This window comes from Ruegeria sp. CDSC042 (genome assembly GCF_059610745.1).
Genome location: NZ_JBXWOF010000001.1, coordinates 1 through 56,396 on the forward strand (window position 1 = coordinate 1; position 56,396 = coordinate 56,396).

Annotated in this window: 55 protein-coding genes and 1 riboswitch (1 of these 56 running past the window's edge); of the genes, 20 read left to right on the forward strand and 35 right to left on the reverse strand. The window is 57.4% G+C overall.

Features of this window, described 5'->3' with window-relative positions; translation table 11 throughout:
• Positions 1–266 precede the first annotated feature (266 nt).
• Complete coding sequence (locus AC2FHX_RS00005; protein WP_496700631.1) at positions 267–1,028, forward strand: NAD kinase; 762 nt, start codon at positions 267–269, stop codon at positions 1,026–1,028.
• A 263-nt stretch (positions 1,029–1,291) separates the two neighbouring features.
• Here AC2FHX_RS00005 and AC2FHX_RS00010 read toward each other — a convergent pair whose 3' ends face one another.
• The 3 genes from AC2FHX_RS00010 to AC2FHX_RS00020 form a co-directional block, all read right to left on the reverse strand.
• Positions 1,292–2,731, reverse strand: a complete 1,440-nt coding sequence (locus AC2FHX_RS00010; protein ID WP_282027865.1) for an amidase family protein — start codon at positions 2,729–2,731, stop codon at positions 1,292–1,294.
• Between the two features lie 73 nt (positions 2,732–2,804).
• The gene (gene prpE, locus AC2FHX_RS00015) at positions 2,805–4,694 is read right to left on the reverse strand and encodes a propionate-CoA ligase PrpE (protein ID WP_496700630.1); all 1,890 of its coding nucleotides are present in this window, start codon (positions 4,692–4,694) and stop codon (positions 2,805–2,807) included.
• A 265-nt stretch (positions 4,695–4,959) separates the two neighbouring features.
• Positions 4,960–7,233, reverse strand: a complete 2,274-nt coding sequence (locus AC2FHX_RS00020; RefSeq protein WP_142632785.1) for an NADP-dependent malic enzyme — start codon at positions 7,231–7,233, stop codon at positions 4,960–4,962.
• Between the two features lie 186 nt (positions 7,234–7,419).
• On the opposite strand from AC2FHX_RS00020, the gene AC2FHX_RS00025 reads away from it, so the two are divergent.
• The 7 genes from AC2FHX_RS00025 (at position 7,420) to upp (ending at position 13,805) form a co-directional block, all read left to right on the forward strand.
• The gene (locus tag AC2FHX_RS00025) at positions 7,420–8,112 is read left to right on the forward strand and encodes a hypothetical protein (protein WP_496700629.1); all 693 of its coding nucleotides are present in this window, start codon (positions 7,420–7,422) and stop codon (positions 8,110–8,112) included.
• Positions 8,087–9,178, forward strand: a complete 1,092-nt coding sequence (locus AC2FHX_RS00030; protein ID WP_142632789.1) for a cupin domain-containing protein — start codon at positions 8,087–8,089, stop codon at positions 9,176–9,178. Before AC2FHX_RS00025 ends, AC2FHX_RS00030 begins: the two co-directional genes overlap by 26 nt.
• A gap of 102 nt (positions 9,179–9,280) precedes the next feature.
• Positions 9,281–9,673, forward strand: a complete 393-nt coding sequence (locus tag AC2FHX_RS00035; RefSeq protein WP_142632791.1) for a cytidine deaminase — start codon at positions 9,281–9,283, stop codon at positions 9,671–9,673.
• Positions 9,674–9,677: 4 nt separating this feature from the next.
• Complete coding sequence (locus AC2FHX_RS00040) at positions 9,678–10,985, forward strand: thymidine phosphorylase (protein WP_496700643.1); 1,308 nt, start codon at positions 9,678–9,680, stop codon at positions 10,983–10,985.
• On the forward strand, positions 10,982–12,193 hold the full coding sequence (locus AC2FHX_RS00045; protein ID WP_496700628.1) for a phosphopentomutase: 1,212 nt from the start codon (positions 10,982–10,984) through the stop codon (positions 12,191–12,193). Before AC2FHX_RS00040 ends, AC2FHX_RS00045 begins: the two co-directional genes overlap by 4 nt.
• The gene (locus tag AC2FHX_RS00050; RefSeq protein ID WP_496692451.1) at positions 12,190–13,176 is read left to right on the forward strand and encodes an adenosine deaminase; all 987 of its coding nucleotides are present in this window, start codon (positions 12,190–12,192) and stop codon (positions 13,174–13,176) included. Before AC2FHX_RS00045 ends, AC2FHX_RS00050 begins: the two co-directional genes overlap by 4 nt.
• Complete coding sequence (gene upp / locus AC2FHX_RS00055; protein ID WP_142632797.1) at positions 13,173–13,805, forward strand: uracil phosphoribosyltransferase; 633 nt, start codon at positions 13,173–13,175, stop codon at positions 13,803–13,805. Before AC2FHX_RS00050 ends, upp begins: the two co-directional genes overlap by 4 nt.
• A gap of 6 nt (positions 13,806–13,811) precedes the next feature.
• On the opposite strand, the gene AC2FHX_RS00060 is transcribed toward upp, so the two are convergent.
• Entirely contained in the window at positions 13,812–14,825 is a 1,014-nt protein-coding gene (locus AC2FHX_RS00060; protein WP_496700627.1) for a hypothetical protein, read from the reverse strand.
• 152 nt (positions 14,826–14,977) lie between these two features.
• On the opposite strand from AC2FHX_RS00060, the gene AC2FHX_RS00065 reads away from it, so the two are divergent.
• From AC2FHX_RS00065 to AC2FHX_RS00075, 3 genes are all read left to right on the forward strand, one after another.
• The gene (locus AC2FHX_RS00065) at positions 14,978–15,913 is read left to right on the forward strand and encodes a DMT family transporter (RefSeq protein ID WP_496700626.1); all 936 of its coding nucleotides are present in this window, start codon (positions 14,978–14,980) and stop codon (positions 15,911–15,913) included.
• Entirely contained in the window at positions 15,910–16,557 is a 648-nt protein-coding gene (locus AC2FHX_RS00070; RefSeq protein WP_496700625.1) for a sulfotransferase family 2 domain-containing protein, read from the forward strand. Before AC2FHX_RS00065 ends, AC2FHX_RS00070 begins: the two co-directional genes overlap by 4 nt.
• A 187-nt stretch (positions 16,558–16,744) precedes the next feature.
• Positions 16,745–17,473 (forward strand): Hint domain-containing protein, encoded by a 729-nt coding sequence (locus AC2FHX_RS00075; RefSeq protein ID WP_246097113.1) that lies wholly within the window; start codon positions 16,745–16,747, stop codon positions 17,471–17,473.
• A 67-nt stretch (positions 17,474–17,540) separates the two neighbouring features.
• On the opposite strand, the gene AC2FHX_RS00080 is transcribed toward AC2FHX_RS00075, so the two are convergent.
• The 8 genes from AC2FHX_RS00080 to AC2FHX_RS00115 form a co-directional block, all read right to left on the reverse strand.
• Positions 17,541–19,742, reverse strand: coding sequence for a 3-hydroxyacyl-CoA dehydrogenase NAD-binding domain-containing protein (locus tag AC2FHX_RS00080; RefSeq protein ID WP_271948013.1), 2,202 nt, complete (start codon positions 19,740–19,742; stop codon positions 17,541–17,543).
• Positions 19,735–20,223, reverse strand: a complete 489-nt coding sequence (locus AC2FHX_RS00085) for a cupin domain-containing protein (RefSeq protein ID WP_142632807.1) — start codon at positions 20,221–20,223, stop codon at positions 19,735–19,737. The genes AC2FHX_RS00080 and AC2FHX_RS00085 overlap by 8 nt, the downstream gene beginning before the upstream one ends.
• Positions 20,223–21,434: an acetyl-CoA C-acetyltransferase gene (locus tag AC2FHX_RS00090; protein ID WP_496700624.1), complete on the reverse strand. Its 1,212-nt coding sequence runs from the start codon at positions 21,432–21,434 to the stop codon at positions 20,223–20,225. The genes AC2FHX_RS00085 and AC2FHX_RS00090 overlap by 1 nt, the downstream gene beginning before the upstream one ends.
• A gap of 10 nt (positions 21,435–21,444) precedes the next feature.
• Complete coding sequence (locus AC2FHX_RS00095; protein WP_142632811.1) at positions 21,445–22,083, reverse strand: glutathione S-transferase family protein; 639 nt, start codon at positions 22,081–22,083, stop codon at positions 21,445–21,447.
• 79 nt (positions 22,084–22,162) lie between these two features.
• Complete coding sequence (locus AC2FHX_RS00100; RefSeq protein WP_496700623.1) at positions 22,163–22,375, reverse strand: hypothetical protein; 213 nt, start codon at positions 22,373–22,375, stop codon at positions 22,163–22,165.
• Between the two features lie 51 nt (positions 22,376–22,426).
• Complete coding sequence (locus tag AC2FHX_RS00105) at positions 22,427–24,208, reverse strand: acyl-CoA dehydrogenase C-terminal domain-containing protein (RefSeq protein ID WP_496700622.1); 1,782 nt, start codon at positions 24,206–24,208, stop codon at positions 22,427–22,429.
• Between the two features lie 48 nt (positions 24,209–24,256).
• The gene (locus AC2FHX_RS00110) at positions 24,257–24,658 is read right to left on the reverse strand and encodes a MerR family transcriptional regulator (RefSeq protein WP_142632817.1); all 402 of its coding nucleotides are present in this window, start codon (positions 24,656–24,658) and stop codon (positions 24,257–24,259) included.
• Between the two features lie 298 nt (positions 24,659–24,956).
• The gene (locus AC2FHX_RS00115) at positions 24,957–25,325 is read right to left on the reverse strand and encodes a MerR family transcriptional regulator (RefSeq protein ID WP_142632819.1); all 369 of its coding nucleotides are present in this window, start codon (positions 25,323–25,325) and stop codon (positions 24,957–24,959) included.
• A gap of 113 nt (positions 25,326–25,438) precedes the next feature.
• Here AC2FHX_RS00115 and AC2FHX_RS00120 point away from each other — a divergent pair, with 113 nt between their 5' ends.
• From AC2FHX_RS00120 to AC2FHX_RS00130, 3 genes are read left to right on the forward strand one after another with little or no spacing between them, the layout of a single operon-like run.
• Entirely contained in the window at positions 25,439–25,858 is a 420-nt protein-coding gene (locus tag AC2FHX_RS00120) for a PaaI family thioesterase (protein WP_142632821.1), read from the forward strand.
• Entirely contained in the window at positions 25,858–26,376 is a 519-nt protein-coding gene (locus AC2FHX_RS00125; RefSeq protein WP_271948008.1) for a PaaI family thioesterase, read from the forward strand. Before AC2FHX_RS00120 ends, AC2FHX_RS00125 begins: the two co-directional genes overlap by 1 nt.
• Positions 26,377–26,382: 6 nt before the next feature.
• On the forward strand, positions 26,383–27,699 hold the full coding sequence (locus AC2FHX_RS00130) for an MATE family efflux transporter (protein WP_142632825.1): 1,317 nt from the start codon (positions 26,383–26,385) through the stop codon (positions 27,697–27,699).
• On the opposite strand, the gene arsC is transcribed toward AC2FHX_RS00130, so the two are convergent.
• From arsC to AC2FHX_RS00150, 4 genes are read right to left on the reverse strand one after another with little or no spacing between them, the layout of a single operon-like run.
• Positions 27,696–28,037 (reverse strand): arsenate reductase (glutaredoxin), encoded by a 342-nt coding sequence (arsC, locus tag AC2FHX_RS00135; RefSeq protein WP_142632827.1) that lies wholly within the window; start codon positions 28,035–28,037, stop codon positions 27,696–27,698. The two genes, AC2FHX_RS00130 and arsC, sit on opposite strands and share 4 nt — an antisense overlap.
• Positions 28,034–29,092, reverse strand: coding sequence for a quinone-dependent dihydroorotate dehydrogenase (locus AC2FHX_RS00140; protein WP_496700621.1), 1,059 nt, complete (start codon positions 29,090–29,092; stop codon positions 28,034–28,036). The genes arsC and AC2FHX_RS00140 overlap by 4 nt, the downstream gene beginning before the upstream one ends.
• On the reverse strand, positions 29,089–29,520 hold the full coding sequence (locus tag AC2FHX_RS00145; RefSeq protein WP_496700620.1) for a DUF1330 domain-containing protein: 432 nt from the start codon (positions 29,518–29,520) through the stop codon (positions 29,089–29,091). Before AC2FHX_RS00145 ends, AC2FHX_RS00140 begins: the two co-directional genes overlap by 4 nt.
• Positions 29,517–29,855, reverse strand: a complete 339-nt coding sequence (locus tag AC2FHX_RS00150; protein WP_496692441.1) for a DUF952 domain-containing protein — start codon at positions 29,853–29,855, stop codon at positions 29,517–29,519. The genes AC2FHX_RS00145 and AC2FHX_RS00150 overlap by 4 nt, the downstream gene beginning before the upstream one ends.
• Positions 29,856–29,962: 107 nt before the next feature.
• On the opposite strand from AC2FHX_RS00150, the gene AC2FHX_RS00155 reads away from it, so the two are divergent.
• The gene (locus tag AC2FHX_RS00155; RefSeq protein ID WP_496700619.1) at positions 29,963–31,540 is read left to right on the forward strand and encodes a bifunctional metallophosphatase/5'-nucleotidase; all 1,578 of its coding nucleotides are present in this window, start codon (positions 29,963–29,965) and stop codon (positions 31,538–31,540) included.
• Positions 31,541–31,605: 65 nt separating this feature from the next.
• On the opposite strand, the gene AC2FHX_RS00160 is transcribed toward AC2FHX_RS00155, so the two are convergent.
• Positions 31,606–33,264, reverse strand: a complete 1,659-nt coding sequence (locus AC2FHX_RS00160) for a tetratricopeptide repeat-containing sulfotransferase family protein (RefSeq protein ID WP_496700618.1) — start codon at positions 33,262–33,264, stop codon at positions 31,606–31,608.
• Between the two features lie 55 nt (positions 33,265–33,319).
• Between AC2FHX_RS00160 and AC2FHX_RS00165 the strand changes: the two genes are divergently transcribed.
• Together AC2FHX_RS00165 and mnmH are read left to right on the forward strand one after the other, a co-directional pair.
• Entirely contained in the window at positions 33,320–33,985 is a 666-nt protein-coding gene (locus AC2FHX_RS00165) for an SOS response-associated peptidase (protein WP_496700617.1), read from the forward strand.
• Between the two features lie 44 nt (positions 33,986–34,029).
• Entirely contained in the window at positions 34,030–35,082 is a 1,053-nt protein-coding gene (gene mnmH, locus AC2FHX_RS00170) for a tRNA 2-selenouridine(34) synthase MnmH (RefSeq protein ID WP_496700616.1), read from the forward strand.
• On the opposite strand, the gene selD is transcribed toward mnmH, so the two are convergent.
• From selD to AC2FHX_RS00205, 7 genes are read right to left on the reverse strand one after another with little or no spacing between them, the layout of a single operon-like run.
• Entirely contained in the window at positions 35,073–37,232 is a 2,160-nt protein-coding gene (selD, locus tag AC2FHX_RS00175; protein WP_496700615.1) for a selenide, water dikinase SelD, read from the reverse strand. The two genes, mnmH and selD, sit on opposite strands and share 10 nt — an antisense overlap.
• 5 nt (positions 37,233–37,237) lie before the next feature.
• Positions 37,238–37,624, reverse strand: coding sequence for a Na+/H+ antiporter subunit G (locus AC2FHX_RS00180; RefSeq protein WP_142632844.1), 387 nt, complete (start codon positions 37,622–37,624; stop codon positions 37,238–37,240).
• Between the two features lie 7 nt (positions 37,625–37,631).
• Entirely contained in the window at positions 37,632–37,901 is a 270-nt protein-coding gene (locus AC2FHX_RS00185) for a K+/H+ antiporter subunit F (RefSeq protein WP_142632846.1), read from the reverse strand.
• Positions 37,898–38,398, reverse strand: coding sequence for a Na+/H+ antiporter subunit E (locus AC2FHX_RS00190; RefSeq protein WP_496692434.1), 501 nt, complete (start codon positions 38,396–38,398; stop codon positions 37,898–37,900). Before AC2FHX_RS00190 ends, AC2FHX_RS00185 begins: the two co-directional genes overlap by 4 nt.
• Entirely contained in the window at positions 38,395–39,939 is a 1,545-nt protein-coding gene (locus AC2FHX_RS00195; RefSeq protein WP_271947996.1) for a monovalent cation/H+ antiporter subunit D, read from the reverse strand. The genes AC2FHX_RS00190 and AC2FHX_RS00195 overlap by 4 nt, the downstream gene beginning before the upstream one ends.
• Positions 39,936–40,295 carry a Na+/H+ antiporter subunit C gene (locus tag AC2FHX_RS00200; protein ID WP_142632852.1) on the reverse strand — a complete coding sequence of 120 codons (360 nt, stop codon included), beginning with the start codon at positions 40,293–40,295 and terminating at the stop codon, positions 39,936–39,938. The genes AC2FHX_RS00195 and AC2FHX_RS00200 overlap by 4 nt, the downstream gene beginning before the upstream one ends.
• Positions 40,295–43,168, reverse strand: a complete 2,874-nt coding sequence (locus AC2FHX_RS00205) for a monovalent cation/H+ antiporter subunit A (protein WP_496700641.1) — start codon at positions 43,166–43,168, stop codon at positions 40,295–40,297. The genes AC2FHX_RS00200 and AC2FHX_RS00205 overlap by 1 nt, the downstream gene beginning before the upstream one ends.
• Before the next feature lie 226 nt (positions 43,169–43,394).
• On the opposite strand from AC2FHX_RS00205, the gene AC2FHX_RS00210 reads away from it, so the two are divergent.
• Both AC2FHX_RS00210 and AC2FHX_RS00215 read left to right on the forward strand, forming a co-directional pair.
• A complete protein-coding gene (locus tag AC2FHX_RS00210; RefSeq protein WP_496700614.1) occupies positions 43,395–43,868 on the forward strand; it encodes a rhodanese-like domain-containing protein in 474 nt (157 codons plus the stop codon).
• Positions 43,865–44,680 (forward strand): CE1 family esterase, encoded by an 816-nt coding sequence (locus AC2FHX_RS00215; RefSeq protein ID WP_496700613.1) that lies wholly within the window; start codon positions 43,865–43,867, stop codon positions 44,678–44,680. Before AC2FHX_RS00210 ends, AC2FHX_RS00215 begins: the two co-directional genes overlap by 4 nt.
• Positions 44,681–44,689: 9 nt before the next feature.
• Here AC2FHX_RS00215 and mdoH read toward each other — a convergent pair whose 3' ends face one another.
• The 7 genes from mdoH to AC2FHX_RS00250 all read right to left on the reverse strand — a co-directional run bounded on the left by mdoH (position 44,690) and on the right by AC2FHX_RS00250 (position 54,181).
• Entirely contained in the window at positions 44,690–46,558 is a 1,869-nt protein-coding gene (gene mdoH, locus AC2FHX_RS00220; protein WP_496700612.1) for a glucans biosynthesis glucosyltransferase MdoH, read from the reverse strand.
• Positions 46,555–48,054, reverse strand: a complete 1,500-nt coding sequence (locus tag AC2FHX_RS00225; RefSeq protein WP_496700611.1) for an OpgD/OpgG family glucan biosynthesis protein — start codon at positions 48,052–48,054, stop codon at positions 46,555–46,557. The genes mdoH and AC2FHX_RS00225 overlap by 4 nt, the downstream gene beginning before the upstream one ends.
• On the reverse strand, positions 48,051–49,268 hold the full coding sequence (locus AC2FHX_RS00230; protein ID WP_281994375.1) for an OpgC family protein: 1,218 nt from the start codon (positions 49,266–49,268) through the stop codon (positions 48,051–48,053). Before AC2FHX_RS00230 ends, AC2FHX_RS00225 begins: the two co-directional genes overlap by 4 nt.
• Positions 49,269–49,302: 34 nt before the next feature.
• Positions 49,303–50,673, reverse strand: coding sequence for a tetratricopeptide repeat protein (locus AC2FHX_RS00235; RefSeq protein ID WP_271947985.1), 1,371 nt, complete (start codon positions 50,671–50,673; stop codon positions 49,303–49,305).
• 181 nt (positions 50,674–50,854) lie between these two features.
• Entirely contained in the window at positions 50,855–52,039 is a 1,185-nt protein-coding gene (locus AC2FHX_RS00240) for a CaiB/BaiF CoA transferase family protein (protein ID WP_142632866.1), read from the reverse strand.
• The gene (locus AC2FHX_RS00245; RefSeq protein WP_142632868.1) at positions 52,026–53,645 is read right to left on the reverse strand and encodes a thiamine pyrophosphate-binding protein; all 1,620 of its coding nucleotides are present in this window, start codon (positions 53,643–53,645) and stop codon (positions 52,026–52,028) included. The genes AC2FHX_RS00240 and AC2FHX_RS00245 overlap by 14 nt, the downstream gene beginning before the upstream one ends.
• A gap of 77 nt (positions 53,646–53,722) precedes the next feature.
• The gene (locus tag AC2FHX_RS00250) at positions 53,723–54,181 is read right to left on the reverse strand and encodes a DUF302 domain-containing protein (RefSeq protein WP_142632870.1); all 459 of its coding nucleotides are present in this window, start codon (positions 54,179–54,181) and stop codon (positions 53,723–53,725) included.
• Positions 54,182–54,249: 68 nt separating this feature from the next.
• On the opposite strand from AC2FHX_RS00250, the gene AC2FHX_RS00255 reads away from it, so the two are divergent.
• Positions 54,250–54,663, forward strand: coding sequence for a DUF1636 family protein (locus AC2FHX_RS00255; RefSeq protein ID WP_281971817.1), 414 nt, complete (start codon positions 54,250–54,252; stop codon positions 54,661–54,663).
• On the opposite strand, the gene AC2FHX_RS00260 is transcribed toward AC2FHX_RS00255, so the two are convergent.
• From AC2FHX_RS00260 to cobF, 4 genes are all read right to left on the reverse strand, one after another.
• Complete coding sequence (locus tag AC2FHX_RS00260; protein ID WP_281971818.1) at positions 54,660–55,154, reverse strand: hypothetical protein; 495 nt, start codon at positions 55,152–55,154, stop codon at positions 54,660–54,662. The two genes, AC2FHX_RS00255 and AC2FHX_RS00260, sit on opposite strands and share 4 nt — an antisense overlap.
• 66 nt (positions 55,155–55,220) lie before the next feature.
• Entirely contained in the window at positions 55,221–55,919 is a 699-nt protein-coding gene (locus AC2FHX_RS00265; RefSeq protein ID WP_281971819.1) for a CbtA family protein, read from the reverse strand.
• Between the two features lie 4 nt (positions 55,920–55,923).
• Positions 55,924–56,094 carry a CbtB domain-containing protein gene (locus tag AC2FHX_RS00270; RefSeq protein ID WP_142632876.1) on the reverse strand — a complete coding sequence of 57 codons (171 nt, stop codon included), beginning with the start codon at positions 56,092–56,094 and terminating at the stop codon, positions 55,924–55,926.
• A gap of 37 nt (positions 56,095–56,131) precedes the next feature.
• Positions 56,132–56,340, reverse strand: a riboswitch (cobalamin riboswitch).
• A 43-nt stretch (positions 56,341–56,383) separates the two neighbouring features.
• On the reverse strand, positions 56,384–56,396 hold the 3' portion of the coding sequence (gene cobF, locus AC2FHX_RS00275) for a precorrin-6A synthase (deacetylating) (RefSeq protein WP_496700610.1). Its footprint extends 731 nt past the window's final position; 13 of the gene's 744 nt are visible here — the last part of the coding sequence; its start codon lies off the right edge, out of view — the gene reads right to left on this strand; it ends in the stop codon at positions 56,384–56,386.

The window sequence follows — 56,396 nt, forward strand, 5'->3', positions numbered from 1 at the left end:
CGCTGACGGCCCAGCTCGGACGTGATCGAGCCGAACAGCTCTGGGTCGCGCGCTGAGAGAGACTGGGTGAAAAAACCGGTATCACGTAGATTGGCGTTCATGGGGGCTCCACAATGCTGGGATTTCTTGCGGATTTCCTATCGGAAACGGGACATCGGCAAAAGGCTTAAAGCGACGATTTGGCCAGCGGTGGCGTCAAGTCTGGTCTATAGGGGAAAGGTATGATTGTTTCGGAACCAAATGTGCAGCACTGGAAACCACAATAGATGATTCAAAGAATCGCTTTTCTTGCCAGCGACGCCAAGGTGGCTCAAACCGCACGCGACAAACTGGTCAGGCGCTATGGCAATGCGGCGCCGCGTGATGCCGATGTAATTGTCGCACTGGGTGGGGACGGCTTTATGCTGCACACTTTGCACAACATGCAGCACCTCGATACGCCCGTATATGGCATGAATCGTGGAACAATCGGGTTCCTGATGAACGAGTTCCACGAAGAAGACCTGATGGACCGTCTTTCCGCCGCCGAAGAAGAGGTCATCAACCCGCTGGCAATGCGCGCGATGGATCAGTCCGGCAAGATTCATGAGGCGCTAGCCATCAATGAGGTCTCTTTGCTAAGGGCAGGCCCTCAGGCGGCGCGGCTGAGGATCAGTGTGGACGGTCGCGTGCGCATGGATGAATTGGTTTGCGATGGCGCTTTGCTGTCAACGCCAGCAGGATCGACGGCTTATAACTATTCCGCGCATGGGCCAATCCTGCCGATTGGATCGGATGTTCTAGCTCTGACAGCGATTGCAGCCTTTCGTCCGCGACGCTGGCGGGGCGCACTGCTGCCCAAAATCGCCCAGGTGCGGTTCGATGTGTTGGATGCGGACAAGCGGCCGGTCATGGCGGATGCGGATTCAAATTCATTTCCGGATATTGATTGGGTCGAAATTCGATCTGAACCGGCGATTCGGCACCGTATCCTGTTCGACCCGGGCCACGGCCTGGAAGAGCGTCTGATTTCGGAACAGTTCACCTAAATGAAAGGCCAGGTACGAATTAATCGCGCTTGTGTGAACCAGTTCACACGAATCCGATTAACATTAAGGTAGTGTGAACTTGCCTGGAGAACACGCCATGGTGGAAGTGAGTGGCCATCAACGGCGGTTTCGAAATGAACGTGCAGTTTATGTGCGGGCGAGGGTAGGTGGTGCTACGCTCGTTATCGGATTTCTAGGCATATTTTAGAAAGCGGACCCCGGGTACAAAACCCCGGGGTCAATTTTTTTTGGACAACGTCTATTTAGAAGGACGTCCCCATTTTCTTCCACAATGGCAGGCACATTTGCCCTACCCGGTCTTCTATCGCCGCGGCGGCGTCTACGGCCATATCCTCGCGCCATCTGCGGGCTGCGATCTGGATGTTTATCGGCTGCGGCCCATGCGGCAGCTCGGCCAGCCGCGCCGGAACACATGCCGCGGGCAGGCCGATGAAGTTCATCGCATAGGAATAGACCGCACAGCCCAGAACTTCATGCACGCCCTCGGCGCCCTCGGTATCTCGGTCCGGTTTGAAGAACGGCTGTGGCAGGAATGGTGACAGGACCAGAGGATAGTTATGCATGAACAGAGACCACTCGCGCGCATAGTGGCTGCGCTTGGCCAGCATTTCGATAAGGTCTGTGCCAACTATGGGTGGGAATTCCTGAAAGTAGACCTCGAATATGTCGCGGATTGTTTTTGATCCCGCAGCCTCGATATCGGCTTTCAACAAGGTCAAAACTTCGCCCATCAGGGCGCGGTACCCGCCACGACCAGCTTCAAAGATATCGGGTGGTGCGACCTCTTCCACTACATAGCCTGCTTCGATCAATGCATCGCGTGCCGTATCCAGAGCCTTGTCGACTTCGGGATGCAAATCGTATCCAAAGGTCTGCTTGGTGAAGGCGACCTTGATCGGGCCGGTTTGGTCCTCACCCCGCCACGGCATCGGCACGTGAAACGGATCGCGCGGATCGGGCGCGATCAAGCTGGGCATGGACAGGTGCAGGTCCGCTGCGGAGCGCGTGATCAGTCCCTGCACCGACATCGATTGTGCCAGTATGCCCCGTTCTGCCGATTGGCTGGGATTCCACGCCGGAACACGACCCAAACCCGGTTTGACGGTGACCGCCCCATTGGCGGCGGCAGGAAATCGCAGACTGCCCCCTATATCGTTGCCATGGGCCAGCGCACCGATCCCAGCCATCACAGCCGCGCCCGCGCCACCAGAAGATCCCCCGGGCGAGATATGACGCCCCCAGGGGTTATACGTGCGGCCGTGCAGTTCGTTGTCTGTGTCAGCACGGAACGAAAACTCGGGCGTGTTGGTGCGACCGATGACGATGGCGCCCGCCTTTTGCAGGTTGGAAACAACCGGCGCATCATCCGGGGCGATCACGTCTTTCAGGGCAACGACCCCATTCGAGGTCGCATGTCCTTTTTGATCGACGTTGATTTTGATGGTGACCGGCACACCATGCAGGGGGCCGGGCTGCTCTCCGCCACCGACCGCCTTGTCCAGATATCGCGCACGGTCCAGCGCCTGCAGGCTCAGATCTTCGACAACCGCATTCAGCGCAGGATTGACCCGTTGCATCCGGTCGATGGAGGCTTTGACGGCCTCTTCCGCGCTGATTTCCCTGTTGCGCGTCAACGCGGTCAGATCTGTGGCGTTCAGACGCCAGATGTCGGTTTCTGTCATGGGGCCTCACTGTCTTGGTCAGACAGTAGAGGCCCGGTGTCAGGTTGCAAGAGGCGGCAGGCGCACCGATTTTCTACTGGGCGTAGCCGATGGATTTCAGCGCCTCGGTGATCTCGTCCAGAATCGCCGGGTCGTCGATGGTGGCGGGCATCTTGTAGTCCTTGCCATCCGCAATCGAGACCATGGTCCCGCGCAAGATCTTGCCCGACCGCGTTTTGGGCAGCCGGTCAACAACCACGGCCAGTTTGAAGGCAGCGACCGGTCCGATCTTTTCGCGCACCAGCTTGACGACATCCTGAACGACGTCACCGTGGTCTCGATCACAGCCCGCGTTGAGACACAGGAAACCAACCGGCATCTGGCCTTTCAACTGGTCCGACACGCCGATCACGGCGCATTCGGCAACGTCAGGGTGCGCGGCCAGAACCTCTTCCATGCCGCCGGTGGACAGACGATGGCCCGCGACGTTGATCACGTCATCGGTGCGCGCCATGATGTAGAGGTACCCGTCCTCATCAACCATGCCCGCATCGCCGGTTTCATAATATCCGGGAAAGTGATTCAGGTACGAGCTTTTGAACCGGTCTTCGGCGTTCCACAGCGTTGGCAGAGTGCCAGGCGGCAGGGGCAGCTTTACCGCAATCGCGCCCAGCTCTCCGGGTTTCATCGGATGCCCGCCTTCGTCCAGGATCTGCACGTCGTAACCGGGCATCGGCTTGGCCGGTGACCCCAGTTTGGTTGGCAGTTCTTCAATCCCCAGCGGATTGCCCGCGATGGTCCAACCGGTTTCAGTTTGCCACCAATGGTCGATGACCGGAACGTTCAGCGCGTCTTTGGCCCATTCGATCGTGTCGGGATCCGCCCGCTCTCCGGCCAGAAACAGGGCTCGCAGGCAAGAGAGGTCGTATTCAGGGATTAATTCCCCCTTGGGATCTTCACGTTTGACCGCGCGGATTGCAGTGGGAGCAGTGAAGAAACTGCGAACATTATGCTCGGATATCACCCGCCAGAAGGTGCCCGCGTCTGGGGTTCCAACCGGTTTGCCCTCGAACACTATCGTGGTGTTGCCGTGGATCAGCGGCGCGTAGCAGATATATGAGTGGCCAACGACCCAGCCGACATCAGAAGCCGCCCAGAACACGTCGCCGGGATCCACGTTATAGATGTTCTTCATCGTCCAGTTCAGGGCGACCAGATGGCCGGCCGTCGGCCGTACGACCCCTTTGGGCGCTCCGGTCGTGCCAGATGTATACAGGATATAAGCTGGATCATTGCCATCGACAGGAACACATTCCGCAGGCTCAACACCGTACTGGAACCCGTGCCAGTTGAAATCACGCCCCTCGACCAAATGCGCAACCTCTTGTTCGCGCTGGAATATCACGCAGAAATCGGGCTTGTGGCTGGCAAGTTCGATGGCACCGTCAAGCAGCGGTTTATAATGCACCACACGGCCCGGCTCCATCCCGCAAGAAGCGGCGATGATTGCTTTTGGTTTGGCGTCATCAATACGGACCGCCAATTCGTTGCTTGCAAAGCCACCAAACACAACCGAGTGCACCGCACCCAGCCGGGCACAGGCCAACATCGCCTCAAGCGCTTCGGGGATCATCGGCATATAGATGATAACCCTGTCGCCCTTTTCGACACCTTTTGCCCGCAATGCCCCGGCCAAAGTAGCGACCCGATTGCGCAGTTCGACATATGAGATCTCGCGCTTGGTGTGGGTGATTGGGCTGTCATAGATGATGGCCGTCTGTTCACCGCGACCATTCTCGATATGGCGATCAACCGCATTCCAGCAGGTGTTGACCCTGGCATCACAGAACCATTCATAAAGAGGAGCATTGTCGTCAAACAAAGCCTTGCTGGGGGGCCGAACCCAATCAATTCCTTTTGCAGCTTCCATCCAGAATGCCTCTGGATCGGATTTCCAGCTCTGGTAAACGTCCTGATATGCCACTTTGGTCTCCTCCGAAAAATCCCTGCACCGTGTCTAGGGCGGGGTATAGGGGGCAGACAAGCGGTCGAAGTGACGGGGCGTCACTTTATCGCAAAATATTTGCAGATGTATAAGAATTTCCCTGCTAATTTTTGCAAACCTGTTGGCAATTTATGGATTTTGCGCGCCGAATTCACATTTTTGCAAAACTGCAAATGTATTGGTGCAAATATGAAGGAATCAGTCCGGGCACCTGTTTCGGTGCCCGGAGGGGATCCGTGACCCTTTACCCGTAATGAGCGACAGGCGTTCCTGCGATCGCCGCCATGTTCAGTAACCCGCGTGCGGTGATCGAGGGGGTCACGATATGTGCCTTGTTGCCCATACCCATCAGGATCGGGCCAACTTCCAGCGCGTTGGCCTTCATCTTCAGGATGTTGCGCACACCGCTGGCGGCATCTGCGTGGGCAAATATCAGGACGTTGGCGACACCTTCTAGACGTGAATGCGGGAAGATGCGCGACCGCAGTTCAGGGTCAAGCGCTACGTCCAGATTCATCTCACCCTCATAGGTGAAATCGCGCGGCTCCGAGTCCAGAATCTCCAAAGCGGCCCGCAGGCGCTTGCCCGAGCCTTCGGCCTGATTGCCGAATTGAGATTGCGAACAGAATGCGATTTTTGGCTCCAACCCGAAACGCCGGACATGACGGGCCGCGCCCAGGGTGGTTTCGGCAAGCTCTGCAGGCGTTGGTAATTGCCGCACATGTGTATCGGCAATGAACAAGGGGCCGTCCTCAAGAACCATCAGAGACAAAGCGCCATGCGCGCGCAGGTCGCCATTGGCCAACACCTGTTCGACATAGCTTAGGTGCCAGCGGTATTCGCCAAAGGTTCCGCAGATCAGGCTATCGGCCTCGCCACGCTGGACCATGATCGCCCCAATGGCTGTGCTGTTGGTGCGCATGATGGCCTTGGCCAGATCAGGGGTGACACCGCGGCGCTGCATGATCTGGTGATATGAGGTCCAGTAATCATAGTAGCGATTGTCATGTTCCGGGTTCACGATCTGAAAATCCTCGCCGGGACGCACGGTCAGGCCCAGGCGCTCGCATCGCGCTTCAATGACTTCGGGACGTCCGATCAGGATCGGTGTTTCCGTGGTTTCTTCCAGAATGGCCTGAGCGGCGCGCAGCACACGTTCGTCCTCGCCCTCGGCAAATACTATTCGGCGCGACGCAGCTGCTGCGGCCTCGAAAACCGGGCGCATGATCAGGGCGGATTTGAAAACCGTCTGGTTCAGGCGCTCTTTATAGGCCTCCATATCTGGAATCGGACGCCTGGCAACGCCACTGTCCATAGCCGCCCGGGCCACTGACGAGGACACAACAGCGACGAGGCGCGGGTCAAAAGGTTTTGGGATCAGATAGTCAGGCCCGAATGTCAGTTGCTCGCCCTTATAGGCGGCGGCGGCTTCTGCACTGGTCGTTGCCCGGGCCATATCAGCGATACCGTCTACGCAGGCGATCTGCATAGCGTCGTTAATTTCGGTCGCACCAACATCCAGGGCGCCCCGGAAGATGAAAGGAAAGCACAGAACGTTGTTCACCTGATTGGGAAAATCACTGCGACCGGTTGCGATGATCGCATCGGGGGCCACTTCGCGAGCTGCGTCCGGCAGAATCTCGGGCGTCGGGTTAGCCAGCGCGAAGATGATTGGTCTGTTGGCCATTTTCGCGACCATTTCGGGTTTCAGGACATTCGGTCCGCTAAGCCCCAGAAACAGATCGGCATCCCCGATCACGTCATCCAGCGTGCGCAGATCAGTCTTTTGCGCAAATTGGCTCTTGTGCGGGTTCATGTCCTCGGCTCGCCCTTCATAGACAAGCCCGTGAATGTCACACAGCCAGATGTTTTCGCGTTTCACACCCAGCTTCACCAGCATGTTCAGGCAGGCGATCCCAGCCGCGCCTCCGCCGGTCGAGACGATTTTGATATCCTCGAACTTTTTTCCGGCAACGTACAGCGCGTTCTTGGCAGCGGCGCCCACGACGATTGCGGTGCCGTGCTGGTCATCGTGAAAAACGGGGATGTTCATCCGCTCGCGGCACAGTTTTTCGACAATAAAACAATCGGGGGCTTTGATGTCCTCAAGATTGATTGCCCCGAATGTGGGTTCCAGCGCGCAAACGATATCGGCCAGCTTTTCGGGGTCGGATTGGTCAACCTCGATGTCGAAACAGTCGATCCCTGCGAATTTCTTGAACAGAACCGCTTTGCCTTCCATCACCGGCTTAGAAGCCAGAGCGCCTATATTGCCCAGGCCCAGCACTGCTGTTCCGTTCGAGACCACGCCAACAAGATTGCCCCGCGCAGTGTAAAGCTCGGCGTTGGATGGGTCGGCCTTGATTTCCAGGCTGGCCTCGGCGACGCCGGGCGAGTAGGCGCGCGCCAGATCCCGACCGTTGGCCATGGGTTTCGTAGCCCTGATTTCGAGCTTTCCAGGCTTTGGGTGAGCGTGATAATCAAGCGCGGCCTGTCGCAGGTTGGGAGTGTCAGACATAGGCAATTCATCTCCGTTCCGAATTTGGTTGAAGGGTTAAACTATTTCTGGCGCCTTGGCTACGTGACGTCACTTCATAAATGGATTTTTGCCAAACACGGCCGTAGGTTGAATTATGTTCTAATATGGTTACGGTCGCGCATCTTCATATTCGGCACCGCTTCCACAGGAGATCGAAGGCCCAAGATGACCCCGGAAAAACAATCTCAGTCGATACCCGTCACAACCGATACCAAGCGGTCCTTTGGGCTGGACCAGCCGCTGTTTCGTGCAGCGATTGGTGTTGCGATGCTGATCTTGGTGGTCCTCTGTATCTGGCCGGTGCAGGCGATGTCCCTCAGCCATGAGGGTGGCCCGTTCGAATCCATTTCGGCCGCGGCGCTTGTTCTGGCTGGGGGCATTGCGCTTTTCCGGTATCGCGGGATTTCCCGTCTCTATATCGGTCTCGTCTGTTTGCTGCTGGCAGAGCGCGAACTAGCTGCGGATATCTATGCCGTAGATAGCCTGCCATATGGGATTCTGAATGGGCTGGACACGCTGCTTGATATGAACGCGGTTCGCGTCATCCTGGCTGTTTTGGTTCTGGGCGGCTTGCTCTGGCACGGGGTGCCAAACGGGTGGCGTGCGTTCAAGCAACGGGTCCCGTTTCTAATGGTGTTCTTTCTGGCCGGTATGTGTGCGGTGGTTGCACAGGGGTTGGAAGAAGTCAGTGGCACACTGAAAGACGACCTGTCGGACCAGATGATCATGCGTTTGTTTGTGTTGGAAGAAACGCTTGAGATGTTCTTTTCAATTGGCATTTTGGCTTCTGTTCTGATCGGATGGCCCAAAGCCACGACCGAAGAGAACTTGAATGACCAGCAATCAGACCAAAGCTGAGATTCGTCTGCCGACGCAGGAATTACGTGACGACATCCCGTTTTTTACCAAGGTACTGGGGATGCGGATGGATATGATCTATCCGGCTGATGACCCTCGGGTCGCCGTGTTCTCGGGGCATGGATTGCGATTACGGATCGAACAGGATGCACCCGAGGCGCCCGGAATGTTGCGCATTCTGACCGAAAATCCGGATGAGTTTGCGGCTGGCCAGCGCAGTTTGGTCGCGCCGAACGGGACGCGTGTCGAAATTGATGAGCTGAACCCGCCGATGGTGATGCCGGATACCGTGCATTCCTTTGTCGTGCGCAGACTCAAGGATCAGGCCCCGTGGGTCATCGGGCGCGCCGGAATGCATTATCGCGATTTGGTTCCCGATCGCTTGGGCGGGTCGATCATTGCCAGCCATATCCGCATTCCTGATGGCGGTCCGGTTCCAGACATGGTGCATTTCCACAAGGTCGGGTTTCAGTTGATTTTCTGCATCCATGGCTGGGTCGATGTGGTTTACGAGGATCAGGGCGACAAGATGCGCCTGACCGCCGGCGATTGCTTTATCCAGCCGCCCGAAATCCGCCATCGTGTGTTGGAAGCATCGGACAATGTGCAGGTGATCGAAATTGGTGTTCCTGCCGAACATGTCACCGAAATCGACCACGAAATGCAGTTGCCGACCCCGCAATACCGCCCGGATCGCGAATGGCAGGGCCAGCGCTTTGTCTACAACCGGGCCGAGGGGGCAGAATGGGGGCCGTTCCGTTTGCCGGGCTACATCTGTCGCGACACCACGATTGCCCAGAACACGATGGGTGTCGCAGGCGTTCAGGTGGTGCGTCGGGGGCAGGGTGACACCGCCTGGGCTACACATGATACCGATATTCATTTCACTTTCGTTATGAACGGTGAGTTGACGCTCGAAGGCGAGGGGCGCGACCCCTATCGGCTGGAACAGGGCGATGCCTTTGTCATCCCGCCGGGGATGCGCACACGCCTGTCTGATCCGACCGATGATGTTGAACTGCTTGAGGTCACGCTGCCTGGCGTGTTCAATACGGTTCTGGATTAGGCATTTTGGCTCAGGAATTCTGCGCTCGGGGCTTCAATTCCCCGGGGGCTTTCATTTAGGGTATGACTTTCTGACCAGATGATCAAAAAATAGGGAATCGCCATGAGCTTGAAAGACGCAGCCTTGTCCGTGCGGGAAAACGCCTATGCGCCTTATTCCAATTTCAAGGTCGGCGCGGCGATCCGGTCCCTGTCGGGGCAGATCTACTCCGGTTGCAATGTGGAAAACGTGGCCTATCCCGAAGGCACTTGCGCCGAGGCCGGAGCCATTGCCGCCATGGTCGCTGCTGGCGAGCAGGAACTGACCGAGGTTTACGTGGTCGCGTCGTCTCCTCAGCCAGTACCGCCGTGCGGGGGGTGCCGCCAGAAACTGGCCGAGTTCGGCAAGCGTGACGTCAAGGTGGTATTGGCCAGCTTGGACGGGGCGGAGTTGAAAACCACTATCGGGGATCTGCTGCCAGGCGCATTTGACGCCTCGCATATGGAGGATGTCTGACCCCATGGACGCCCGCTCGATCATCGCTAAGTTGCGCCGCAAGGATATACCCTCCGCCGAGGAACTGCACTGGTTTGCGCAGGGGCTTGCCGATGGTGGGGTCAGTGACGCGCAGGCAGGGGCCTTTGCCATGGCGGTTTGCATGGGCGGGTTGGGCGCGCAGGGCCGCGCCGATCTGACCATTGCGATGCGCGACAGCGGCGATGTCCTGAACTGGGATGTGGAAGGTCCGGTAATCGATAAACACTCGACCGGGGGTGTGGGCGACAGCGTCAGCCTGGTACTGGCCCCCGCACTGGCCGAGCTTGGGGCCTATGTGCCAATGATTTCTGGCCGGGGACTGGGACATACGGGCGGCACGTTGGACAAACTTGAATCCATCCCCGGTGTGACCACCCAGATCAGCCAGGACCGGCTGGTGCAGGTGCTGAACGAAACGGGGGCAGCCATCGTCGGGGCCACCGGGCAAATCGCGCCGGCGGACAAACGGCTTTACGCCATTCGGGATGTCACGGCGACAGTTGAAAGCCTTGACCTGATCACCGCGTCGATCCTGTCGAAAAAGCTTGCAGCCAGCCCGGATGCACTGGTGCTGGACGTTAAGGTTGGCAGTGGGGCCTTTATGAAAACCCTTGATGACGGGCGCAATCTGGCACGGGCGCTGACGGAAACCGCCAACGCTGCAGGGTGTCGGACCTCGGCAGTCATAACCGATATGAACCAGCCGCTTGCCTCTGCGCTGGGCAATGCACTTGAGGTGGATGAGGTCATGAAGGTATTGACCCAAGCGCCTGACGCGCCGTTGGCTGTGATCTCTGCCGAACTGGGTGGGGTTCTGTTGGCTGACGCCGGTATGTTTGCCACTTCGGAAGAAGGCCGGGACAAAATCGCCAAGGTCATCCGCGATGGCCGTGCCGCAGAACGGTTTGGCCGCATGATGGCCGCAGTTGGGGCACCCATTCACTTTGTCGACGATTGGTCGCGCTATTTGCCCGAAGCCAGCGTGATCCTCGAAGTGTCCGCTCCCGCTGCGGGCTATGTAACCACGATAGACGGAGAGGCTCTGGGCCTTGCGGTTGTCGAATTGGGTGGCGGACGTCAGGTTGAAAGCGATGTGATCGACCCTGCGGTCGGGCTGTCAGATCTGGTGCGACTGGGCGACCGGGTCGAAAAAGGCGCGCCATTGGCTGTCGTCCATGCCGCCCGCGAGGATGCCGCGCGACGTGCGGCTGATGCTGTTCAAAAGGCGATCACGCTTGGAACGGGTAAACCAGTGGTGCCAACCCTTGTCCACGAGAGGATCACGCCATGAGCCGCGCCTTCCTTGTTGTGATGGATTCTGTGGGTATCGGCGGCGCGCCCGATGCTGATCAGTTCTTTAATGGCGACATGCCGGATACTGGGGCAAACACTCTGGCCCATATCGCGCAGGCTTGTGCTCAAGGTCAGGCGGAAGAGAGGCGATCCGGGCCTTTGCATCTACCGCATTTGGATGCGCTGGGGTTGGGTGCTGCGGCACGGCTGGCCTCGGGTGCGGAAACGCCGGGTTTGCTGGCCCAGCCGACAGGTCTGTGGGGCTGCGCCTGTGAGGATTCACCGGGCAAGGACACGCCATCGGGGCATTGGGAGCTAGCAGGGCTGCCTGTGCCGTGGGACTGGCATTACTTTCCAAATACAACACCATCATTTCCGGCTGATCTGAGCAAGGCCGCAGCCGAGGCCGCCGGAACCGAAGGGGTTTTGGGGGATTGCCACGCCTCGGGCACCACGATCATCGCCGAATTGGGGGCCGAGCATATGCGAACCGGTTGGCCGATCTGCTATACCTCGGCCGACAGTGTCTTTCAGATCGCCGCGCATGAAGAAAGTTTCGGCCTAGACCGTCTGCTTGACCTCTGCCGCGCGCTGGCCCCACGTTTGCACCAGATGAAAGTGGGGCGTGTGATCGCACGGCCCTTTGTCGGCTCGCCCGAACAGGGGTTCACCCGCACGACCAACCGCAAGGATTTTGCCATCGTGCCGCCCGCTCCGGTGCTGACGAACTGGTGTCAGGATGCGGGCGGCCGTGTTCATGCAGTGGGCAAGATCGGCGATATCTTTTCCATGCAGGGAATCGACACACTGCGCAAAGGGTCGGATGCTGACTTGATGGGTCATCTGTCCGATTTGGTCGATGAGGCCGAAGAGGGCAGCCTGACCTTCGCCAATTTTGTCGAGTTTGACAGCCTCTATGGCCATCGGCGCGACATCAGCGGCTATGCCCGCGCGCTAGAATGGTTTGACCAAGAGATAGGTGCAATTCTGACCCGGTTGCGCCCCGATGACCTGATGTTGTTGACCGCTGATCACGGCAACGACCCAAGCTGGATCGGCACCGACCACACGCGTGAGCAAGTACCTGTCCTGATTGCAGGGCAGGGTGCGGGGCAGATCGGTCAGGTCAAATTCGCCGACATTGCCGCCAGTATCGCACATCACCTGAATATCCCGGCACAAGGGCCGGGGCGGAGCTTTCTATGACTGTCGCTGACCTACCCAAGATCGAACTGCACTTGCATCACGAAGGTGCCGCGCCGCCTGCCTTCATCCGTCAGCTGGCGCATGAAAAGCGCATCGACCTGAGCGGGATTTTCAAACATGACGGGTCTTATGATTTCCGGGATTTCGCCCATTTCCTCAGCGTATATGAGGCCGCCTGTGAGGTGCTGAAATCGCCCGAGGATTTCCGCCGTCTGACGTTGGCTATTCTTGAAGAAAGCGCGGCGAACGGGGTGGTGTATTCGGAAAGCTTTCTGAGCCCCGATTTTTGTGGCGGTGGCGATTTGGTGGCCTGGCGCGACTATCTAAGTGCCATTCAGGATGCCGCTGATGAAGCCGAGCGGAAATACGATATCACTCTGCGCGGCGTGGTGACCTGTGTCCGGCATTTCGGACCCGAACAGGCCAAGCTCAGTGCATATTGTGCCGCTGAAACAGCTGGCGACTGGATTACTGGGTTCGGTATGGGGGGCAATGAATCCATGGGGGTTCAGGGCGACTATAAGTGGGCGTTTGACTGCGCGCGCGAGGCCGGACTACGCCTGACCACCCATGCCGGAGAGTTCGGCGGGCCGGATAGTGTCCGCGATGCGATCCGTGATCTGGGAGTTGAACGCATCGGCCATGGCGTGCGTGCGATCGAAGATCCCGACCTTGTGCATGAGATCGTTGATCGTGGTGTGACGCTCGAGGTTTGCCCGGGCTCGAACGTGGTTCTGGGCCTGTTTCCCGACTTTGCCAGCCATCCGATTTCCAAGTTGCGCGAGGCAGGTGTCAAGGTCACCGTGTCCACCGACGATCCGCCGTTTTTCCATACCACAATGCGGCGTGAATATGAGATGTTGGCCAAGGCCTTTGGTTGGGAGGCCGAGGATTTTGCCGCCCTGAATGAAACCGCCCTGAATGCGGCTTTTTGCGATGAAGCGACCCGTGCGCGGGTCAAGAAAAGACTGGAGATATCATGAGCGAACACCTGACCGTCGTCGACCACCCGTTGGTGCAGCACAAATTGACGCTCATGCGGGACAAGGGCACTTCGACCGCCGAATTCCGTCAGTTGCTGCGTGAGATCACCTTGCTTCTGGCCTATGAGATCACGCGCGAAATGCCATTGACCACCCGGCACATTGAAACCCCGATGGAAGAGATGGACGCCCCCATCCTGGCAGGTAAGAAACTAGCGCTGGTTTCTATCCTGCGCGCCGGTAACGGAATGCTGGACGGAGTTTTGGAACTGATCCCCTCGGCCCGTGTTGGCTTTGTTGGCCTGTACCGCGATGAAGAGACGTTGAAGCCCGTCCAATATTACTTCAAAGCGCCCGAGGGGTTGAAGGACCGTCTGGTCATTGCCGTCGACCCGATGCTGGCAACCGGCAACAGCTCGGCCGCTGCGATTGATTTGCTGAAAGAGGCTGGCGCGACGGATATCCGGTTCCTGTGCTTGCTGGCCGCCCCCGAAGGTGTTGCCCGCATGAAAGAGGCACATCCGGATGTTCACATCGTCACCGCCGCACTGGACCGTGAGCTGAACTCAAAAGGCTATATCATGCCGGGTCTGGGCGATGCGGGCGACCGGATGTTCGGGACCAAATAAGCGGGCTTATCCGCCGCATATATTCTGCAGCCGGACCCATTCGCGATCTGGCAGTATCTGTTGCTGGGGCTGGCCCGCCATCGGGTCGGCCTCGATCAAGCCCAGCACGGTTTCACCTGTCACGTCCGTCGCATAGGCAAAGGGGACCGAGGGCAAAGCTGCCTCGGCAAAAATTTCCAGCAGGTTCTCGTCGGGTACAGCAGGACGGGGTTCTGATAGAACTTCTTCGGTATAACTGTCGACAATCTGAGGTGTCAGCTCACCGGTTGTCAGCAGGCGGAACGCAGATCTGATGCCGGTCCGGTCCAGCAGATCATCCAGTGGGTCCTGTGCCTGCACACGTGCACGTTCCGCAAGGATGTACCCGGCCACGACCGAGGGGTCCTCGTGATCTTCGACCAGAGATCGGTTCAACAGGACAATTCCACCCGGCAGGGTCAGGCTGGTCTGTACTCCGGCGGGTAGGATAACGATTGCGCGCACGCCCGTTCTTGCCGCCAGATGATCCAGTGCTTCCTGAGTGCCCTCGGACACGCAGGCGCGGCCTGACACTCTTTCTATGCGCCTCAGGATCGTGTCGCCGATGTCGATACGTTTGATTTCGGGAACGACGGATACGACATGGTTTTGTAACGCTGACGGTAACCACAACAGCATGAGCGCGGCCACAGCAGCCACAACCCCGGCCACGCTGAACCACCGCAAACGCCCGGGGTGGGGGCGTGACCAGTCGATGGCACGCTGCAGACGGTCAATGGCTTCGATCATCGTGGTTTCGGATTGGGCCAGTTCCAACGTCTCTTGCGGGTCGCCATCCGGGTGGTAAATCGCAGGGAAAACACCGGGGTTCTGGCGCTCTAACGCAGCCAGCGACCAATGCGTCAGTGCCCGGTCGTTGAAATCTGATATCGTCAGAGTCGCTTCGCCAATCGACACAACAACCTCGCGCCGCTGAACATCGGGCGAGGGGCGCCACAGACCGGTGGCTTCGATCCGCTGGAACTGTTTCAGTGCCGTCATCGGGGTGATGTCTGCTCGTTCTTAATTGGAGCCAGCTTAACACGCTAAATTCAACCGGCGCAAACCTGTTGCGCGATGTTCAGGAAATGTGCTGGATACCTAGACGAGCGGAATATTCTGTTACCGCTCTCCATCATGCCGCGGGGAAAATGATGCAGGCGGACACCCAGACTTCACCGGTTTTGGCCTCGGTGCTGATGGTCAGTGCTATGGCAATCATCGGCGTGATTGATAATGTGGTCATCTTGGTGGCCGAAACGATCGGTCTGTGGCAGTTCCATTTCAGCCGGGCTCTGCTCATGCTACCGCTGATAATGGGCCTGTCACTGCTTGGGCTGGGCCGCTTGCGCCCGATTAGGCTTGGCCCCGTGATCCTGCGTAGTGTTCTCATCACATTGGCCATGTTGTTCTATTTTGCCTCGCTTGCGCTGATGCCGATTGCTCAGGCGTTGGCGGGTTTGTTCACGTCGCCGATCTTTGTGCTGTTGATTACAACCGTCGCCATGAAGCAACGGATAGGCCCATGGCGTATTCTGGCCGTTGCAGTAGGGTTTGCCGGGATTTTGTGCGTGTTGCAGCCGAATCCCGGCGAGTTTGATGCAAAAACGCTGTTGCCGGTCGCCGGAGGGCTGTTCTACGCGTTCAGTTCAGTCATCACCCGAAGCCACTGCGCGCAGGAAAGCACAACGGCATTGCTGGCGGCTATGGTGACAACCTTGGGAGTGGCCGGAGCGGTAGGGCTGATCGTGTTATCCTTGTTTCCGGGGGTTCCGGTCGCTGGACCGGAGGGCTTCGTCACCCGTGGCTGGGTCTGGCAAATGGGACCGGCAATTCCTTGGATTATAGTTCAGGCAATAGGGTCGACGATTGCGGTATTCATGCTGATCAAATCCTATCAGATCGGTGAGACCTCTTATGTGGCGGTGTTTGAATACTCGGTGATGATATTTGGACCCTTGTTCGCCTGGAGGGTCTTTGGGCAGAATATCGGTGTTCTGCAGATCCTCGGCATATGCCTGATCGCAACGGCCGGAGTTCTGCTGGCCTGGCGGTCCACGCGTCCCGCCACTACAGAGGCCGCATCGTGATCATTTCGCGCGGTCGCTCTTATATCTTCGTCCACATTCCCAAAACTGGAGGGACATCTTTGTCGCTGGCTTTGGAACAGCGCGCGATGAAGGATGATATTTTGCTGGGAGATACGCCCAAGGCAAAGAAACGCAATAGGCGGATCAAACAGCTATCGGCGCGTGGCCGCCTTTGGAAACATTCAACCCTCGCCGATATCGAAGGTGTTCTTTCACCGGATGAGTTGTCGGGGATGACAGTCTTTACCCTGGTCCGAAATCCCTGGGATCGGCTTGTCAGCTATTATCACTGGCTCAAGGTGCAAGGCTTTGATCACCCCGCAATCGCGCTGGCCCGCGCCCATTCGTTTGAAGGATTTGTCTGCCACCCTGCGACGCAACAGTCGCTCCGTCAGCATCCGGCGCGGCACTACGTGACGCGAGCCGATGGTATTGAACAATGCCAGGATTTCATCAGGCTCGAAGCGTTTGATCAGGACGCAGAGCCTCTGTTTGACCATTTGGGGTTCCGGATCACGCTGCCGCACCTGAATCGATCAGAGCGGGCGAAAGATTACCGCAGCTATTATTCAGCCGCATCACAAGAGGCCGTCGCCGAGGCTTGCGCTGAAGATATAGACAGATTCGGATACTCTTTTGATTAGATGACAGAAATATAGTTTCCCTGCCGGACTTAATACCGGGCGATTACAGATCGTTGTTCCGTTTTTAGCGTTATCCAACGGGGTTTGGGACCCAAATCAGGCTCAAATGTGTCAAAATTTGGACGCGTGATCGGTTTGGATGCTAATGAATATCTATTGTTTTTGGTGCCAGCAGGGGGGGAGGCACGTGTTTGAAGTAGTGAGTGACATGGGTATTTCAGATGTTCCGGAAAGCCGGACACAATTCGAAACCAGAGTAGAACTGAACGCGCGCCGTGGCGGCTTGATCCACGGGACCAGGGTTGCAACTGTCGACGGCTGGACGCCGATTGAAGACATTCAGCCTGGTGATCTGATCCGGACAGTCGAGAATGGCTTTAAGGCAGTAAGGCGCATTTCTGTCGATACGATTTCGGTTCCTACTGAAGAAAGTCGGATCGAGTATTTGCCAGTCCGCGTACCCCCAAGTGCCGTCGACAGCCCAGGTACGATTTGGATCATGCCTGAACAGGGTATAGCATTGGAGCACGGCACCGCAGATCTGACTGTTGTGGCAGCACGAAAGTTGAGCGGTTTGTTCCGCATCAAGTCGGACGTCCCGGCATCATCATTCGATGTCAGCGCACTGTTCTTTGACGAGGATGAAGTGGTCTATATGGAAGGCGGCATGCGCGCCTTCTGCCCGTCAGGGCGTTTCGGCGGCCACAGCGGCACAAGTGCGGGCTATCAAATTGCCGAAAGCGAAACAGCGGCGGAATTGGTCGAAGATATACGAACCGAGGGCCGCGTGGCAGCCCTTGCCAACCCGTTGGGTGCGCTGCCTGCACCCATCTCGCTGGAACAAGTTGTCCCTTTGAGACCCAGCAGGGGCGCGCGTCGCCCGGGTCGTCCGGGCCGGCCTCTTCCAGTGATCTGAACGGCAGACCAACCAAACACGACAAGCAGGGTGCTGGCGTAAGGTCTCTTACGCCAGCACCAACTGTTTAGGCAGCCTTGGCTTCGGGGTTGAAACGCCCGTAGAAGCTTTGGCCTTTATCTGCCATCTCACGCAGCAGCGGCGGGCAGGTAAACCGTTCCCCATATTGTGCGGTCAACTGATCGCAGCGCTCGGCCGCATAAGGGGTGCCGATGATGTCCAGCCAGCTCAGTGGGCCACCTGACCAAGGTGCAAAGCCCCAGCCCAAGATTGCGCCGACGTCACCCTCGCGGATGTCTTCCAGAACGCCTTCTTCCAATGCGCGGACGGCCTCCAGAACCTGAGCGAACATCAGGCGTTCCTGCACTTCGATCAGGTCGGGCTGATCCTCTGCCAGCGGATACTTGTCCTGCAGACCCTTCCAATATTCGACGCGCTTGCCTTTTTCGTCATAGTCGAAGAAGCCCGCGTTTGCCTTGCGGCCCAGACGGCCCTGTTCTTCCATCCAGAAGATCAGATCATCGGACGGGCTTTCAGGATATTCGTTGCCCATCGCGGCCTTGGTCGCGCGTGCGATCTTGGCACCCAGATCAATCGAGGTCTCATCAGTCAGCTGGATAGGCCCGACAGGGAAGCCCAACTGGCGTGCCGCGTTGTCGATCAGAACCGGGCTGACGCCTTCGGTCACCATCCGGGCACCTTCATTGATGTAGGGAATGATGCAGCGGTTGGCGTAGAAGAAGCGGGCATCGTTGACCACGATAGGCGTCTTGCGAATCTGGCGCACATAGTCCAGCGCCTTGGCCACTGCGCGATCACCGGTTTCCTTGCCTTTGATGATCTCGACCAAGAACATCTTCTCGACGGGCGAGAAGAAGTGGATGCCGATGAACTGATCCGCACGCACCGAAGCTTTGGCCAGGTCGCTGATCGGCAGGGTCGAGGTGTTCGAGGCAAAGATGCAGTCCTCGGGAATGATCGCCTCGACCTTTTTGGTCATCTCGGCCTTGACGCCCATGTCTTCGAAGACGGCTTCGATGATCAGGTCACAGCCCTTCAGATGATCAAGGTCAGGGGTCGCGGTGATGCGGCCCAGCATGGCCTCTTTCTTTTCAGCCGTAACCTTGCCGCGCTTCATACCTTTGTCCAGGTACGTCTCGGTATAGGCTTTGCCTTTGTCTGCTGCTTCCTGATCGCGGTCGACCAGAACAACTTCCATACCGGCCTGCGCCGATACAAGTGCGATACCCGCACCCATCATGCCAGCGCCCAGAACACCGATCTTCTTGACTGACTGATCCGGTACGCCCGCAGGACGCACGGCGCCTTTTTCCAAGGCTTCCTTGTTCAGGAACAGTGATCGGATCATGGCACCCGAAGACGGGTTCATCAGAACGGAGGTGAACCAACGGGCTTCGATCTTCAGCGCGGTGTCGAAATCAACCAGCGCACCTTCGTAAACAGCGCTTAGCAACGCCTTGGCGGCAGGGAACGCACCCTGAGTTTTGCTATTCACCATTGCCGAGGCGCCGACGAAGTTCATGAAACCGGCAGGGTGGTAAGGCGCGCCTCCGGGCATTTTGTAACCCTTGGCATCCCATGGCTTCACAATGTCCGCATCTTTGGCGTTCAGCACCCAATCTTTTGCTGCGGCAACTGGATCCTCGGCGATCTCATCGATGTAGCCTGCACTTTTCGCCTTTTTGACGTCCAGCATCTTGCCTTCCAGCAACAGCGGAGCGGCTGCAATCGCACCGACCTTGCGGACCATACGGGTGGTGCCACCAGCGCCGGGGAAGATGCCAACCATGATTTCAGGCAGGCCGTATTTCGCCTTTGGGTTCTCGGCTGCAAAGATGCGGTGCGTCGACAGCGGTAGTTCCATGCCAATGCCTGCGGCTGTACCGGGCAGGGCGGTTGCAATCGGCTTGCCGCCTTTCTTGGTCTTGGGGTCCATGCCCGCCAGCTCGATCTTGCGCAGCACGCCGTGCATATTCATGGTGCCTTCGAACAGGCCCTTGGCGGGGTTGTCGCCCGCCTGTTCTTTCATCACCGCAAGCAGGTTCAGGTCCATGCCACCGGCGAACGAACCTTCTTTCCCGCTGGTGATAACGATGCCTTTGATCTCGTCATCGGCAAGTGCCTGATCGATGCAATCGCTCAACTGTGCGAAGCCGTCAAAAGACATCACGTTCATGGACTTTCCTAGGACGTCCCAGGTGATAATGGCGACGCCGTCCGCGTCTTTGCTCAGAGTGAAATCAGTCATTGTCATCTCCAATCTGGTCAGCCGTTAGCGGGCTGCCATCTTTCCGGGTGAAGGAGAATCCGTTCTCATCATCCTTCACCATCATGTCTAAGTCGCTGTAATAGCCGGTCTCGTTCGGGGTCCGTGTGCCCACCACCAGAAAGGTCGCAGGCGCATCGGTGTTGTTCACAAGGTGATGGCCGTTGGCTTCACCTGCGGGCCATGCGGCGCAATCGCCGGGCTGCATTTCATGCTCGCCATCGTCGTCGATCAGCGTACAGGTGCCGCTTAGCATGATTGCAAACTCGTCCTGCTCCATATGGTAGTGGCGCAGCGAGGACATGCCTTGCGGTTCAAGCCGTACGATGTTGACCCCGTACTGGGTCAGCCCGCCCGCATCACCGAGGCGCTGAACAAAACGGCCTGCGGTCGCCTCGGCCAGCTTGCCCGGATAGGCCGAGCCGCCCTGAAACGGAATCTGAGAGAGATCCAGCTTTGGCATCAGACGCGCTCGATGATCGTTGCTGCACCCATGCCGGATGCGATGCAAAGCGTGGCCAGCCCGGTTTCCTTGTCCTGACGTTCAAGCTCATCCAGCAGGGTGCCGATGATCATCGCGCCGGTCGCGCCCAGCGGGTGGCCCATTGCGATCGAGCCGCCATTGACGTTGACCAAAGCCGGATCGACATCGAATGCCTGCTGGAAGCGCAGAACAACCGAGGCAAAGGCTTCGTTCACTTCGAACAGGTCGAGATCGCTGATTTTCATGCCGTTGTCGGCGAGGATTTTCTCGGTCACCGGAACCGGACCGGTCAGCATAATGGTGGGGTCGGTGCCGATCTTGGCCGTGGCCTTGATGCGTGCGCGCGGCTTCAGGCCGTACTTCTCGCCGAATTCCTTGTTGCCGATCAGAACTGCCGCTGCACCATCCACGATGCCCGAGCTGTTACCCGCGTGGTGGATATGATTGATCTTTTCCAGATGCGGGTATTTCAGCTTTGCGACGTTGTCGAAGCCGGGCATTTGCTCGCCCATCATCTGGAATGCGGGGTTCAAGCCACCCAGGCTTTGCATGTCCGTGCCGGGGCGCATGTATTCATCATGGTCCAGAATGGTCAGGCCGTTCTGATCCTTAACGGTGATGACCGATTTCGAGAACCGGTTGTCGTCCCACGCAGTTTTTGCACGGCGCTGCGATTCCATCGCCAGCGCATCAGCCTGATCGCGTGTGAACCCGTATTCGGTCGCAATGATATCAGCCGAGATACCCTGCGGAACGAAATAGGTGTTCATCGCCAGTGAAGGGTCAGCCGCAATCGCAGCGCCATCGCTGCCCATCGGAACACGGCCCATCATCTCGACCCCGCCTGCAATATAGGCGTCGCCTGCGCCGCCTTTGACCTGGTTGGCAGCTAGGTTCACAGCTTCCATGCCCGAGGCGCAGAACCGGTTGATCGCCAGCCCGGGGATCGATTCATCCAGATCAGAACCCAGCACTGCGGTTCGTGCCAGACAGCCGCCCTGTTCCATAACCTGGGTTACGTTGCCCCAGATGACGTCCTCTACGGCGTGGCCCTCTAGATTGTTCCGCTCTTTTACGGCGTTCAATGTCAGCGAGGACAGGCGCGCCGAAGTCAGCTCGTGCAGGCTGCCATCCTTGCGGCCTTTGCCGCGCGGAGTACGCAGGGCGTCATAGATATATGCGTCGGTCATAGTTTTCTCCTTAAGCTCGATCCGGCACAGAGCCGGGCATCAGGTCGTAGGGGTGTTTCCAGCCAGGCTGCTGGGACAAGCGTGTCAGCCAGGCGTCGATATTTGGCCATTCGGTGCGGTCAAAGCCGAAGGGTTCAGGATAGTAGAGATAGCCACAGCAGCTGAGATCAGCATTGGTTACGCCGTCCCCAACGATCCAGTCGCGACCGTTCAGATGTGCATCCAGGACTTGATACGCAGCCTTCAGACGACCCTGGTTGAATGCGATCACGTCTGGGTTGCGATGTTCTTCCGGCAGAAAGTTGATCAAAAAACGGGTCAGGCCTGCCATCGAGCTGAGTTTGTGATTGTCCCACAGCACCCAGCGCAGTACCTCGTATTTCTCTTCCTGCGTCTTTCCTCCGAACATACCTGTCTTTTCAGTTATATAAGTCTGAATGGCCCCGGACTGACTGGTGCGAAAGTCGCCATCAATCATGACGGGCGCTTCACCCATTTCGTTGACAGTGGCACGAAATTCGGGAGTGCGTGTCACTCCTTTGAAGAAGTCGACTTCGACGGCTTCCCATTCTAACCCTGATAACTCCAGAGCCAGCGCCGCCTTGTACGAGTTTCCGCTGACGCCGAAACAATGCAGTTTGATGGTCATCATTTGCCTCCCTTGGCACATGAGTCAGTGCGATGTGCTGTATCATGTAGCCCGCCCTTTTTTGGGCGGGTCTGTTTTCTTATCGTTTGCGCTCTTCAAGTTCGGAATTGAAGATACGCAAACGGTGCGTCAGGCTCTCTTCGTCGATGACGCTGTTGAAGTTCTCGAACAGGAATGACAGTGCCTCACCTTCGTCCAGACCAGCCTCGCGCGCGAACCCTCTGAGTCTGCGATAGCCGTCTTCGGTCATGGCGACCGGGAAACGGCGAGTCAGGCGAAATCGTTTTGGCATATCGAGCCTTTCGAATGGCCGGCCCCAAGATGGTTTGGGGCCGGTCAGAGATCAGAAGCTTGCCGCGTCCAGGCCCATGACAGTATCCGCACCGCTCTGGATGCGTGTCAGATGAAGACTGGTGGCTGGCAAGCGACGCGCCATGTAGAACTGGCCGGTGGTAATCTTTGTCTCGTAGAACTCGGTGTCCGAAGTCCCGGCTTCAAGTGCGGCATAAGAGGCTTTTGCCATCTGTGCCCACATCAGGCCCAGGCAGACATGACCGAACATGTGCATGAAGTCATTCGACCCAGCCAGCGCATGGTTGGGGTTCTTGGTGCCGCTTTGCATAAAGTACATGGCAGCGGCCTGCAGATCCTTGGAGGCCGCTTTCAGCGGTTCGATAAACGCCGTATCATAGGCTTCGTTCTGACCTGCGTTTTCCTTGCAGAAGTTTTTGACCATTTCGAAAAACGCCATGACGTGTTTGCCGCCATCTTGGGCAAGTTTACGGCCCACAAGGTCAAGCGCCTGAACGCCGTTTGCGCCTTCGTAGATCATCGCGATCCGGGCGTCGCGGGTATATTGCGACATGCCCCATTCTTCGATGTAGCCGTGGCCGCCATAGACTTGCTGGGCCTTGACCGTCATGTCATAGCCTTCGTCGGTCAGGAACCCTTTGAGGACCGGCGTCAGCAGTGAGATCAGGCCATCGGCGGCATCGTCACCAGAGCGGTGGGCCTTGTCGATCATGGTCGCTCCCCACAGAACAAAGGCACGGGCACCCTCGGTAAAGCTTTTCTGATCCATCAGGCTGCGGCGGATGTCGGGATGCACGATCAGCGGATCGGCTGGACCGTCCGGGTTTTTCGCACCGGTCACATCGCGGCCCTGCAGGCGGTCCTTGGCGTATTCCACCGCGTTCTGATAGGCCGCGTCGGCCTGGGACAGACCCTGCATGGCTACACCCATACGGGCTTCGTTCATCATGGTGAACATCGCGCGCATGCCTTTATGCTCTTCGCCCAAAAGATAGCCGGTTGCCTCGTCATAGTTCATGACGCAGGTCGAGTTGCCGTGGATGCCCATCTTTTCTTCGATGTTGCCGACCGATACGCCGTTGCGTTCACCCAGGCTGCCATCTTCGTTCACCATGAATTTAGGAACGATGAACAGGGATACACCCTTGATGCCTTCGGGGCCGCCCACGATCTTGGCCAGCACCAGGTGAATGATGTTGTCGGCCATGTCGTGTTCACCAGCCGAGATAAAGATCTTCTGACCGGAAATCTTGTAGGAGCCATCCGCCTGCGGTTCAGCCTTGGTGCGCATCAGACCCAGGTCGGTGCCGCAATGCGGTTCGGTCAGGTTCATGGTGCCGGTCCAATCGCAGCTAACCATGTTCGGCAGATAGGTTTCTTTCTGCTCTTGGGTGCCGTGCGCCAGAATGGCCGAGGCTGCGCCGTGGGTCAGACCTTGATACATGGTGAACGCCTGGTTCGAGGCGGAAAACATCTCGGCCACGGCAGAGCCGATGACATAAGGCATGTTCTGGCCGCCGAATTCTTCGGGCATGTCCAGGCCGGTCCAGCCGCCTTCCTTCATCTGACCGAATGCGTCTTTAAAGCCAGTAGGGGTATATACCACACCGTTTTCCAAACGACATCCTTCGGTATCACCGATTGTATTCAGCGGGTGCAGAACATTTGTCGCCACCTTACCGGCTTCTTCTAGAACAGCGCCGGTAAAATCAGGTTCAAGCTCGCTATAACCCGGGATGTCCGATCCCGATACATTGAGCACTTCGTGCAATACGAACTGCATGTCTTTGGTTGGTGCATTGTATACGGGCATTGGGAACTTCCTTAGTTTCGCTTGTCCGGTGGGTGGGTGCCGCCGGGGTTATTCTGCGGCCTTTTTGTCGCTCTTGATCGAGGCGATCACTTTCTCGCCCCATCTCAACTGTTCTTTTAGATCGTCAATGGCCTGGGTCAGCTCTTCACGCCGGGATTCCATATCGGCAAGCCGCTCGCACGCGATCTCATAGGTGCGGGTCATCTGTGTAACCTGCTGATCACCTACGTGATACAAATCAAGAAGCTGGCGAATTTCTTCCAGGCTGAAGCCAAAGCGTTTGCCTCGCAGGATCAGCTTGAGACGCGCCCGGTCGCTTTTGGTGAACAGTCGTTTCTGCCCTTCGCGGATCGGAAACAAAAGTTCCTTTGCCTCGTAAAAACGTAATGTGCGCGGCGTGACATCATAGGTCTCGCACATTTCACGAATGGTCATCAGATCTTCGGTCATGGTTTCTGCACTCTTGTAACTGGCCTTCGTTAAGCTGATTTGCGCAGTCGATGCGCGTCTTACAGCACGTAGATGCCGTTCACGTAACGCGAACGCTGCGTCACAAATAAGTTGACGTAACTTCCGTTCGCGTCAAGGTTTCTACTGCAGGGAATTTCAGGACGTCACGTCAGATCACCTTCCAGATGCAATTTTCCAAACACGGGAAAGCATGCTGAAAGGGTAAAAGAGCCCAGGAAGGGTCTGTTTTTGGCTTTGGCAAATCCGATAGTAAATGCGATCAACTGGGCAGCAATGCCTAGTCTAACAATTTCGCGGTCTGGTCACGCATTTGTTCCAAGGCATCTATGGCTTCATCCAACTGTTTTTTCTGATTGTTCAGTTCGACAAGCTGATGTTCGGCCATTTCGATGAAGGCCTTCATCTGTGCCTGATTCCCCTGATCTTCGTAGATCAGCAGCCACTGGCGGATATCTTCCAGTGGAAATCCGTATTTCCGTCCCCGCATGATCAGCGTCATCCGAGCGCATTCCCTAGGCCCGTAAAAGCGAGTTCGGCCTTCGCGGTCAGGCTGCAGAAGTTCGATATATTCATAGTAGCGCAGGGTACGTGGAGTCACGTCAAACTCGGCGCACATCTCTTTGAATGACAAACGGTTGTCGGGCATTCCTGGTCTCCTTCGAAACAGCGTAGGACGTGGCGACTTCAAGCGCAACAGGCGGGCTTGCTCTTTTGCTAGCCTGACGCTCATAAAGGGAGAAACAGAGAGGACACAAGTAGATGGTCGACAAAGCTGCTATAGCACGACAGTTTATTGAGGCCATTCCGCATGCCAAAGCTTTGGGTTTGACACTCACCAAAATGGGTAATGGCGAGGCCGAGATTTCGATGCCCTACAAGGCCGAACTGATCGGTGATCCACGCACGGGTGTGATCCATGGCGGGGCGGTTTTTGCCCTGCTTGACACCTGCTGCGGTTCCGCGGTCATGTGCCATCCTTCTTCGCCCGGCGCCACCGCGACAATAGATCTGCGGATAGACTACATGCGCCCGGCGACGCCAGGGCAGAGCATTACGACACATGCTGTCTGTTATCATATCACCAGAAACGTGGCCTTTGTCCGCGCAACTGCGATGGATGAGGACAAGGACCTGCCCGTGGCAACCGCCACCGGTTCATTCACAGTGGAGAGCCGATGATGTCCCGACCTCGGCCCGAAGCCATGCAGCTTATCGAACAGCGTCGCGATGCAGCACTGAAGGCAATCGTGGATGGTGTTCCATATATTCAGTTTCTCGGAATCGAATTTGACCGGCGGGGAAATGAGTTGACCGGGGTACTGAACTTTGACCAAAAGCTGATCGGAAACCCGATGCTTCCGGCGCTTCATGGTGGTGTGACGGCTGCCTTTCTGGAAGTAACCGCGGTTATCACCCTGAGTTGGGAGTATTTCTTTCCCCGGATCGAAAACGGCGAATTGGATGCCAGCACGGTCTTTCAAGATGAAACCATCATGTTTCCAAAAACAGTCGATTTCACCGTTGATTACCTGCGATCGGGCTTGCCTCGGGATGCCTATGCGCGTGCCTTTGTTCGCCGATTAGGGCGCCGGTATGCGTCGGTTCGTGTCGAAGCGTGGCAGGACAATCATCAGCGACCTTTCGCACAGGCCAGCGGGCATTTTCTGATGCCGCAGTCCAAATCGAAAGCTGAGTAGATTTCCATGCAAGACGCCTCGGCACCAATCACGCACAGGCGCGTGCTTAAAATTGCAGCGCCCATCGTGCTGTCGAATGCCACGGTTCCGATCCTTGGGGCCGTGGATACTGGCGTAGTCGGGCAGATGGGTCTGGCTGCGCCGATTGGGGCTGTTGGGATGGGGGCCGTGATTCTGGCCTCGATCTACTGGATATTCGGCTTTCTGAGGATGGGGACCACCGGCCTGGCGGCGCAGGCGCGCGGGGCAGGTGACACTGCAGAAACCGGTGCGCTGCTGATGCGGGGCATATTGCTGGGCAGTGCGGCAGGTATGGTTTTCATATTGGCCCAAGTCCTTTTGTTCAAAGGGGCTTTTGCCCTTTCCCCCGCCAGCCCCGAGGTTGAGGCGCTGACCCGCGACTATTTGCGGATACGCATCTGGGGTGCGCCGGCAACGATTGCGCTGTTCGCCATCACTGGCTGGTTGATTGCGATTGAACGTACGCGTGGGGTCTTTGTCCTGCAGGTCTGGATGAACGGGCTGAATATTCTCCTGGATCTGTGGTTTGTGCTTGGTCTGGGTTGGGGCGTCGAGGGGGTGGCCATCGCGACGCTCATCGCCGAGTGGAGCGGGCTGGCACTGGGTCTCTGGCTGTGCCGCAGTGCTTTTACCGGGAATCAATGGCGTGACTGGCCGCGAATTTTTGATCCCACGCGTCTGCGTCGGATGATGCAGGTGAATGGCGACATCATGGTCCGTTCGGTATTGCTGACCGGCGCCTTTACCACATTCCTCTTCGTCGGGTCGGATCTGGGGGATGTTAATCTGGCAGCCAATCAGGTCTTGCTGCAGTTTCTCGAAATTACCGCCTTTGCACTGGATGGGTTCGCCTTTTCCGCCGAAGCACTGGTCGGCGGCGCCATTGGCGCGCGGGATCGGCATCAGGTGCGCCGAGCCGCGGCCATGGCTTCGCAATGGGGGGTAGGGGGTGCATTTGTACTTGGTGCGGTTTTCTATCTGGCCGGGCCAGCGTTGATCGACCTGATGTCAACTGCACCTGAGGTGCGACTAGCCGCACGCGAGTATCTGGTCTGGGCGGCGCTGGCGCCGGTGATCGGTGTGGCAAGCTGGATGTTTGACGGCATCTACATAGGCGCGACCTGGACGCGCGCAATGCGCAATGCGATGATCCATTCGGTTGCGATTTATGTTTTGGCCCTGTTCATATTGGTGCCTGCGCTCGGCAATCACGGCCTTTGGGCCGCGCTGATGATCTTGAACATCGCGCGTGCCTGCACGCTGGGATGGCGATACCCCAAGCTTGAGGCTTTGGTCGCCTAAAGAAGGTCCAGAAGGGATTCCGTAGGGCGACCAATGGCTGCGTTGTCCCCTTTGATTGCAAGCGGACGCTCGATCAAAATCGGATGGGCCGCCATTGCTGTGATCAGGTCATCCTGAGCGGTATTCTTGGTTAGGCCCAGTTCCTTGAACAGCTTTTCGCTAGTCCGCATCAGGTCGATGGCGGGGATATCAAGGCGTGTAAGTACGGCCCGGATTTCGTCTGCCGAGGGCGTATCCTCAAGGTATTTGCGAATTTCGACCTGCGCTCCGTTTTCCTCAAGCAAAGCGAGCCCTGCGCGAGACTTAGAGCATCTGGGATTGTGCCAGTATTCGATCATATCCAGTCCTGTCTTTTGCTTCCAACGGCCTGCGCAACTGTTTCAAACCCATCGCGCGCCAGCAAGTCATCCAAGCCTCGCGCGATTTCCGCTGCAAGTGAGATACCACCGAAAACCATCGCGGTGTAGAATTGCACGGCCGAAGCACCGGCGCATATCTTGGCATAGGCCTGTTCTGCTGTGCTGATGCCACCAACGCCGATCAACGGAATCTGACCGTCGGTCAAATGGCTAAACCGGGCAAGAACGCGGGTGGATTTTTCGAACAAAGGCGCGCCGGACAGGCCGCCTGCTTCGTCTCTGTGTTCGCTGCGCAACCCATCGCGCGACAAAGTGGTGTTCGAGGCGATGACCGCATCAACGCCCGATTCATGGGCCACTTCGGCGATATCCCGCAGCTCATCCTCGGTCAGATCGGGGGCGATCTTGAGGAATACTGGTAGAGGGCGCATTAGGGTGTTTCGGGTTTCGATCACGCCGCTCAACAGAGCGCTCAGCGCCGCTTTGCCTTGCAAATCCCGCAGCTTTTCAGTGTTCGGAGATGACACGTTGACCGTAGCGAAATCCAGATGCGCCCCACAATGGGCCAGTACCTTGGCAAAGTCGCCGGGTCGATCATCGCTGTCTTTGTTCGCACCAAGGTTCAGTCCGATCACCGCATCCCTGGGGCGCGCCGCCAGACGACGGGCCATGGCCTCCATCCCTTCGTTGTTAAAGCCAAAGCGGTTGATGGCAGCCTGGTCTTCGGTCAGGCGGAACAGGCGCGGTCTGGGATTGCCGGGCTGCGGGCGTGGGGTAACGGCACCGACTTCGATGAACCCAAACCCGGCGCGAGACAGGGGGCCAAGAACCTCTCCGTTCTTGTCGAACCCTGCGGCCAGACCAACCGGATTGGGCAGCCCTAGCCCCGCGATTTTGGTCCGCAAACGCTGTGACGTAACCGGTCCTGGTTCAGGCGCAAGCCCTGCCTTCAGGGCTTTGATCGACAGGGTATGTGCGGTTTCCGGATCCAACCGGTGCAGGGCAGCCAGCCCCAGCTTTTCAGTCAGTTTCATCCAAACATTTCTCCGCCTTCGGTCGGCGCGCATCGGATCAGGCGAGAGGTCTTCACCGCAGCCTGACGATGCACGACCGCCTGTTTGTAATCAGGGTCGGATATCATTTCCAGAAAGGCATGGGCCGATGGGTAACGCGCGATAAATACCGCTTCCCATAGCTCATCCTTTGGGCCAATCAACGTAGTCTGAAACGCGCCGCGCCAAATGATCTTTGCCCCAAGGCGGACAATGATCGGCCCGGTTTCGATCCCATAATTTCGATAAGCCTGAGCGCCCGACAGACCGCTTTTGGCCAGTTCGTGCCCCGATGGATATTCGGCCCGGCTGCGGAACCTCACCAGGTTCAGCATCTCGATCGGGTGGTCACGATCCAGCACCTTGAAGGCTTCGAACTGGGCGCGATCCGGGTCGATATATTCCGTCATTTCATGTCGTCCGGGAAGCGATGCGCGTTGCCGTCAAAGGGCAGGGGGCAGGACCAAGCTATGTCGGTCATGCGGATCTGACGGTAGAGATGCGGAAACAGAGCGCCCCCGCGCGAAACCTCCCACTTCAGTTCCTCGCCCATCGCGTCAGCATCGCAGGCCAACAGCGTCAAACCTTCGGCGCCGGCAAAATGCTTGGCAGCGGTTTCCGCAGCTTGTTCAGCTGTCGAAAAGTGGACAAAACCGTCCGAAACATCAATCGGAGCACCATCCGTGGCGCCATCGGTCTGCAGCGCCGTCCATTCGTTGGCGCGGAAAATCTTGTAAATCAGCATAGAACGGTCATGCCCCGCGCTGCGGCTAGATTCAAGCCGGATTTCCCCCTTTGACTCTTTGCTGAAGGCGGCGCAACATCTTGGCAATTAACAAAGGGAGTTAAAATATGTTCACCCGTTTCCTAGCCTCGGCTGCTGTGCTGGGTTTGACTGCAGGAATGGCCGCCGCCGAATATAAACTGACCATTCTGCACACCAACGACTTTCATTCGCGTATCGAGCCGATCAACAAATATGACAGCGGCTGTAGTTCAGATGACAACGCCGAAGGCAAGTGTTTTGGCGGATCTGCCCGTCTCGTAACAGCAGTGGAAGAAGCCCGCGGGCGTGCCGAAAACTCGATCCTGGTAGATGGCGGCGATCAATTTCAGGGCTCGTTGTTCTATACCTATTACAAGGGCAAGGTCGCGGCCGAGTTCATGAACAAACTGGGCTATAACGCTATGACCGTGGGCAACCACGAATTCGATGATGGCCCGGAAGTCCTGCGCGGCTTTATCGACACCGTTGATTTCCCGGTGCTGATGTCGAACGCGGATTTTTCAGGCGAAGAATTGCTGAGTGGCAAGATCAAAAAGTCTACAGTGATCGAAGTCGGCGGAGAAAAAGTCGGCCTTGTTGGCCTGACGCCGGAAGACACGCATGAACTGGCCTCTCCTGGCCCGAACATCACATTCTCGGACCCGGTTCCCGCGGTTCAGGCCGAAGTGGACAAGCTAACCGCGGAAGGCGTGAACAAGATCATCGTTCTCAGCCATTCGGGATATGCTGTCGACCAGCGTGTTGCACAGGAAACGACAGGCGTTGACGTAATCGTAGGTGGGCATTCCAATACATATTTGTCCAACGTTTCTGACAAGGCTGTTGGCCCCTATCCGACAGTGGTCGATGGCGTGCAGATCATTCAGGCCTATGCCTATGGCAAATTCCTGGGCGAGCTGAATGTCACTTTTGATGACGACGGAAATGTTATCGCGGCGGCTGGTGAGCCGCTGATCATGGACAACAACGTGGCCGAAGATCAGGCCTCGCTGGACCGTATCGCGGAACTGGCCGCTCCTTTGGACGAAATCCGCAATAAGGTCGTGGCCAGCACGTCTGAGGCGATTGAGGGTGACCGTTCGATCTGTCGTGTTCAGGAATGTCAGATGGGCAATTTGGTCGCTGATGCCATGCTTGCGCGGGTTGCTGATCAGGGCGTTCATATCGCGATTGCGAACTCTGGCGGCTTGCGTGCTTCGATTGACCCTGGCGATGTGACCATGGGTGAAGTTCTGACCGTGCTGCCGTTCCAGAATACGCTTTCAACCTTTGAGATCAGCGGACAAGGCATCGTTGACGCGCTTGAAAACGGCGTGAGCCAGGTAGAAGAGGTCAAGGGCCGCTTTCCGCAGGTTGCCGGTCTGACCTTTGTTTGGGACGCATCGGTGGCACCAAACGAAGGGCGCGTATCAGAGGTCATGGTATCCAACGGCGATGGGCTTACCCCGATTGATCCGGCGGCGACTTACCTTGTCGTTACCAATAACTACGTCAGAAATGGCGGTGACGGGTACAGTATGTTCGAAGGCGACGATAAAAATGCCTATGACTTTGGCCCGGATCTGGCGGATGTCACGGCGGAATACCTAGCCGAAAACGCGCCTTACCAGCCTTATCTGGACGGTCGCATCAAGCAAAAGTAAGGCGACCAGAGCGAAACGAAAAGGGCCGCACCTTCGGATGCGGCCCTATTTCATTCAGCTAACCTTCAGCCTTGATCAATGTCGTATTCCGGCCAAAGCCCTGTATCAAAACCCGCAAGCATGGGCTGGATATGTTCCGACACAGATCGCCATCCCCCAATGGATTTGGTTGAGATTTTGTTGCGAACCTGGTCGATACTGGCAGTCCGGACCTGTTTGGTATTCTCTTCCGGACGCATCATCGTCTCGGTCCATTCGAGGTCGCAGAAAGCGGCGACCTGCTTGCTATAGGTTTCGGGGTCCGCGACAAGCTTTTCATATGGAACGGTCAGGATCTTGTCGCCAAAAACAGCTTCCCAATGCGCCATATAGCGACGATACAGGTTGGCAGAATGGGCAATGGTTTCAAGATTCGAGGCATAGTTCATGCCCCCCGCAGGGAACCTGCGGATCCATTTCGAAAGACCGACATCGCGCGGATCACGCAGCATGTTTATTATCTTGGCGTTTGGGAATGCTGACAACAGGAAGCCGACCCGCTGAAAATTGTGGGGCATCTTGTCAACAAAAGTGGTCGAGCCATCGGGGATCGGCGGCATCAACTCTCGGAACTCTTTGGCATATTTCGCTGCGGCAGTGGAATCGAAGGTCTTGCGATGTTGTGCGTAGTCGCGCGAAAGATCGGCCCCAACCGTCAGTTCGCCGCAGCCAGCAATGTCTGGCGCTGAGCTCAGCATCATTTCCATGAGCGTTGTGCCAGAGCGCGGCTGGCCCAGAACGAAGATCGGAACCGGCTGATCGGTTTGTTCGGACCAAGGAACTCTTCCCCCTACAGGGAACAGGCCAGTGATACGTTCGAACTTCTGTTCTTCCGCCTCTAAATCATAGGGTTTGACATTGTGTTGGATGGCATTGGCACGTGCAAATTGCGGCAGTGCTGCGCCAAGGCTATCGGCTTTTTGGATCAGGTGGGCCTTGGCAAATTCCAGTTCCGACAGCTCGTGTACGCTTTCGGATATCGCTGCTTCTACCGCCTGCATCAGTTTCGGGGCGTCCTCTTTGCTGGACATTGTCGAAAGCTGAAGAAGGGTGGCAACATGGAAAGGTTCTTTGGCGTAGATGCCCTGCAGAATATCGGCGCATCCCTTTTTGTCGCCACTCTGGTGCAGATTTACGGCTTTTTGAAAGGCTATCTTTTCGTTGTCCGGTGCCAATTCATACGCCTTGGTTATATCGCGTGAGTTGTGCTCGATATAACCGATGCGGCCATAGGCGCGGGCACGAGTCGACAACAGGCTGACATTTTCAGGGTCGCTTTGAAGTTTTTTGGTCACGTGATCAATGATCAGGCGCCAATTCTGTCCTTTCAGCGTAATCTCATCAATGACCCGGTTCAGTTCCTTGCTGGCTGGGAATTTTTCGGCCTTGAGTTCGGCATATTCCAAGGCTTTGGCCATCTGGCCGGTTTGCATAAGAGCATTGGCGAGGTTTTCGACGAATTGCGGATCGTCAGGTTTCATCCGCGCGGCTTCGACAAAATGCGGGATCGACCTTTTATACTGTTTCATCTCGGTCAGAACAAAACCGGAAATGGCATGAAAATCCGAGTCGGTCGGAAACTTTTTTACGCCAAGTTGAGCCTTTTTCAGCGCAGCCTGGAATTTGCCTTCTTCCAGCGCTGCGACAGCTTTGACTTTTAAGGTTTTCGCCGTTTGATTTTGCATATGACCCCGTGAGAACCTGTGCCTGTAGAAAACGATTGTTGAAAGTTCATTACCTATGTGCGGACGGTTTGCAATAACCCTTCCAAATGATGCCATGGCCCAGTTGTTTTCTGCGCGCCCGGCCAATGCTCTGCCTGTTGTCCCGAATTTCAACGTTTGTCCGACATGTCAGGTGCATGTGGTCAGGGCAGGCGAAACCGGGCGTCAGTTGGATGCCTTGCGTTGGGGGTTTTTACCACACTGGTACAAGTCTAAAACCGCTGGGCCATTGTTGATCAATGCCCGCGCCGAAACGCTAGCTGAAAAACCGGCTTTCAGGGCGGCCTGCAGAGAACGCAGATGTCTGATCGTTGCTAGCGGGTTTTATGAATGGACCAAAACCGAGAGCGGAGACCGGCTGCCCTGGTATATTTTCAGAAAAGACGGGGCCCCGATTGCTTTTGGCGGGGTATGGCAAGATTGGGGACCCGAAGGCGACCAGAAGGGAACATGCGCTATCGTTACGACACCAGCGAACCGCAATTTGGGCAGAATTCATCACCGCATGCCCCTGATTGTTGAACCCGAAAACTGGCCTTTATGGTTGGGTGAAGTGGGCAAAGGGGCTGCGCGGCTGCTGTCTCCGGGGCAGGAAGATATTCTTACCTTTCATCGTGTCGATCCGGGCGTCAATTCCAATCGGGCCAGTGGACCGACGCTTGTCGATCCCATCGCAGATTGACACCGTGCCTTTCCATCCGGTTCAACGCGGGTTAGATCGTTGACATGGTTCTGAAAATCACCAGCTTTCAGCAGTTATACGCGCATGAGTTCGACACAACCATAGACGTGCGCAGCCCGGCTGAATTTGCCGAGGATCATTTGCCCGGGTCCATCAACCTGCCAGTTCTGGATAACGACGAACGGGCGCGCGTCGGGACGATCTATGTCCAGGAAAGCCCGTTTCTGGCCCGCAAGCTGGGGGCGGCTCTGGTTTTCAGGAATGCGGCCAACCACATTGAACACAGCCTGTCCCATCACGAAGGGGGGTGGAAACCCCTTGTATATTGCTGGCGCGGTGGGCAGAGATCTGGTTCGTTTACCTGGATGCTACAACAGATTGGCTGGCGGGCCGAGGTTGTCGAGGGCGGCTATCGGGCTTATCGCCGCTTGGTGAGCCGGTATCTGTATGACGATCCGTTGCCGTTTCAATTCGTCCTTCTGGATGGGTATACGGGCACAGCAAAGACCGAGCTGCTTACACACCTTCAGGAACGTGGTGTCCAGGTTCTGGATCTCGAAGGGCTTGCCAATCACCGGGGGTCGTTGCTGGGGGCAATGCCGGGCGGACAACCCAGTCAAAAGGCATTCGAATCCGCGCTGGCCGCAGAACTTTGTGGTTTTGACCCCACCCGTCCCGTCGTAGTCGAAGCGGAATCGTCCAAAATCGGCTCTTTGATCCTGCCGCCGAGGCTTTGGTCCGCCATGTGTGCGGCCGTGCGCATTCAGATTGATGCCCCGATAGAAGCGCGCGCGGAATATCTGGTCTCGGCATATGACGATGTCCTCAGCGATGCCGAGCGGTTGAAAGATCTCCTGTCGCCGCTGAGGTCTCACCGTGGGCATGAGGTGGTGGATGGGTGGTTTGCGCTGATTGACGGCGGTAACAAGTTGGCCCTTACACGGTCACTTATGGAACAGCATTACGACCCGGCTTATGCCAAGTCCGCGCGCGTACACAGCACCGAGATTGTGGCCTCGATCCAGGTTCCCTCGCTGGCAAGTACCGGTCTGAAAGAGGTCGCTGTGCGGGTCGAACAGGTCCTGGATCAGCTCTGAAGTTTTAAACCCGGCGTATCGTCGATCATGCCGATGATTGATGCCGGATATCCAGCCGCACGTAGGTCTGCACACAGGCCTGGCGCGTCATCGGCTTGGACAGCGGCCAATAGCCCTCCGGCGGTTTGAGGGTCGAAAAGAAGATCAGCCTTGGGTCCGTTGGCGAGTTCAGGCGCAATGGCGCGGTTGTCTTCGAAGATCGTGGACCGAACACCGCTTGCGCTAAGCTCCACAGCCCCGGCCATCACGGGAACCGCATCCAGAGCAATTACCGCACCGCAGTCCGAGGCACCGCAAATACCTTGCAGATGCCCTGCCAGACCAAACCCGGTCACATCGGTCATCGCATGGGCACTGAACAGAATGCGCGCAGCTTCGCCTTGCGGCTGAACCATGTGGCGGAACGCCTCTGCGACCCAGATGCCATTGGCCAAACCGGCCATTTCGGCGGCCATGATCACGCCGCTGCCAATCGGCTTGGTCAGGATCAAAGCGTCGCCCTTGCGGGCCCCGGACAAGATGATCGGGTCGTTTTCGCACAGGCCGGTCAGAGTGAACCCGATGGTCATCTCATCCCCCATCGAACTGTGGCCTCCGACGATTTCGGCCCCGGTTGCGCGGATGACGTCACTAGCGGTGGCCATGATTTCTGACATGGTACGTTGTTGCAGTGCGGGTGACATCCGAGGCAGAATAATCGTCGCGGTGGCGGCCTGCGGTGCCGCACCCATCGCCCAGATATCACCTAATGCGTGAATGGCCGTGATCCGTGTCATCAAAACCGGATCATTGGTAAAGCTGCGCAAATGGTCCGAGGTCATCACCTGCCGCGCGCCGCCGGTGAGAAGCAAAGCCGCATCGTCACCTGAAAGCGGTATTACGTCTTGCCGATCGGGGGGCGGTAAATCAGACAGAACACTGCGCAAAGCGCGACGCCCAATCTTTGCGCCGCACCCACCGCACATGGGCTTTTCACCCAGGACTTCGGGCACGCCCAAAGCGTGGTCGCGGGGCAACTCTGCTGCTTTCATCTGCGGCAGATTCCGGAACTTATTCATGAAATTCTGGTCGATATGGTTCTTCCATTTCCACATCAACGGACCACTGAGCGAGGTTCCCAATCGCTCGGCCAATGCGGATTTCCCACCCAGCGATATCAGCTTGAGGTAATCTTTTTGCGGATGATAGGGGCGCATCTTTCCGGCACCCAGCGAGGCCCGAAGATTGCCATAAAGAATCGGGGCTTCTCGGACGGCATAGACACCTGCTTTTGGTCTGGGGTTTTCTGACAGATGGGCACAATCGCCGGCTGCGAACACAAAAGGATTGCTGGACTGCAGCCTGCTATTCACCGTGATATAGCCATTGTGAAGATCCAGCCCGGACTGCGCCATCCAACCATAGGGTTTGGCCCCCGCCGCCCCCGTTACGAATTCAGCCGCAATCTGGCGCCCGTCCTCCAACCGGATGTGATCCGCATGAATTTCAACGATGGCGGCCTGTTCGATCACGTCGATGCCCAGCTCAGCCATTGCAGTGCGAATGATCGAAGCCGCCTTGGCGCCAATCGCGCTCAAGGCCCGAGCACTTTCGATCAGGGTCAGCCGGGCGCTGCGGTTAGCAGAGCGCAGAGCGTGCGCCATCGCCATGATCAACTCGACCCCGGCAACACCACCACCGATCACGGCAACCGAGGCGGCGCCTGCGCCAGATTGGTACTCGGCCCACCTGGCGGCAAAAGACCCTAACGGTTTTGCGGGGACCGCATGGTCGGAAAATCCAGGCAGGGCCGGCATGTCGGATGTAATGCCAACATTAACCGAGGCTACATCATAGGCGACGGGCGGTCGGCCGGGCACATGTACCTCTTGCCGGTCAGGGTCTAACCCTTCGACGGCACCCAATATCACCCGTGCCCCGGCAAAGCGAGCCAAGCGCACCAGATCAATATCCAGGTCATCCCGGCGGTAATGACCGGCAACGAAACCGGGCAGCATCCCTGAATAGGGGGCTGAAGGCGCGGGGTTGATGACCGTCAGGCGCGCGCCAGGCAGAGGGTTCATCCCCCATTTTCGCAACACCAGCGCGTGCGTATGACCGCCGCCGATAAGAACCAGATCGCGGGTCAGGGGCAGCGGAGGTCTATACATAGGTATCAGGTGTTTCTGTGATCAGGAACGTCTTCGACCTGTTCGACCGCATGTGTGGCCCAGATTTTGTCCTCACCCGCGTCCGGCAGATCCTGGGGCTTTTCATGGCGGTGAATATGCCATTTGGCAATAAACAGGGCCGTGATCGGAGCAGTCAGGAACAGAAACAGCGTGATCAGCAGCTCGTGCAGAGACAGATGATGTTCGATCAATACGGAATGGATGATTGAGGCGATCAGAACGCCACCCACCCCAAGCGTTGTCGCTTTGGTGGGAGCGTGAAGCCTGGACATCGGGTCCTTTAGCTTGATCATCCCGTACGATCCGACAAAACCAAATATGCCTGAAACAACCAGGAAGAAGGCGACCAGGAATTCAAAGATTACCGACATGTCGCCCTCACTCGATGATATTGCCGCGCAGCATAAAGCGCGCGTAGGCAACGGTTGAGACAAAGCCGAGCATTGCGATGATCATGGCGGCCTCGAAGAAAATCTCGGTCCCCAGAAACAGCCCGTAAAGCACCATAAGGGCGATGGTGTTGATCACCATCGTGTCCAGCGCCAGAACGCGTGTGCCCACACCATCGGCGGTAATGATCCGCCACAGACACATCATGATGGCTGCGCCGAAACAGGCAAAGGCAAAGTAGATTGCTAGCTCGATCATTCGAAAATCTCCTTTAGCCTGCGCTCGTATCGTTGCTTGATCTGATCCCGTACTTCGTCCGGGTTTGGCGCATCGAGGCAGTGTACCAGTAAGTTGTGACCCTGCGCTGACAAATCGCAACTGACGGTGCCGGGGGTCATGGTGATTGTCCCGGCCAGAACCGTAATCGCTTCGGGTGTGCGCAGTTCCAGCGGAATGCAGACCCAGTTCGGTTCACGGTCGGAATCCCGTTTGAACAGGATGATCCTGGCAACTGTCATATTGGCGACAACAATGTCCCATAGAACCACCAATATGTATTCGGTGATCATCGGCCAATTCCGAAGAACGGGCCGGTCTGGCCAATACGGCTGTGTGACGAAGGGGATGATAATCCCCAGCACAAGGCCAAACACCAGTGAATTCAGCGATGGTGTGTTTGCCAGCAAAATCCACACGACCGTCAGCAGGAAAGTCAGATGCGGGTGCGGGAATATCCGGTGAAGCAGTTTTTTCATTCTTCCACCCCTAACACGGCCGAGATGTAGTTTTCGGGTGCAAACAACTGTTCCGCTGTGCTGGTAGCGTAGTTCATTGCAGGCCCGGCAAACAATGTCAGCATGACCAGACCGATGATCAAAGCAAATACTGACGTGAAGGCCAACCCGGGCGAAGGTTCCGGGGCTGCCTGAAAGGCGGTCTCGCCGTCAGTTGTATCGGCTTGGTCGGTGGCCAAGCTGGCGTCATGGCTTTTCCAAAAGATCAAAGTTCCGGCGCGGGCCAGTCCTACTATAGTTACAAATGAGCCGATCAATACCACAGCCCAGACCGTATTTGCGTCTGGTGCATCTCGCGCGGCGTCCAGGACCAGCAGTTTGCCAATGAACCCGGAAAGGGGCGGCATCCCGGCCAAAGCAATCGCACCAATAAAGAACAGTGCGGAAATCAGTCCGGTCTGTGCCATTGGGTGCTTTGGGGCAATTGCGCCTCCGCGCCGCTCGATCACCAGATCAGCAATCAGGAACAACAGTGCCGTCGCCAGTGTCGAATGATAAATATAGAACAAAGCGGCAGCAGTGGCCGTTTCGGTGAACAGGGAAATTGCGATCAGCAGGGTACCCATTGACGCGATGGCGCAAAAAGCCACAAGGCGCGCGATGTGTCGTGAGCCCAATATGCCGATTGTACCAACCGCCAAAGTTACCAAAGCGGCAGGTTGCAGCCAGTTGATCACAAGATCATGCGCAACCAAAACCTCGGGGCCAAAGCCAAGCGTGTACATGCGCAAGATCGAGTACGCCCCGACCTTTGTCATGATCGCAAACAGCGCGGCAACTGGCATAGGAGCATTCGCATAGCTGGCCGGTAGCCAGAAATGCAGCGGCAGAACTGCAGCCTTAATGCAGAATACCAGCAGCAACAGGGCAGCACCCACTCTTATCAGAGCGGTGTCTTCGAGCGGAAGCTCGGCAATCCGTACAGCCATATCCGCCATGTTCAGCGTGCCGGTCACTGAATAGAGCGTGCCAAGGGCAAACAAAAACAGCGTTGAGCCCAAAAGGTTGTAGGCGACATATTGCACGCCTGCCTTGAGCCGAACGGCTCCACCGCCGTGCGTCATCAAACCGTAGGACGCGATCAGCAATACCTCGAAGAACACGAACAGGTTAAAGGCGTCACCTGTCAGAAAGGCACCGCATACGCCCATAAGCTGAAAGTGGAATAAGGGATGAAAGTGCTTGCCGCGTGCATCCCATCCGGAGGCAATCGAATAAAGCACTATCGGAAGGGCTAAAAGCGCGGTCAGCAAGACCATCATGGCAGATAACCGATCCAGCACCAGCACGATTCCAAAGGGCGCTGGCCAGTTGCCCAACTCATAGACCAGAATGTCTCCACCTGCGGCCTGTGCGGTGATTGTCAGGGCGATGCCAAGCAGTGCCACGACACCGGCGACCGAGAATATGCGCTGCAAATCAAGGTGGTATCGCAGGACCATGATGATGAACGGAGCCAGAATCGCGGGCAGGACGACTGGCGCAACGATCCAATGGTTCATGCGTCTTCTCCCGGCGCGTCCGTATTGTCATGAGCGGCCATGTCGATGTGGTCATCCTTGGCCGACAGGTAAGCCGAAAGCGAGATCATCACGATCACCGCAGTCATCCCGAATGAAATCACGATGGCGGTCAGCACCAGGGCCTGCGGCAAGGGGTCGGTATAGGCGACCTCTTCATATTTGTTCAGAACCGGCGGCGCGTCCAAAGCCAGCCGCCCGGTGGCAAACAAAAAGACGTTCACCGCATAGGTCAGTAGAGACAGTCCCAGAATGACTGGAAAAGTCCGGCGACGCAGGATCAGGAAAATCCCGGCGGCGGTCATCACGCCAACCGCAGAGGCTACGAGCGCTTCCATCAGACCTGCTCCTTTTCTTCTTGTTCTTCTTCGGGCGGATCGTCCCGCAGCGGGTTGATATCCATTGGGAATTCCTGCGCCATGCCGGGCTGCCAGGCCAAGCGGGACAGGCTATCCAGTGCCAGCATCACCGCGCCCAAAACCGCAAGGAACACGCCGGTATCGAACAGCATGGCGGTTGCCCATTCGAACTCTTCCAGCGGCGGCCAGTTCAGATATCCGAAATCGCTGGTCAGGAAGGGACGTTCATTGAACCATGCGCCAATTCCAGTTGCTGCGGCGATCAGAACGCCCCAGCCGATTGTGCCGTGATAATAGAACCGTTGCCGTTCGATGGCCCAGGTATAGCCGCTGGCCATATATTGCATCAGATAGGCGATGGCGACGACCAGACCGGCGATGAACCCTCCTCCTGGTTGGTTATGGCCGCGGAAAAAGATATAGGCCCCGACCATCAGCGCGATCGGCATCATCACTCTTGTCGCCACGACCATCATCAACGGATGAGAGTCACCCGATTGCGGCCAGTGCGGTTTACGGTTCAGCAAATACCCCCGGACATTGGTTTCCAGAACCGCCTCGGTCAGGGCAAAGATGATCAGGGCGGCAATGCCCAGAACGATGATTTCGCCGAAGGTATCAAAGCCACGGAAATCCACCAGGATCACGTTGACCACATTGGTGCCTCCGCCGCCCTTATACGAGTTGGCCAGATGGAATTCGGAAATGCTCGGGAAACCGAAATCCCGCAGCATCAACGCGTAGATCAACGCACCTGATCCTATGCCTGCCACGACCGAAATTGCCGCATCCCGCCAACGCCGCGCCGCGCTGCTGTCCCAGGGTGTGTCCGTGGGCAGGAAGTTCAGCGACAGCAACAGCAGGATCATCGTCACCACCTCGACCGAGATCTGCGTCAGGGCCAAATCAGGGGCGGACAGATAGTTGAACGCCATCGAGACGATCAGGCCAACGACTCCGATCAGCACCAAGGACAGCAGCCGGTTGCGGTGGAACCACATGATGGCCAGCGTCGCGGCGATCAGGCAGATCCAGCCAATGAACGGAATGATCTGAACGGGTAGGGGCGTGCGTGTTTCAACGCCAATAGATCCGGTTGCGAATGCGTAATATCCCAGCCCAACCGTAAAGACGATCAGGATGGCCGCATACCGGCTGAGGACCCCATTATGCAGAGTATCTGTAACCCAGCGGCTGGTTGTCGTAAGCGCAGCGATCACTGCGTCAAAAATGGTTTTCGCCTCGGGTCTGGGCAGCGCATTCCAGATAAACTCACCGCGCCGATGCTGTGTCAGCAAGGCCAGGCCACCCAGCGTGGCGAAGGCGGACATGTACAGGGCAGGCGTAAACCCGTGCCAGAGCTTCAGCGAATAATAGGGCAGCTTCTCGCCCCCGATTACCGCACTTGAAACAACCGCCACCAGCGGACCTACGATAGCGTTGGAATAAAGACCGATCAGGACGACAAGCACGACCAGGAAAGCGGGTGCAAGCCAAAGCCCGGCCGGTGGGTCATGTGGATGGGTTGGGTAATCGTCGCGTACTGGACCAAGGAACACGTGACCAACAAAGCGGAACGAATAGGCTGCAGAGAACAAGGCCGCCAGCAGCGCCAGTCCGGGCACAAGATAATGCGAATGCAGCCAGGTTGTGTGGACCGTTTCCTCCAGCATCATCTCCTTGGACAGAAACCCGTTCAGCGGAGGTAGACCGGCCATGGAAAGTGCGGCAATCGTCCCGATGGTGAAGGTGATTGGCATCAAATGGCGCAATCCGCCCAGTCGCTTGATGTCGCGGGTCCCGGCCTCGTGATCCACGATCCCGGCGGTCATAAACAGGGCTGCTTTGAACGTCGCATGGTTGATGATGTGGAAGATGGCAGCAACGGCGGCAATCTTGGTTCCAAACCCCAGCAGCATGGTTATCAGACCCAGATGCGACACGGTCGAAAACGCCAGCAGCGCCTTGAGATCATCTTTGAACAGGGCGATGCAGGCCCCGATCAGCATGGTTACCAGGCCGGTTGTGGACACAATGTAGAACCACGCATCAGTCCCCGCCAGAACGGGCCACATGCGGGCCATCAGGAACAACCCTGCCTTCACCATCGTGGCCGAGTGCAGATAGGCTGATACTGGCGTAGGGGCGGCCATCGCGTGTGGCAGCCAGAAATGGAAGGGGAACTGTGCCGATTTGGTGAAACACCCCAGCAAAATCAGGATCAGCGCTGGCATGTAATAGGGTGAAGACTGGATCAGCTCTTTGTTCTGGAGAATGACGCTTAGGTCATAAGAGCCAACGATATTGCCCAGGATCAGCATCCCCGCAATCATCGCCAAGCCGCCAGAGCCGGTCACAGCCAGCGCCATACGCGCGCCCTGTCGTCCCTCGGGGAGGTGTTTCCAATATCCGATCAAAAGGAATGAACTAAGCGAGGTAAGTTCCCAGAATATCAGCAAAAGCAGGATATTGTCCGACAGAACGATTCCCACCATCGCTCCCTGAAACAGCAGCAAATAGGTGTAAAACTGCCCCATCGGGTCTTCGCGCGAGAGATAGAACCGGGCGTAGAGGATGATCAGCAAACCGATGCCAAGGATCAGCAGCGCGAACAGAAACCCAAGGCCGTCCAACATGAAATTGGCGTTTAGGCCCAGTGCCGGAATCCAGTCGAACCGGGCGGTAACGACCTCGCCGCGCATCACGGTTGGGATGTGAATCAACAGCCCCATCAGCGCCAGAAAAGTGGTCAACCCAGCGGCCGAGGCTGCTGCGTTTCGTCCAGCCCGGATCAAAAGGGCTGGGAATACAGCTCCGAGGAAGGGAAGGGCCGCGATGAGGAATAGGGACAACTGCGATACTCCGGTCTGGGCGGTCAAAAGTGCTATTGATTTTGTAAGGATAATTCGCGGAGTGTCCAGCGATTGCAAGCCATTCTGCCTGTTCAGGGGCCCCAAGGCAGAGGATGGTACAGGTAAAGCGGCGATGACACGAACTTGAACAGGCAGGTTAATTTCGACACGGAACTGGATAAGCTGCTGTGATACATAGGACCGCATCGGATCAGGAGGGATTACAGTGGCTGCTGGGGCAAACCGGACACGGCGAAAGGTTCTGCTGTTTGGTGCGGCTGCTGTTCTGGGCGGTTTTGCAATCCGTGAATACCGCCTGATCCCGCAGAGCTATGCGGGCGGTCGGATCAGTGTCGGGGATGCGCATCAGCAAGCTAGGCTTGGAGATATATTTTTGGTGGACATCCGTACCCCACGCGAATGGGATGCCTCAGGCGTGGGCGAAGGCGCGCATCCCCTAGACATGCGTCGCGATGATTTTGATGAGGCGCTGCTGCAGATTGTCGGCGGAGACCTCGATGCCCCAATCGCCCTGATCTGCGCGCGCGGTGTGCGCTCGGCCCGGCTGAGCAACCGGCTGTCCGAGGCGGGGTTCGCAAATATCATCGACGTGCCCGAGGGTATGTTAGGCTCAGCAGCAGGGCCGGGCTGGGTCCGGGCAGGCCTGCCGGTTCAACACTATGATGGGAAAGCAGAATGATCCGAAGCTTGTTTCTGTCGGTCGGGATGGCCGTGATCTGTAAGGCAGGAATGGCCGCCTGTGTCGATCAGGAAGACATGTGCGAAACGCCGTCGGGTGGGTACCATATCGAACTTCCCGAAACCGAAAACCCACCGCTGGTGGTGTTTCTGCACGGTTATGGCGGGACTGCGACCGGAACGATGAAGAACCGCAGTATGGTTGATCCTCTGCTTGCTCGCGGATATGCGGTTATGGCACCGGAGGGGTCCGAGCGTAACGGCCGCCAAAGCTGGAATTTCTTCCCGGGTTGGGAAGGGCGTGACGAAACGGCTTTTCTGCGCGAGGTGGTTCAGGATGCGTCGGACCGGTTCGGGGTCGATGATGACCGCGTCGTGTTGGGCGGGTTTTCTGCGGGGGCCTTCATGGTCTATTACCTCGCCTGCGCGGCGCCGGATACGTTTTCGGCCTATGCTCCGGTTTCAGGTGGGTTTTGGCGACCGCATCCCGAGGCCTGTGATGGCCCGGTGCGCATGTTTCACACCCATGGCTGGACCGACAATGTAGTCCCGCTGGAAGGGCGCCTTTTGGGCGGTGGTCGATTCCATCAGGGCGATATCTTTGCCGGTCTGGAAATTTGGCGGGTCGCAAATGAATGCGTCGATACCAAACCCAGCGGATTTTCCGCGACCGGGCAGTTTATGCGCCGCAGATGGACTGGATGTGCCGATGGCGCGATGTTGGAATTCGCGCTTTTCCCCGGTGGCCACAACGTGCCGCAGGGATGGTCGGATATGATGGTGGATTGGTACGAAGGCCTGCCGGGCGGCTGATCACAGCGTTTACTCGGCAGGAGTCATTACGGTTTTGCCTTCAACCAGACGCTTTAGCTCATCCCTGTGGCGACGGGCCGACCGGGTGATTGCAGGTTCCTGAACATCCTCTTTCATCCCGACCATGCGCCGCGCGGGTGAGGTTGAGACACCGCTGAGCGCCGAAAGCGGGATTGCAAAGGCCAGGCTGATTGCAATCGGTGCCAGCCAGATCGACACCAGACCCGACAGGATACCAGCGCCCAGGGCGATACCGCTGACAGTTTCCAGAGTGTGACACATGATCAGCGTCCGCAGGCCATAGCTGCCACCATCGCGCGCCTGAGGGGACCAGCCCTTTTGAACTCCAAAAACAGTCCTGAACACGGCGATCATCTGCTGCACCATCAGGATCGGGGCATAGAGGATCGACAGGATAACCTCTGAGATGAATGAGGTCATGAATTTGCCCGCGCCACCGAAATCGGCATAGCGCACACCGCTGAGGGGCAGGGCCAGCACGCCCAACACTTTGGGGGCCAGCAACATGGCATACATGACCAGAATGATCAGCACGTGGCGGGTTTCCGACATCTCGGGCCATTGCGGGAACAGCGGATTGTCGGGGCTGAAATAATGCAGAACCGAGGCATCCTCGCCCTGACCAATCAGCGCCCACATCACCAGCAAGGCAAACCACAGCGGCGACATCAGATACCCGACTGCGCCGTGGAACATATGGAACCGCGATACAGCGCGGAAACCGGTTGAGCCCAGCAACTTCAGGTGCTGCAAATTGCCCTGACACCAGCGCCGGTCGCGCAGCGCATGGTCGATCAGCGTTGGTGGGGTTTCTTCATAGGATCCTCGGATGCGCGGTAGGAACCGCACGCCCCATCCGGCGCGACGCATGAGGCCGGCCTCGACGAAATCGTGGCTCATGATCAGCTTTTCCTGACCATTCATCGCGCGCAGTTTCGGCAGCCCGGCGCAGTTGGCAAACGCTTTGGTGCGGATAATCGCGTTATGGCCCCAATAGTTGCCTTCCTGACCACACCAGCGGGCTAGACCTTCGGCGAAGGCGATACCATAAACACCATTGGCAAATTGCTGCATCCGAGCAAAAACCGACTGAGCGCCAATTAACTGAGGGTAGCTCTGAATCAGGCCTGCGCCCGGGTCACGTGCCAAGGAATCCGTCAGGCGCAGGATGGCGCGGCCGGTCATCAGGCTGTCGGCATCCAGCACCAGCATCGCATCCCAATCCGCGCCCCAGCGGCTGACCCAATCGGCGATATTGCCGACCTTGCGGTCTGTGTTCTGTTCGCGGCGGCGGTAGTACAGCTCAAGCCCAGGGGCGAGGGTGGTGCGCAACGCCTCGACACTTGCCTGCTCTTGCGCCGCGATCTCGGGGTTGCGCGTGTCCGAGAGGATGAACATCGCATAGTGGTGTTGACCATCCCGCGCGCGCAGGTCTTCCAGCATGGTGCGGGCGTTGCCCAGTACGTTCCAGGGTACTTCATTATAGACCGGCATAAGAAGCGCGACGCGCAGCGCCTGTGGGCGGCCCTGACGTTTGGGCTGTTCCTGCCGCGACAGGGAAATCATACCCAACAACACGGTGCAGACCGTGAAAGAGATCCAGAAAAAGTTGAATGAGATCAGAGCCAACAGAATCGCTTCGATCAGATTGATCCCTTCGGCTCCGAACCAGTCGGTCATGACCCACAGCATGCCCAGCGTAGCCGCCATTGCAGGCGAGAACGCCAGCGCACGCCAGAATCCCGCAGATGCCTGCCTGCTGCGGGGCGCCTGAGCGTCACGGAACCCAGCGCTGAAATTCTGCTCCGGCATCGCCAGGGGTGCCTCAGGCGGCATGATATGCAGATCGTTGCTCATGATGTCCAACGATACAGCCAGACTTCGGAGGCAGGCTGCTTGTCTTTCAGCAACTGCGCACGCAGTTCCACATGGTTCCGGTCTCCCGGCACGAAGGAAAAGGCCAACCGCAGGCCGCCAGTATCGGGGTTGCGCTGAAGGACGCCTTCCGAGGTCTCTGCATGGGGCGAGTCCACAAAGATCGTCATCGCCTCAGGTTCGTCGAATAGCTCGCTGGCCTCAAAGTCGATCACAGCCAGACGGCCCTCGCCAAATGTATTGTCACCCATCGCGGTGTTGATCACACGCGGCATCGGGGTGCGCTGTGGTTCTTCACCCCAGATCAGGCGGTAGGACAGGTCCATCTGGCTCCCGGCCGCATAGGGCTCCATCGGACGCCAATAGGCGACGATATTGTCGTAGATTTCCTGATCGGCAGGGATCTCGACCAGAGTGACCGCACCTTTGCCCCAATCGCCAGTTGGTTCGACCCAGAGGCCGGGGCGTTTGTGGTAACTCGCTTCAAGATCGGCATAATCCGAGAACGCGCGTTTCCGCTGCATCAGGCCAAACCCGCGCGGGTTCATGTCAACAAAGGACGAGAACTGCAGGCGGGTCGGGTTTGCCAAAGGCCGCCACAGGACCTCGCCAGCGCCGTTGCGGATCAACAGTCCGTCGCTGTCATGCACCGCAGGGCGGAAATCGTCGAAACGGCTGTGATTGGTCTGGTCAAACAGGAACATCGACGTGCCGGGTGCAATGCCGACATGGGTCAACTCGGTGCGTGGGAACAGCGTCGCCTCGACCTCCATAACGCAATCCGCGCCGGCCGTGACGTTGAACCGATAGGCACCGGTCACGCTGGGGCTGTCCATCAGGGCGTGAACCACCATATTGCGCTGACCGGGCTTGGGTCGTTCCAGCCAGAAACGAATGAATTCGGGAAATTCTTCACCATCCGGATCGCCGGTTTTAAGCGCCAGCCCCCGGGCCGACAGGCCGTAGACCTCGTGAAGGCCGATCGCCCGGAAATAACTGGCGCCCTGAAACACACAGAACTCATCGGTTTTTCCGGGGCGGTGCATTTCAGTCCGCAGGCGCAGGCCAGAAAAACCCAGCGTGTCGTCGACGGGCAACTGAGGAACCTCGGTCGACTTGTCAAACATCGACAGATCGAAGGCTACGGGTTTTGCCATGCCGTTTTCGACGGTCGAGACCTGAACCGTACGCGGAAAATAAAGCCCGGGCGTAAAGAAATCTACGTTGAAAGGCGTTTCAGATTCGAACCAAAGCGCACGATCCAGGCGGAACCGGATCGAGCGGTATTGCTCATAGGTCAGGTCCTGCCATTCCTGCGGGACCATCTTGCGCTCGGCAAAGGGCTTTGCGGCCAACTCGCGCGCCAGCGAGATCACGTCACTGCGGTCAAACGGGACCTCTCCGCCCACGGCAAAGGTGGCCGGGGCGAAGGCAAGCGCCGAAGTCGTGGCCAGAAATGCGCGACGTGTGAATTTCATTTCTTTGATTTCCAGGGTTGTGACTTAAACCACGCAGCCAAATAGGCGACGCTGATGATCATGGCAAAGCCAATCATATTAGCGACAAAGACAGTGGCAAAATCCCGCCCAAACAAATCGAGCCCAACGCCGATAAGTCGTGCTGCTGCCATGGAAAATACGAATACGGCAAGTGATTGCTGACCCACTTTGGTGACCAGGGTCAGCACGATTTGCCAAGCTTTGGCGCCAGCGCTCTGACCGGTTGCGATCAGGCGGTGTCCATGCTCGCCAGCAGCGACCCAGCCCAGATAGGCCAGCGACAGGAAATGCATGTAGCGAAACAGACCGAAATCGGTCTTGTCGCGGAATTCCTTCGTGATGGGCCAGACTTTGCGGATTTCATCGGCCAAGTCCGGGGCTGCGGCATTCACCCATGTGAACACTTTCCACGACCCGAAGGGCATTGAAAAGATCAGGAACAGCGCCGCTGCCCAGATCAGCGTTTTTGACACCGGAGGGGCTGGGATCCAGCCGCGCATGAATGCAAAGCCAGTAAAGAACAGCAACTGCCAGCCAAAAGGGTTAAAGAACCACTGACGATCGGACCAGGGCTCGGCAGGCAGGTCCAGAACGTCGGTCTGCGCCACGAGCCAGATAGCAACGGATGTGGCTGCAACCGCCCAGAATCCGATGCGGGACAGGCCCATGAACAGCGGCATCATTGCGAGTACCACCAGATACATGGGTAGAATGTCGAAATAATTCGGCACGTAGGTCAGGGTGAACAGGCCGACGATCTGCGGCGCAGGATCATTGAAGAAATGCTGCAGGTTCAGGGACGAGATGTAGTTCTTCTCAAACAGGCCTGTTTGATTCAGCGCAGCCATCGTCATCGCGACAAAGAAGAACAGGCCGATATGCGCCCAGTAAACCTGCCAGATCCGGTATGATACCCGCGCAGTGCCCATCCACCAGCCCTTGCGCAGGAACGCGCCGCCAAAGGCGATGGCCGAGGCCATGCCCGAACAAAAAACAAAAATCTCGGTTGCATCCGAAAAACCAAACCGGGCAGGGATCCACTTGGCCCAGGGGTCGTTGGGAATATGCGCAATCAGGATGATGAACATCGCAATTCCGCGATAGAAATCCAGACGCGGGTCGCGCGTACTAACAGGGGCGGCCGAGGTGGCTGCCACAGGTGCAAAATCAGAAGCGGGCGATAGAGTCGCCATACGAGTTCTGTCCTTCTTCAGTCTTTTTGTTTTGTTATTCTGCCGGAACGCTTTGTGCGTCTTGGTTATCGCGGGCCGCATCGATCAATGCGCGGCGCGCCATAGCATAATTGTCCTCACCCCCGGCCCGCTTGGCACGGCGGTCGTCTAGAATGCGCTCGACAGCATCCAAACGGCCGGCACGCAGGCCGGAATCAATAGTGATGCGCTCGAATACATCACGTTGGGCGTGGCTACCACCGGCCAGTTGCATTCCGTCCCGTGCATTCGACAGGAAATCAAATGCTTCGCCGTAAAGGCCGTCGCCAAAAGCTTCAAGCCCTTTGGCTGCGGCAATACCGGGATCCGACATCCGGATCGGAGTGTCGCCCTGATTGCGCTGGGCATCTTTCTGGATGCGCTGCAGCATTTTGCCGGTCGCTTCGGTCCGGTTGTCGCCGGTCAGGGCCAGCAGATAGTGAAGATCGGCGAAGATCAGGCAGCCATCTTCGGTCCGGGCGGCGCTGAGGTCGGCCAGTTCCTCCCAGCGGTTTCCAACTTTGACGCCCTCAAGCTCGAGCCGGGACAAAAGCGACGTGGCATTCGATATGTCACGGTAATCGTCGGTTTTGTCCTGCCGGACATACTGGTCATACAGTTCCATAACCTGATCGACCTGGCCCAGGTCCAGATGCATCAGCGCCTTGTGCCACCAGACATGATAGCGGAAGTTGTTGCAATGCGCCCAGGCATCCTCGCGTCCGGCCAGCCAATCAAGACCTTGCTGCGCATTGCCGGTCATCTCGTGCACATGGGCCACTGCGTGCAGGCCCCAGGCATCATCCGACACCATCCACAGGGCCTGACGTCCGGCGATTTCGGCTTTTTCATAGGCCCCGGTTTCCTCAAGCGCGAAGGAATGGCACCCCAGAAGATATCCGCGACCGGCGTGGTCGGGTTCATAAGCGGGCAGGACACGTTCGATCGACCGTCGCATACCAGCGGCATCTCCCAAGACAAACCGTGTTGCGTGGCTGAGTTTCATCGCCAGCGAGTCCTGTGGGTGGAGGCGCAGAATTTCTTCAAACTTCTGGATTGCATGTGAGGGCAGGTCGGACAGGTAAAGGGCCAACGCGTCGACATAAAGCCGCTCGCGCTCAGTTACCGGTTGGCGATCCATAGCGGTGTTGGCAGCATTCAACGCTTCCGCTGCAACTGGCATCATCTCGCGCCGACCCAGCAGGACCAGGAACAGACCTTTGATGGCGTGACCAAGCGCGAAATCGGGCTCAAGCTCTAGCACTTTGCCCAGATGCTGGGGTGTGACAGCTGAATGCGCCATGAAACCAAGCAGAACACCATTCCACGCCTCGACACTGGCCGAATGGCAAAGAGTGTTCATCTGTCCGAAAACATCTTGTTTCATGCGCGGGATCCAATCCATTTGCGATTTATTACTTTATTCGATTTAGCAGAGAGTCAGGCGGGGTCGTATCAGTATCGGCCCTGCTCTCGAATTGGTGAAAAGCTGTGTGTGGAAAACGTGAAAAAATCCGCCGATTCAACGGCATGTTTCAGCAATATGCCGCCTAGTAAGGCATTGTGTTTCAATCTTCAAATGGGTTCTTAGCGTTCAGGACTGCTGCAGTGTCCGCTCCGAACTGTGGCGGAGCCGTCCGGTAGGTAACCGGTGTCCGCGACAATTTCAGCGGGTTTCCGATCAGTTTTACCTCGGCCGGGGCAGCCTGCATCGCGATCTGCATTTGCCGCGCCGCGACCTGCTCGGTGTCAAAAACCTGATCCAGGGTCTGGACCGGCCCAACTGGTACTTTGCGTGCCTCAAGTTCTGCGATGACGGTTGTTGTGTCATATGACTGAACCGCAGGGCGCAATAGGGCGTTCAACGCATCCCGGTTTTCCAGCCGCGCCGGATTCGTCGCAAAGCGGACGTCATCCGCCAGATCAGGTTGGTCGATGAATTCGCAGAACCGGCGGAACTGACTGTCATTACCTACAGCAAGGATCACATGGCCATCAGCGGTTTCGTAAACGTCATATGGAACGATATTTGGATGACCATTCCCACGGCGTTGTGGCACATTGCCGGATGTCAGATAATTCACGCCTTCATTGATCAGCCACGCAATCTGGGAATCGACCAGAGCCAGATCAATTTGCTGTCCCTCTCCGGTCTGGTCCCGATGGCGCAATGCTGCCAAAATGCCAACGCAGGCATACATACCGCACATGACATCAGCGATACCAACTCCAACTTTCATCGGCGCCCCTTGGGGATCGCCGGTCAGAGACATGACACCGCCATAGCCCTGCGCCATCAGATCATATCCGGGCTTTGATGCGTTAGGCCCATCCTGCCCGTAGCCTGAGATCGAACAATAGACGAGGCTAGGGAATTCCTGCGAGAGCGATTTGTAATCCAGCCCGTATTTCGCAAGCCCGCCGGGTTTGAAATTCTCGATCAGGATGTCCGCAAACGAGGCCAGCCGCCGAATTTCCGCCTGACCTTCGGGTGTGGTGATGTCGATGGCGACCGATTTCTTGTTGCGGTTGGCTGACATGAAATAGGCACTAAGATCCGATGGAACCCCGTCGGCATCAGCGACATAGGGTGGGCCCCACTGGCGCGTGTCGTCCCCTTTAGTGGCAGGGTTTTCGATCTTGATAACGCTGGCACCCAAATCGCCCAGCAACTGTGTGCAGGTCGGTCCGGCCAGAATGCGGGACAGGTCCAGAACCTTGACGCCCTTCAGCGGTCCTTCAGATCCGGCCATCATATCCTCCGCGGTCAATCTCAGCAGCGATTACGGTGAACCTATCAGACTTGGTTGCCGCTTCCAGAGCATCCCTCAGTTCGGCGCGGGTGCGCACCGTGTGACCATTCCCACCGAAGGCCCGGCCCATAGCTGCAAAGTCGTGGCGGTCGAAATCGACGCCTACGTTCCCCATTTGCCGCTGACGCTGTTTCAATTCGATCAGGGCAAGGCTGGCGTCGACGAACACCAGGAAAATCGGGTTACCACCCATCTCGGCAACGGTCGACAGTTCTCCGGCGACCATCAGGAACCCGGCATCGCCGGAAAAGCTGATGACCGGGCGCGTGGGTTCGGCCAGTTTCAGCCCGATGGCCATTGGCAGAGCGCAGCCCATGGTGCAGAGCGCTGAAGATTGGATCAGCCCGCGTTCTTCGGAACATCCCCACATCTGGCTGAGAAGGATGCGATGTGCGCCACTGTCAGCGGTGGCCAATGTCTCGGCAGGAAGAACCGCGCGGGTTTCCGCAATTACCGCGGCGGGACCCCATACGTCATCAGTAGGGAAGGCTCGCGCCAGGGCGGCCCGAACCTGTTCGGGCTCACCGCCGGGCCAGGTGGCGCGGGCAGGGTTGCCCTTTGCAACGGCCTCGAGGGTCGCGCCGGTATCAGCCACCAGGTTCAACCCGGCCTGATGCATGTAGTGATCGTTCGGAACCGCCGAAATGTCGATGACGCGCTTTTCTTCGGGGTCCCATATCTCGCGCCAGCCAGGGCGCATTTCGATCGGGTCATAGCCCAGACACAACACCAGATCGGCCTGTTCAACCAGCGGCACCAGATGGGTGTCAGCAAGCGGCGACAGGCCCGCGCCGCCAAGGCACAGTGGATGATCCTCGGGAACCACGCCCTTGGCCTTGTAGGTTGTCACAAAAGGAATGCCAAAATGTTCAAGGAACGCCTGCACCACATTGCGTGAGTCGTCGTATAGAACATCCAGGCCGATAATCGCGATGGGCCGTTCGGCCTGTGCCACCCAGCGGCGGGCTTTTTCAACGCAATCCCCCTCGGGCGCGACGGCGGCAGGTTTGACAAGACGGCGGCGTTTGACATCGGTCACAGGCGCATCCGCAACCGAAATCGGCACGTCGATATGCACCGGCCCTGGGCGCGGCTGACTGGCGAGCGACACCGCTTTGTCTGCGATAATATCCGCGCCTTTGGCGGTCAGCATGAATGTCCCTTTGGTGATCGAGCGATAGACCCGTGCGTGATCCATGACCTGATGGGTGTATGTCAGCGCCTCATCTGCGTCGACACAGCCGGTCAGCACGATCATTGGCACCCGGTCCTGCAACGCATTGGCGACCACATTGATCCCGTTCATCGCGCCTGGACCGAGTGTGGCCACCAGAATGGCCGGGGCACCGTCGCGGTGATGCACCGCCTCGGCCATAAAGCCAGCCGCGTTCTCGTGTTTGGTCAGGTGAAAGGTTATTCCAGCCTTTTCCAACGCATCCACTAGGGTCAGCACCTCGCCACCTGGCATGCCAAAAGCGTGGCGGCAGCCAGCCTCATAAAGCCGTTGGGCCAGAATGTCCGCAGCGCGGGGCGACGAGTCCTGCATCAGTAAAGCTCCGAAAACTGTTTCAACGCAGATTGCGGAGGACAGACCCGGACGCAAGGCGCATCACGCCAGTGTGACTATTTGACAGCGGCTTCGGCCACGATCTGAAAGGTGTCATCCAATTCCTGGGCAATGTCCCTCAGGGGGTCTCTTCCCTCATAGATATAGGGCGCGAATACAAAGCTGGGCGTTTTATAGGACAGGGTGGCGGTGCCGTCCTCGTTTTCAGTCACGTAAAACCGGATCGGTGCTTCGATCATTGCGCGCACCGAGGTTTCCAGCACGCGCACCGCATAGTCATTGTTGAAGGCGCCGATCACCAGATTGCCTGGGATTGTAATCCCCCGCGCGGCGGCGGCTTTGGTGGGGCCGGCCTGCGTGACAACGATCAGACCGTTTGCCTTAACCGCCGATTTGGTGTCCGAGACCAATTCATCATAGCTTTTGCCCGTTGGATACACGGCCCATCCCGAGAGCGGTTCGTCGGCCCAGGCGGGCAGAGCCAGCAGGGCGAAGACAGTCCAAAGCAGTTTCATCCAGAGGCCTCCTTTTAAGGTGTCTGCAGGAATCCTGCCAGAAATGCGGGGACGTCGCACTCACAATCTTGTGCGCATTCGGGATTGCGCCGCGCCGCTTAAAGCCGCAGAAACGGGCGCAGGACGAAGGGAAAGGTCTGGATCGGATGCGCCTGATGATCTGCAAAACCTGTGGCACCGCACGCGATCGGGCGGCCGAGGTGCAGGCTGTGAAGGACGCACTGAAAAGGGCTGGATTGACGGATCAGGTCGAATTGAGCGAACACGCCTGTTTCAGCAGCTGCGCGGAACCCACGACGCTGGCTATACAGTCGCTGGGGCGCGCATCTTATGTGTTTTCGGGTGTCGATGTGGTGGCGGATGCTGCGGATATCGCTGAAACTTGCCGTACTTACCTGAACAGCCCCCAGGGTTGGATCGAAGACGCCCGACCCTGCGGGCGGCTTCGGATGTGTTTGCGTGCGCGTATCCCGGCGCTTTAATCGACCTGAACCGTAACCGCAGCACGAACCGGCACGTTATCTACCGAAAGCGGGCTATGGCTGTTGGAATTCAGCGAAACCGAAACCTCGACCTCGCCTTTGGGCAACTGATCAATGTGCATCCAACTGCCGTAAAGCCGGGCGAGCTTTTCTCCGTTGATGTAAACATGCGCGTGCCCTTCGCCCGCCATGTCTGCGGTCGATGCGTTCTGCGGTGCGAAGGTAAAGTTTTTTGGCATGACATGCAGGTTCCAGCCAGACATAGGATCCTGTGTCAGTGCGATGTCCAGTGTAGGTGCATCTGTGCCTGCCGGTAGGTTCAGGGCCGTGGAATGATCGTGGGCCATGGTCTCAGTGTGTGAGGCTCCGTGAAGAGACGGATCAGAATGGTCGTGGCCATCAAATGTGACGCCATTTGCAGCAGCAATTACAAATCCTGCACCGCCGCCAAAGACCAAACCGATCACGAATAGAGCAAGTGAACGGGTCATTGTATTTCCTTGAAAACATAGGGAAACGCGCCAAGTTTACACCCGGCGCGTTCAATCTAAGTGCGATCAGGCCGTTGCTTCGGAATGTTGCGCTTCTTTCTGCCAGAAATAGCCAGCGAACGCGCCAACCAGAACCCATGCAACCAGACCGATTCCAAAAGCTCGTGCCGCGAACAACGCTCCAATTTCAGTCGGCACAGGGCCGGTGAAAACATCGGGCTCGGGTGCACCGATAAGATGTGGCACCAACAGAAGTACCGCGGCGATCACATAGCTGATCAGGTTACCTCCAAAGGCGATCAACCACATGGCGACAAGGGCTGCTGCAACTGTTGCGAACCACCAGACCTGACGCGCATAGACATCGGCTGCCGCGACACCCGGCACTTCGGGCGCAAGGGTGAAACCTGGTGCAAGGTGGAAAGCGATAAATCCGGCCAACCCCCAAAGAACGCCGGTCCGGCCATCAATCTGATGCCCTTGACCTTCGGCTACCGACATCAGCGCAACCATCACCAGCGCATAGCCGGTATAGGTCAGCATGGTAAAGATGACACTCAGCGCATCACGCGTCAGTTCAGAGAACATGCGCGGCAGCTCGGGATGAGCCGATACGGTCTCGGCCCCGAAATGCACCAGCTCTCCGGATTCATAAAGCTCGGCATGCAACAATACTGGTTGCACAAATACCAACTGCAGCAAGGCGGCAATCAGCCCCGCTGCAGCACCAGCGAACAACGCGCTGGTCAATATACGACTGAACACGGTCTTAGTGGCAGGGGAAGCCGGTCGCGTGACGCACGTCATGCGCTGCATCATGCAGGGCCGCTGCCTGAACGTGACCGGTCAGCGTAATGAGGCCCAGACCCAGAACCACTGCAAACATGACCGGAACAAAGCCTGTACGCGCGGCGGATGCTGTTTTCGTTTGTGTTGCCATTTTGTATTCTCCTCTGCCGCCGCACCCGACGGCCGGTGTTTCGTTTTTGCGCCTGGCAGGTCTCCTGGCTTGCGGGTCGATGCCTCTGTTCGCCTTCCCCCCGGAGAACCGGGAGTGGCTGGTTGAACAGGGGCTCTCCGCTTACAGTCGCGGGGGCGGCTTTGGAGTTGACCACCGAGGCAGTCGCACCAAATTCCCTCTTAGCATCCGGATTTCTCCGGCAGGACCAGACACCCCCATTTAGCCGCTATAGCTGTGGCGGTGCAATCATCATTTGCGACGTATTGTGTCAGATTATGCGC

Excerpts from the sequence above, each read along its gene's own strand:
- AC2FHX_RS00005 (WP_496700631.1), top strand. The coding sequence starts at position 267 with ATGATTCAAAGAATCGCTTTTCTTGCCAGCGACGCCAAGGTGGCTCAA.
- AC2FHX_RS00010 (WP_282027865.1), bottom strand. The coding sequence starts at position 2,731 with ATGACAGAAACCGACATCTGGCGTCTGAACGCCACAGATCTGACCGCG.
- AC2FHX_RS00020 (WP_142632785.1), bottom strand. The coding sequence starts at position 7,233 with ATGTCTGACACTCCCAACCTGCGACAGGCCGCGCTTGATTATCACGCT.
- AC2FHX_RS00025 (WP_496700629.1), top strand. The coding sequence starts at position 7,420 with ATGACCCCGGAAAAACAATCTCAGTCGATACCCGTCACAACCGATACC.
- AC2FHX_RS00030 (WP_142632789.1), top strand. The coding sequence starts at position 8,087 with ATGACCAGCAATCAGACCAAAGCTGAGATTCGTCTGCCGACGCAGGAA.
- AC2FHX_RS00035 (WP_142632791.1), top strand. The coding sequence starts at position 9,281 with ATGAGCTTGAAAGACGCAGCCTTGTCCGTGCGGGAAAACGCCTATGCG.
- AC2FHX_RS00040 (WP_496700643.1), top strand. The coding sequence starts at position 9,678 with ATGGACGCCCGCTCGATCATCGCTAAGTTGCGCCGCAAGGATATACCC.
- AC2FHX_RS00045 (WP_496700628.1), top strand. The coding sequence starts at position 10,982 with ATGAGCCGCGCCTTCCTTGTTGTGATGGATTCTGTGGGTATCGGCGGC.
- AC2FHX_RS00050 (WP_496692451.1), top strand. The coding sequence starts at position 12,190 with ATGACTGTCGCTGACCTACCCAAGATCGAACTGCACTTGCATCACGAA.
- upp (WP_142632797.1), top strand. The coding sequence starts at position 13,173 with ATGAGCGAACACCTGACCGTCGTCGACCACCCGTTGGTGCAGCACAAA.
- AC2FHX_RS00060 (WP_496700627.1), bottom strand. The coding sequence starts at position 14,825 with ATGACGGCACTGAAACAGTTCCAGCGGATCGAAGCCACCGGTCTGTGG.
- AC2FHX_RS00065 (WP_496700626.1), top strand. The coding sequence starts at position 14,978 with ATGCAGGCGGACACCCAGACTTCACCGGTTTTGGCCTCGGTGCTGATG.
- AC2FHX_RS00080 (WP_271948013.1), bottom strand. The coding sequence starts at position 19,742 with ATGACTGATTTCACTCTGAGCAAAGACGCGGACGGCGTCGCCATTATC.
- AC2FHX_RS00085 (WP_142632807.1), bottom strand. The coding sequence starts at position 20,223 with ATGCCAAAGCTGGATCTCTCTCAGATTCCGTTTCAGGGCGGCTCGGCC.
- AC2FHX_RS00090 (WP_496700624.1), bottom strand. The coding sequence starts at position 21,434 with ATGACCGACGCATATATCTATGACGCCCTGCGTACTCCGCGCGGCAAA.
- AC2FHX_RS00095 (WP_142632811.1), bottom strand. The coding sequence starts at position 22,083 with ATGACCATCAAACTGCATTGTTTCGGCGTCAGCGGAAACTCGTACAAG.
- AC2FHX_RS00100 (WP_496700623.1), bottom strand. The coding sequence starts at position 22,375 with ATGCCAAAACGATTTCGCCTGACTCGCCGTTTCCCGGTCGCCATGACC.
- AC2FHX_RS00105 (WP_496700622.1), bottom strand. The coding sequence starts at position 24,208 with ATGCCCGTATACAATGCACCAACCAAAGACATGCAGTTCGTATTGCAC.
- AC2FHX_RS00110 (WP_142632817.1), bottom strand. The coding sequence starts at position 24,658 with ATGACCGAAGATCTGATGACCATTCGTGAAATGTGCGAGACCTATGAT.
- AC2FHX_RS00115 (WP_142632819.1), bottom strand. The coding sequence starts at position 25,325 with ATGCCCGACAACCGTTTGTCATTCAAAGAGATGTGCGCCGAGTTTGAC.
- AC2FHX_RS00120 (WP_142632821.1), top strand. The coding sequence starts at position 25,439 with ATGGTCGACAAAGCTGCTATAGCACGACAGTTTATTGAGGCCATTCCG.
- AC2FHX_RS00125 (WP_271948008.1), top strand. The coding sequence starts at position 25,858 with ATGTCCCGACCTCGGCCCGAAGCCATGCAGCTTATCGAACAGCGTCGC.
- AC2FHX_RS00130 (WP_142632825.1), top strand. The coding sequence starts at position 26,383 with ATGCAAGACGCCTCGGCACCAATCACGCACAGGCGCGTGCTTAAAATT.
- arsC (WP_142632827.1), bottom strand. The coding sequence starts at position 28,037 with ATGATCGAATACTGGCACAATCCCAGATGCTCTAAGTCTCGCGCAGGG.
- AC2FHX_RS00140 (WP_496700621.1), bottom strand. The coding sequence starts at position 29,092 with ATGAAACTGACTGAAAAGCTGGGGCTGGCTGCCCTGCACCGGTTGGAT.
- AC2FHX_RS00145 (WP_496700620.1), bottom strand. The coding sequence starts at position 29,520 with ATGACGGAATATATCGACCCGGATCGCGCCCAGTTCGAAGCCTTCAAG.
- AC2FHX_RS00150 (WP_496692441.1), bottom strand. The coding sequence starts at position 29,855 with ATGCTGATTTACAAGATTTTCCGCGCCAACGAATGGACGGCGCTGCAG.
- AC2FHX_RS00155 (WP_496700619.1), top strand. The coding sequence starts at position 29,963 with ATGTTCACCCGTTTCCTAGCCTCGGCTGCTGTGCTGGGTTTGACTGCA.
- AC2FHX_RS00160 (WP_496700618.1), bottom strand. The coding sequence starts at position 33,264 with ATGCAAAATCAAACGGCGAAAACCTTAAAAGTCAAAGCTGTCGCAGCG.
- AC2FHX_RS00165 (WP_496700617.1), top strand. The coding sequence starts at position 33,320 with ATGTGCGGACGGTTTGCAATAACCCTTCCAAATGATGCCATGGCCCAG.
- mnmH (WP_496700616.1), top strand. The coding sequence starts at position 34,030 with ATGGTTCTGAAAATCACCAGCTTTCAGCAGTTATACGCGCATGAGTTC.
- selD (WP_496700615.1), bottom strand. The coding sequence starts at position 37,232 with ATGTATAGACCTCCGCTGCCCCTGACCCGCGATCTGGTTCTTATCGGC.
- AC2FHX_RS00180 (WP_142632844.1), bottom strand. The coding sequence starts at position 37,624 with ATGTCGGTAATCTTTGAATTCCTGGTCGCCTTCTTCCTGGTTGTTTCA.
- AC2FHX_RS00185 (WP_142632846.1), bottom strand. The coding sequence starts at position 37,901 with ATGATCGAGCTAGCAATCTACTTTGCCTTTGCCTGTTTCGGCGCAGCC.
- AC2FHX_RS00190 (WP_496692434.1), bottom strand. The coding sequence starts at position 38,398 with ATGAAAAAACTGCTTCACCGGATATTCCCGCACCCGCATCTGACTTTC.
- AC2FHX_RS00195 (WP_271947996.1), bottom strand. The coding sequence starts at position 39,939 with ATGAACCATTGGATCGTTGCGCCAGTCGTCCTGCCCGCGATTCTGGCT.
- AC2FHX_RS00200 (WP_142632852.1), bottom strand. The coding sequence starts at position 40,295 with ATGGAAGCGCTCGTAGCCTCTGCGGTTGGCGTGATGACCGCCGCCGGG.
- AC2FHX_RS00215 (WP_496700613.1), top strand. The coding sequence starts at position 43,865 with ATGATCCGAAGCTTGTTTCTGTCGGTCGGGATGGCCGTGATCTGTAAG.
- mdoH (WP_496700612.1), bottom strand. The coding sequence starts at position 46,558 with ATGAGCAACGATCTGCATATCATGCCGCCTGAGGCACCCCTGGCGATG.
- AC2FHX_RS00225 (WP_496700611.1), bottom strand. The coding sequence starts at position 48,054 with ATGAAATTCACACGTCGCGCATTTCTGGCCACGACTTCGGCGCTTGCC.
- AC2FHX_RS00230 (WP_281994375.1), bottom strand. The coding sequence starts at position 49,268 with ATGGCGACTCTATCGCCCGCTTCTGATTTTGCACCTGTGGCAGCCACC.
- AC2FHX_RS00235 (WP_271947985.1), bottom strand. The coding sequence starts at position 50,673 with ATGAAACAAGATGTTTTCGGACAGATGAACACTCTTTGCCATTCGGCC.
- AC2FHX_RS00240 (WP_142632866.1), bottom strand. The coding sequence starts at position 52,039 with ATGGCCGGATCTGAAGGACCGCTGAAGGGCGTCAAGGTTCTGGACCTG.
- AC2FHX_RS00245 (WP_142632868.1), bottom strand. The coding sequence starts at position 53,645 with ATGCAGGACTCGTCGCCCCGCGCTGCGGACATTCTGGCCCAACGGCTT.
- AC2FHX_RS00250 (WP_142632870.1), bottom strand. The coding sequence starts at position 54,181 with ATGAAACTGCTTTGGACTGTCTTCGCCCTGCTGGCTCTGCCCGCCTGG.
- AC2FHX_RS00260 (WP_281971818.1), bottom strand. The coding sequence starts at position 55,154 with ATGACCCGTTCACTTGCTCTATTCGTGATCGGTTTGGTCTTTGGCGGC.
- AC2FHX_RS00270 (WP_142632876.1), bottom strand. The coding sequence starts at position 56,094 with ATGGCAACACAAACGAAAACAGCATCCGCCGCGCGTACAGGCTTTGTT.